Annotated in this window: 59 protein-coding genes and 1 pseudogene (1 of these 60 running past the window's edge); 27 read left to right on the forward strand and 33 right to left on the reverse strand. The window is 47.3% G+C overall.

Features of this window, described 5'->3' with window-relative positions:
- Window positions 1–61: 61 nt before the first annotated feature.
- Window positions 62–574 carry a molybdopterin-guanine dinucleotide biosynthesis protein MobB gene (mobB, locus tag B3Z23_RS15335; RefSeq protein ID WP_294911923.1) on the reverse strand — a complete coding sequence of 171 codons (513 nt, stop codon included), beginning with the start codon at window positions 572–574 and terminating at the stop codon, window positions 62–64.
- Entirely contained in the window at window positions 571–1,143 is a 573-nt protein-coding gene (gene mobA / locus B3Z23_RS15340) for a molybdenum cofactor guanylyltransferase MobA (RefSeq protein WP_294911925.1), read from the reverse strand. The genes mobB and mobA overlap by 4 nt, the downstream gene beginning before the upstream one ends.
- Before the next feature lie 73 nt (window positions 1,144–1,216).
- On the opposite strand from mobA, the gene B3Z23_RS15345 reads away from it, so the two are divergent.
- From B3Z23_RS15345 to polA, 4 genes are all read left to right on the forward strand, one after another.
- Complete coding sequence (locus B3Z23_RS15345) at window positions 1,217–1,486, forward strand: DUF1040 family protein (protein WP_294911927.1); 270 nt, start codon at window positions 1,217–1,219, stop codon at window positions 1,484–1,486.
- 56 nt (window positions 1,487–1,542) lie between these two features.
- Window positions 1,543–2,529 (forward strand): serine/threonine protein kinase, encoded by a 987-nt coding sequence (locus B3Z23_RS15350; RefSeq protein ID WP_294911929.1) that lies wholly within the window; start codon window positions 1,543–1,545, stop codon window positions 2,527–2,529.
- A gap of 26 nt (window positions 2,530–2,555) precedes the next feature.
- Entirely contained in the window at window positions 2,556–3,182 is a 627-nt protein-coding gene (gene dsbA, locus B3Z23_RS15355) for a thiol:disulfide interchange protein DsbA (protein WP_294911931.1), read from the forward strand.
- A gap of 361 nt (window positions 3,183–3,543) precedes the next feature.
- Complete coding sequence (gene polA, locus B3Z23_RS15360; protein ID WP_294911933.1) at window positions 3,544–6,336, forward strand: DNA polymerase I; 2,793 nt, start codon at window positions 3,544–3,546, stop codon at window positions 6,334–6,336.
- Between the two features lie 57 nt (window positions 6,337–6,393).
- Here polA and B3Z23_RS15365 read toward each other — a convergent pair whose 3' ends face one another.
- Window positions 6,394–7,401 carry an alpha/beta hydrolase gene (locus B3Z23_RS15365; protein ID WP_294911935.1) on the reverse strand — a complete coding sequence of 336 codons (1,008 nt, stop codon included), beginning with the start codon at window positions 7,399–7,401 and terminating at the stop codon, window positions 6,394–6,396.
- A 163-nt stretch (window positions 7,402–7,564) separates the two neighbouring features.
- On the opposite strand from B3Z23_RS15365, the gene B3Z23_RS15370 reads away from it, so the two are divergent.
- On the forward strand, window positions 7,565–7,987 hold the full coding sequence (locus B3Z23_RS15370) for a MarR family winged helix-turn-helix transcriptional regulator (RefSeq protein WP_294911937.1): 423 nt from the start codon (window positions 7,565–7,567) through the stop codon (window positions 7,985–7,987).
- 140 nt (window positions 7,988–8,127) lie between these two features.
- Here B3Z23_RS15370 and B3Z23_RS15375 read toward each other — a convergent pair whose 3' ends face one another.
- From B3Z23_RS15375 to B3Z23_RS15390, 4 genes are all read right to left on the reverse strand, one after another.
- Window positions 8,128–8,556: a hypothetical protein gene (locus tag B3Z23_RS15375; RefSeq protein ID WP_294911939.1), complete on the reverse strand. Its 429-nt coding sequence runs from the start codon at window positions 8,554–8,556 to the stop codon at window positions 8,128–8,130.
- A 134-nt stretch (window positions 8,557–8,690) separates the two neighbouring features.
- Entirely contained in the window at window positions 8,691–9,155 is a 465-nt protein-coding gene (locus B3Z23_RS15380) for a DUF943 family protein (protein ID WP_294911941.1), read from the reverse strand.
- A complete protein-coding gene (locus B3Z23_RS15385; RefSeq protein ID WP_294911944.1) occupies window positions 9,139–9,993 on the reverse strand; it encodes a YPO3983 family protein in 855 nt (284 codons plus the stop codon). Before B3Z23_RS15385 ends, B3Z23_RS15380 begins: the two co-directional genes overlap by 17 nt.
- A 601-nt stretch (window positions 9,994–10,594) precedes the next feature.
- Window positions 10,595–11,458 carry a YicC/YloC family endoribonuclease gene (locus tag B3Z23_RS15390; RefSeq protein ID WP_294911946.1) on the reverse strand — a complete coding sequence of 288 codons (864 nt, stop codon included), beginning with the start codon at window positions 11,456–11,458 and terminating at the stop codon, window positions 10,595–10,597.
- An 884-nt stretch (window positions 11,459–12,342) separates the two neighbouring features.
- Here B3Z23_RS15390 and B3Z23_RS15395 point away from each other — a divergent pair.
- From B3Z23_RS15395 to pyrE, 6 genes are all read left to right on the forward strand, one after another.
- Entirely contained in the window at window positions 12,343–12,705 is a 363-nt protein-coding gene (locus B3Z23_RS15395) for a hypothetical protein (RefSeq protein WP_294911948.1), read from the forward strand.
- 103 nt (window positions 12,706–12,808) lie between these two features.
- The gene (locus B3Z23_RS15400) at window positions 12,809–13,750 is read left to right on the forward strand and encodes an HlyD family secretion protein (RefSeq protein WP_294911950.1); all 942 of its coding nucleotides are present in this window, start codon (window positions 12,809–12,811) and stop codon (window positions 13,748–13,750) included.
- Window positions 13,743–14,654, forward strand: coding sequence for an ABC transporter ATP-binding protein (locus tag B3Z23_RS15405; protein ID WP_294911952.1), 912 nt, complete (start codon window positions 13,743–13,745; stop codon window positions 14,652–14,654). The genes B3Z23_RS15400 and B3Z23_RS15405 overlap by 8 nt, the downstream gene beginning before the upstream one ends.
- Window positions 14,647–15,786 (forward strand): ABC transporter permease, encoded by a 1,140-nt coding sequence (locus B3Z23_RS15410; RefSeq protein ID WP_294911954.1) that lies wholly within the window; start codon window positions 14,647–14,649, stop codon window positions 15,784–15,786. Before B3Z23_RS15405 ends, B3Z23_RS15410 begins: the two co-directional genes overlap by 8 nt.
- A 74-nt stretch (window positions 15,787–15,860) precedes the next feature.
- Window positions 15,861–16,577, forward strand: a complete 717-nt coding sequence (gene rph, locus B3Z23_RS15415) for a ribonuclease PH (protein ID WP_294911957.1) — start codon at window positions 15,861–15,863, stop codon at window positions 16,575–16,577.
- 45 nt (window positions 16,578–16,622) lie between these two features.
- Complete coding sequence (gene pyrE / locus B3Z23_RS15420; protein ID WP_294911960.1) at window positions 16,623–17,264, forward strand: orotate phosphoribosyltransferase; 642 nt, start codon at window positions 16,623–16,625, stop codon at window positions 17,262–17,264.
- A gap of 34 nt (window positions 17,265–17,298) precedes the next feature.
- On the opposite strand, the gene slmA is transcribed toward pyrE, so the two are convergent.
- The 3 genes from slmA to coaBC form a co-directional block, all read right to left on the reverse strand.
- A complete protein-coding gene (slmA, locus tag B3Z23_RS15425; RefSeq protein WP_038016030.1) occupies window positions 17,299–17,895 on the reverse strand; it encodes a nucleoid occlusion factor SlmA in 597 nt (198 codons plus the stop codon).
- 175 nt (window positions 17,896–18,070) lie between these two features.
- Window positions 18,071–18,529 carry a dUTP diphosphatase gene (gene dut, locus B3Z23_RS15430; RefSeq protein ID WP_038016028.1) on the reverse strand — a complete coding sequence of 153 codons (459 nt, stop codon included), beginning with the start codon at window positions 18,527–18,529 and terminating at the stop codon, window positions 18,071–18,073.
- Entirely contained in the window at window positions 18,507–19,730 is a 1,224-nt protein-coding gene (gene coaBC / locus B3Z23_RS15435) for a bifunctional phosphopantothenoylcysteine decarboxylase/phosphopantothenate--cysteine ligase CoaBC (RefSeq protein WP_294911964.1), read from the reverse strand. Before coaBC ends, dut begins: the two co-directional genes overlap by 23 nt.
- A 270-nt stretch (window positions 19,731–20,000) precedes the next feature.
- Between coaBC and radC the strand changes: the two genes are divergently transcribed.
- The 4 genes from radC to mutM all read left to right on the forward strand — a co-directional run bounded on the left by radC (window position 20,001) and on the right by mutM (window position 22,226).
- Window positions 20,001–20,657, forward strand: coding sequence for a RadC family protein (radC, locus tag B3Z23_RS15440; protein ID WP_038016022.1), 657 nt, complete (start codon window positions 20,001–20,003; stop codon window positions 20,655–20,657).
- Window positions 20,658–20,915: 258 nt separating this feature from the next.
- Window positions 20,916–21,152, forward strand: coding sequence for a 50S ribosomal protein L28 (gene rpmB, locus B3Z23_RS15445; RefSeq protein WP_294911968.1), 237 nt, complete (start codon window positions 20,916–20,918; stop codon window positions 21,150–21,152).
- 11 nt (window positions 21,153–21,163) lie between these two features.
- Window positions 21,164–21,331, forward strand: a complete 168-nt coding sequence (gene rpmG, locus B3Z23_RS15450; RefSeq protein ID WP_002436700.1) for a 50S ribosomal protein L33 — start codon at window positions 21,164–21,166, stop codon at window positions 21,329–21,331.
- A gap of 85 nt (window positions 21,332–21,416) precedes the next feature.
- Window positions 21,417–22,226: a bifunctional DNA-formamidopyrimidine glycosylase/DNA-(apurinic or apyrimidinic site) lyase gene (gene mutM, locus B3Z23_RS15455; RefSeq protein WP_294911971.1), complete on the forward strand. Its 810-nt coding sequence runs from the start codon at window positions 21,417–21,419 to the stop codon at window positions 22,224–22,226.
- A gap of 4 nt (window positions 22,227–22,230) precedes the next feature.
- On the opposite strand, the gene coaD is transcribed toward mutM, so the two are convergent.
- The 11 genes from coaD to envC form a co-directional block, all read right to left on the reverse strand.
- Entirely contained in the window at window positions 22,231–22,713 is a 483-nt protein-coding gene (gene coaD, locus B3Z23_RS15460; protein WP_294911974.1) for a pantetheine-phosphate adenylyltransferase, read from the reverse strand.
- A 5-nt stretch (window positions 22,714–22,718) separates the two neighbouring features.
- A complete protein-coding gene (locus B3Z23_RS15465; RefSeq protein ID WP_294911976.1) occupies window positions 22,719–23,498 on the reverse strand; it encodes a glycosyltransferase family 2 protein in 780 nt (259 codons plus the stop codon).
- Window positions 23,498–24,775: a lipid IV(A) 3-deoxy-D-manno-octulosonic acid transferase gene (gene waaA / locus B3Z23_RS15470; RefSeq protein WP_414716500.1), complete on the reverse strand. Its 1,278-nt coding sequence runs from the start codon at window positions 24,773–24,775 to the stop codon at window positions 23,498–23,500. Before waaA ends, B3Z23_RS15465 begins: the two co-directional genes overlap by 1 nt.
- Window positions 24,776–24,920: 145 nt before the next feature.
- Window positions 24,921–26,180, reverse strand: coding sequence for an O-antigen ligase family protein (locus B3Z23_RS15475; RefSeq protein WP_294911978.1), 1,260 nt, complete (start codon window positions 26,178–26,180; stop codon window positions 24,921–24,923).
- Complete coding sequence (locus B3Z23_RS15480; protein ID WP_294911980.1) at window positions 26,177–27,304, reverse strand: glycosyltransferase family 4 protein; 1,128 nt, start codon at window positions 27,302–27,304, stop codon at window positions 26,177–26,179. The genes B3Z23_RS15475 and B3Z23_RS15480 overlap by 4 nt, the downstream gene beginning before the upstream one ends.
- Window positions 27,305–27,306: 2 nt before the next feature.
- Window positions 27,307–28,353 carry a putative lipopolysaccharide heptosyltransferase III gene (rfaQ, locus tag B3Z23_RS15485; RefSeq protein ID WP_294911982.1) on the reverse strand — a complete coding sequence of 349 codons (1,047 nt, stop codon included), beginning with the start codon at window positions 28,351–28,353 and terminating at the stop codon, window positions 27,307–27,309.
- A gap of 105 nt (window positions 28,354–28,458) precedes the next feature.
- Window positions 28,459–29,430, reverse strand: coding sequence for a lipopolysaccharide heptosyltransferase RfaC (gene rfaC / locus B3Z23_RS15490; RefSeq protein ID WP_294911985.1), 972 nt, complete (start codon window positions 29,428–29,430; stop codon window positions 28,459–28,461).
- A complete protein-coding gene (gene rfaF, locus B3Z23_RS15495) occupies window positions 29,418–30,479 on the reverse strand; it encodes an ADP-heptose--LPS heptosyltransferase RfaF (protein WP_294911987.1) in 1,062 nt (353 codons plus the stop codon). The genes rfaC and rfaF overlap by 13 nt, the downstream gene beginning before the upstream one ends.
- A gap of 14 nt (window positions 30,480–30,493) precedes the next feature.
- Entirely contained in the window at window positions 30,494–31,426 is a 933-nt protein-coding gene (gene rfaD / locus B3Z23_RS15500; RefSeq protein WP_294911988.1) for an ADP-glyceromanno-heptose 6-epimerase, read from the reverse strand.
- Between the two features lie 268 nt (window positions 31,427–31,694).
- Window positions 31,695–32,609, reverse strand: coding sequence for a divergent polysaccharide deacetylase family protein (locus tag B3Z23_RS15505; protein WP_294911990.1), 915 nt, complete (start codon window positions 32,607–32,609; stop codon window positions 31,695–31,697).
- Window position 32,610: 1 nt separating this feature from the next.
- A complete protein-coding gene (gene envC / locus B3Z23_RS15510; protein ID WP_414716501.1) occupies window positions 32,611–33,912 on the reverse strand; it encodes a murein hydrolase activator EnvC in 1,302 nt (433 codons plus the stop codon).
- A gap of 251 nt (window positions 33,913–34,163) precedes the next feature.
- On the opposite strand from envC, the gene B3Z23_RS15515 reads away from it, so the two are divergent.
- The 5 genes from B3Z23_RS15515 (at window position 34,164) to cysE (ending at window position 37,285) form a co-directional block, all read left to right on the forward strand.
- Window positions 34,164–34,595 (forward strand): rhodanese-like domain-containing protein, encoded by a 432-nt coding sequence (locus B3Z23_RS15515; RefSeq protein ID WP_294911995.1) that lies wholly within the window; start codon window positions 34,164–34,166, stop codon window positions 34,593–34,595.
- Between the two features lie 19 nt (window positions 34,596–34,614).
- On the forward strand, window positions 34,615–34,869 hold the full coding sequence (gene grxC, locus B3Z23_RS15520; RefSeq protein ID WP_038015974.1) for a glutaredoxin 3: 255 nt from the start codon (window positions 34,615–34,617) through the stop codon (window positions 34,867–34,869).
- Window positions 34,870–34,911: 42 nt separating this feature from the next.
- Complete coding sequence (gene secB / locus B3Z23_RS15525; RefSeq protein WP_294911997.1) at window positions 34,912–35,370, forward strand: protein-export chaperone SecB; 459 nt, start codon at window positions 34,912–34,914, stop codon at window positions 35,368–35,370.
- Window positions 35,370–36,389: an NAD(P)H-dependent glycerol-3-phosphate dehydrogenase gene (gene gpsA, locus B3Z23_RS15530; protein WP_294911999.1), complete on the forward strand. Its 1,020-nt coding sequence runs from the start codon at window positions 35,370–35,372 to the stop codon at window positions 36,387–36,389. The genes secB and gpsA overlap by 1 nt, the downstream gene beginning before the upstream one ends.
- A gap of 74 nt (window positions 36,390–36,463) precedes the next feature.
- The gene (gene cysE, locus B3Z23_RS15535; protein WP_294912001.1) at window positions 36,464–37,285 is read left to right on the forward strand and encodes a serine O-acetyltransferase; all 822 of its coding nucleotides are present in this window, start codon (window positions 36,464–36,466) and stop codon (window positions 37,283–37,285) included.
- 39 nt (window positions 37,286–37,324) lie between these two features.
- Here the strand turns inward: cysE and trmL are convergent, their stop codons facing one another.
- From trmL to cpxR, 3 genes are read right to left on the reverse strand one after another with little or no spacing between them, the layout of a single operon-like run.
- Window positions 37,325–37,795 carry a tRNA (uridine(34)/cytosine(34)/5-carboxymethylaminomethyluridine(34)-2'-O)-methyltransferase TrmL gene (gene trmL / locus B3Z23_RS15540; RefSeq protein ID WP_294912003.1) on the reverse strand — a complete coding sequence of 157 codons (471 nt, stop codon included), beginning with the start codon at window positions 37,793–37,795 and terminating at the stop codon, window positions 37,325–37,327.
- Between the two features lie 39 nt (window positions 37,796–37,834).
- Complete coding sequence (gene cpxA / locus B3Z23_RS15545; RefSeq protein WP_038015963.1) at window positions 37,835–39,208, reverse strand: envelope stress sensor histidine kinase CpxA; 1,374 nt, start codon at window positions 39,206–39,208, stop codon at window positions 37,835–37,837.
- A complete protein-coding gene (cpxR, locus tag B3Z23_RS15550; RefSeq protein ID WP_038016140.1) occupies window positions 39,205–39,900 on the reverse strand; it encodes an envelope stress response regulator transcription factor CpxR in 696 nt (231 codons plus the stop codon). Before cpxR ends, cpxA begins: the two co-directional genes overlap by 4 nt.
- 150 nt (window positions 39,901–40,050) lie before the next feature.
- Between cpxR and cpxP the strand changes: the two genes are divergently transcribed.
- Entirely contained in the window at window positions 40,051–40,515 is a 465-nt protein-coding gene (gene cpxP, locus B3Z23_RS15555; protein WP_294912009.1) for a cell-envelope stress modulator CpxP, read from the forward strand.
- 679 nt (window positions 40,516–41,194) lie between these two features.
- On the opposite strand, the pseudogene B3Z23_RS15560 reads toward cpxP, so the two are convergent.
- Window positions 41,195–41,473 (reverse strand): annotated as a pseudogene (locus B3Z23_RS15560) (DDE-type integrase/transposase/recombinase); the annotation flags it as partial.
- A gap of 522 nt (window positions 41,474–41,995) precedes the next feature.
- Here B3Z23_RS15560 and fieF point away from each other — a divergent pair.
- The 4 genes from fieF (at window position 41,996) to B3Z23_RS15580 (ending at window position 46,052) form a co-directional block, all read left to right on the forward strand.
- A complete protein-coding gene (fieF, locus tag B3Z23_RS15565; protein ID WP_294912013.1) occupies window positions 41,996–42,898 on the forward strand; it encodes a CDF family cation-efflux transporter FieF in 903 nt (300 codons plus the stop codon).
- 199 nt (window positions 42,899–43,097) lie between these two features.
- Window positions 43,098–44,060 (forward strand): 6-phosphofructokinase, encoded by a 963-nt coding sequence (pfkA, locus tag B3Z23_RS15570; RefSeq protein ID WP_294912015.1) that lies wholly within the window; start codon window positions 43,098–43,100, stop codon window positions 44,058–44,060.
- 148 nt (window positions 44,061–44,208) lie between these two features.
- Window positions 44,209–45,198: a sulfate ABC transporter substrate-binding protein gene (locus B3Z23_RS15575; RefSeq protein ID WP_294912018.1), complete on the forward strand. Its 990-nt coding sequence runs from the start codon at window positions 44,209–44,211 to the stop codon at window positions 45,196–45,198.
- Between the two features lie 71 nt (window positions 45,199–45,269).
- Entirely contained in the window at window positions 45,270–46,052 is a 783-nt protein-coding gene (locus B3Z23_RS15580; RefSeq protein ID WP_294912020.1) for a CDP-diacylglycerol diphosphatase, read from the forward strand.
- 10 nt (window positions 46,053–46,062) lie between these two features.
- Here the strand turns inward: B3Z23_RS15580 and tpiA are convergent, their stop codons facing one another.
- The 3 genes from tpiA to fpr form a co-directional block, all read right to left on the reverse strand.
- Entirely contained in the window at window positions 46,063–46,833 is a 771-nt protein-coding gene (tpiA, locus tag B3Z23_RS15585; RefSeq protein WP_294912021.1) for a triose-phosphate isomerase, read from the reverse strand.
- A 120-nt stretch (window positions 46,834–46,953) separates the two neighbouring features.
- Window positions 46,954–47,535, reverse strand: a complete 582-nt coding sequence (locus tag B3Z23_RS15590) for a DUF1454 family protein (RefSeq protein ID WP_294912024.1) — start codon at window positions 47,533–47,535, stop codon at window positions 46,954–46,956.
- Between the two features lie 108 nt (window positions 47,536–47,643).
- Complete coding sequence (gene fpr / locus B3Z23_RS15595) at window positions 47,644–48,390, reverse strand: ferredoxin--NADP(+) reductase (RefSeq protein ID WP_294912026.1); 747 nt, start codon at window positions 48,388–48,390, stop codon at window positions 47,644–47,646.
- Between the two features lie 299 nt (window positions 48,391–48,689).
- Here fpr and emrD point away from each other — a divergent pair, with 299 nt between their 5' ends.
- Window positions 48,690–49,883, forward strand: a complete 1,194-nt coding sequence (gene emrD, locus B3Z23_RS15600; RefSeq protein WP_294912029.1) for a multidrug efflux MFS transporter EmrD — start codon at window positions 48,690–48,692, stop codon at window positions 49,881–49,883.
- Window positions 49,884–49,891: 8 nt separating this feature from the next.
- Here the strand turns inward: emrD and glpX are convergent, their stop codons facing one another.
- The 3 genes from glpX to B3Z23_RS15615 all read right to left on the reverse strand — a co-directional run bounded on the left by glpX (window position 49,892) and on the right by B3Z23_RS15615 (window position 53,376).
- Window positions 49,892–50,878 (reverse strand): class II fructose-bisphosphatase, encoded by a 987-nt coding sequence (glpX, locus tag B3Z23_RS15605; RefSeq protein WP_294912032.1) that lies wholly within the window; start codon window positions 50,876–50,878, stop codon window positions 49,892–49,894.
- 98 nt (window positions 50,879–50,976) lie between these two features.
- Entirely contained in the window at window positions 50,977–52,494 is a 1,518-nt protein-coding gene (glpK, locus tag B3Z23_RS15610) for a glycerol kinase GlpK (protein ID WP_294912034.1), read from the reverse strand.
- Between the two features lie 30 nt (window positions 52,495–52,524).
- Window positions 52,525–53,376 carry an MIP/aquaporin family protein gene (locus B3Z23_RS15615; RefSeq protein ID WP_294912037.1) on the reverse strand — a complete coding sequence of 284 codons (852 nt, stop codon included), beginning with the start codon at window positions 53,374–53,376 and terminating at the stop codon, window positions 52,525–52,527.
- Window positions 53,377–53,798: 422 nt separating this feature from the next.
- Here B3Z23_RS15615 and zapB point away from each other — a divergent pair, with 422 nt between their 5' ends.
- The gene (zapB, locus tag B3Z23_RS15620; RefSeq protein WP_038015920.1) at window positions 53,799–54,038 is read left to right on the forward strand and encodes a cell division protein ZapB; all 240 of its coding nucleotides are present in this window, start codon (window positions 53,799–53,801) and stop codon (window positions 54,036–54,038) included.
- Between the two features lie 61 nt (window positions 54,039–54,099).
- Here the strand turns inward: zapB and rraA are convergent, their stop codons facing one another.
- Together rraA and hslU are read right to left on the reverse strand one after the other, a co-directional pair.
- Window positions 54,100–54,600 (reverse strand): ribonuclease E activity regulator RraA, encoded by a 501-nt coding sequence (gene rraA, locus B3Z23_RS15625; RefSeq protein ID WP_294912040.1) that lies wholly within the window; start codon window positions 54,598–54,600, stop codon window positions 54,100–54,102.
- A 322-nt stretch (window positions 54,601–54,922) separates the two neighbouring features.
- Window positions 54,923–56,042, reverse strand: partial view of an HslU--HslV peptidase ATPase subunit gene (gene hslU, locus B3Z23_RS15630; protein ID WP_294912042.1) — the 3' portion only. The gene runs 212 nt beyond the window's last position; 1,120 of the gene's 1,332 nt are visible here — the last part of the coding sequence; its start codon lies beyond the right edge, outside the window; the stop codon is at window positions 54,923–54,925.

Raw genomic sequence — 56,042 nt, forward strand, 5'->3', positions numbered from 1 at the left:
GACGGATGGCCTTTTTGCATTTACAGGTATCATATCCAGTGGCTGCAGGGGCCACTGGTTATTACTCACGCGCTTCCAGCCAGTTCCGGATAAATTCTGCAACCATTGTCGGATGATTAATGTCCAGCCAGGGAATATCACCCGGAATGAAAGAGTGATCACTGGCAATAGCAATAAGATTCTGCTCAGACCGAAAATCAGGAATCTCTCCGTACCCGCTACGCCACAGCATAATTTTCGGGATAGGTTCCTGTTTAAACCCTTCGACAAGAATGATATCCAGGCTATCCTGAGTCATTCTTAAGGCAAGGGTCTGCAAATCCGGAGGTGGACTGTCTGGTGTTTCATGAACCAGAGCCCAACGTTGCTGGCTGGCAACAATGACCTGATCTGCACCCGCTTTGCGCAATTCATAGCTATCCTTACCGGGGATATCAATATCCATCTGGTGATGGGTATGTTTGATAAGCCCCGGTCTGATACCGTATTGTTTTAACAGAGGTATTATCTGTTTCAACAGCGTTGTCTTTCCTGTGCCGCTGGTCGCAACAATCCCGAGTACCGGTACTGTCATTTCTGCTCCTCATAATCCCTGAGATCTTCGCTGGTGTTCATATTAATAAATGAAGACTCAGGAGTATCACTCATCACCGGGTGACCATATTGTTGTAAGAAAGTCAGGACTCTTCTCTCACCGGAGGATAAATAACTTTTCAATTCGGGGACTAATTGCCGGTTTATCAGGCAAAAAACCGGGTGGTCGCGGTGCCGGGTTTGAATCCAGCAAGCCCGATCATCCTGTTTATTTTTCCAGAGCTGCTCAACAAAATTTTCAGGTGCAAACGGAGCATCGCAGGAAGCAAATGCCACCCAGTCGCTGGAGGAAACTAAAAGGCCGCTTAATATTCCGGCCAGGGGGCCCTGAAAATCCGACAGGCTGTCACTGAATGTGCTGTAACCGTATTGCTGATAAATAGCATGGTTACGATTAGCACTGATCAGTAATCTGCTGACCTGGGGGGCAAAGCGTCTGGCGACGTGCATAAACAGGGGTTGATGATGAAACATCACCAGACCTTTATCTTTTCCTTCCATTCGCCGTCCGGCTCCGCCGGCAAGAATAACGCCGGTAATATCCTTCATATAACCTCGCTTTTATTGTGGTCATAACCCTGATATTTTACGGGTTAATTATAACCCTGCAGGGAGTTTACTTATGCAAGATAAACGTCTGACTGAATTGCTGGAACTATTGTTACCCGCCTGGCAGCAGCAATCTGACCTTAATCTGTTGCAGTTTTTACAGCAACTGGCCCGGGAAAGTGGTTTTAGCGGTGAACTTGCATCACTTCCGGATGATGTTCTCATTTATCACCTGAAGTTGCGCGGCTCTGACAAACAATCAGCGATTCCTGGTCTGAAAAAAGATTATGAAGATGATTTTAAAACGGCGATTCTGAAAGCCAGAGGGGTAATTAAAGACTAAAACCACAAGATAATGCTATTCTTGGCACAGTAACGAAGACAACGATATGGCTATCTATGAGCGATGCAGCTTTTAATTTTAAAACGCTCAATCCGGAGAAGATACTGGATGTGCTATGGGATACCGGGATTCGTGTTGATTCAGGGCTAACTGCACTGAACAGTTATGAAAACCGGGTCTGGCAGTTTAGTGATGAAGATAAGCGACGTTATGTGGCCAAGTTTTATCGCCCGCAACGCTGGTCAGAATTACAGTTACTTGAAGAACACCAGTTCACCGCTGAACTGGCTACCGATGAAGTGCCGGTAGCTGCTCCGCTGGTATTACAGGGGCGTACCTTACATCATTCGGAGGGATTCTGGTTTGCAGTATTCCCCAGTTTAGGTGGACGGCAATATGAAACTGATAATTACGATCAGCTGGAAGCCGTGGGTCGATACCTCGGGCGTTTACACCAGACCGGTAAAAAAGCTCTGTTTGCCCATCGACCGACTCTCGGTCTGACAGAGTATTTCACTGAACCGCGGGAAATTATTGCGGGCTCATCGTTAATTCCCCCTGCCGTTAAAAGTAATTTACTGACAGCGCTGGATAATCTGGGCGTCACCTTACGGCAGGTCTGGAATGATGACTGGCAATCTTTACGACTGCACGGTGACTGCCATCCGGGAAATATCCTGTGGCGTGATGGCCCTTTTTTTGTTGATCTGGATGATGCCCGTAACGGGCCAGCTGTTCAGGATTTATGGATGCTGGTGAACGGAGATCTGCAGGAACAGCGCATCCAGTGGGATATATTGCTGGAAGCGTATTCCGAATTCAGCAACTTTGATGTTAACGAATTGATACTGATCGAACCTTTACGTGCGATGCGTATGGTTTATTATTTATCGTGGATTCTGAAACGTTGGCAAGACCCAGCGTTTCCGTTGGCCTTTCCCTGGATTACCGATGAGGATTTTTGGCGCCGTCAGGTGGTTATTTTTTCCGAACAGGAGAAAACCCTCCATCAGCCGATACAGCCTTTATCTCCTCAATTTTGATGATGTTACCTGGAGTAGTTTAAAAAATGAAAAAGATTTGGCTCGCGTTAGTTGGTTTCATGCTGGCATTCAGTGTTTCAGCAGCAACATTCTCCGATGGAAAACAGTATACCACCCTGGATAAAGCCATCCCGGGCGCACCTAAAGTCGTAGAATTCTTCTCCTTCTTCTGTCCGCACTGCTATGATTTTGAGCGTACATACCGTATTAACCAGGCCCTGGAAGACGGACTGCCACAAGGCGTTAAACTGACACGCTATCATGTTGATTTCCTGGGCGGAGATTTTGCCCCTGTGGTGACTCATGCCTGGGCTGTAGCCATGGCGTTAGGAGTTGAAGGTAAAGTTGTCGATCCTATTTTTGATGGTATTCAGAAATCACAGACCATTACCGACCAGGCTTCTCTGAAAGCTGCCTTCCTTAAAGCATCTGGCATCACTTCAGAAGAGTATGATGCGGCCTGGAATAGCTTTGCGGTAAAAGCTCTGGTGAGTGAGCAGGAAAAAGCCGCAACTGATTTCAACATTAGCGGCGTACCTTCTGTATTTGTTAATGGTAAATATCTGGTGAACAATGCCGGTCTTGATACCAGTTCAATGAATAACTTCGTTGCTGATTATGTCAACGTTGTGAAGTACCTGATTTCAAAGTAAGCGTCAAATACCTAACAGAACGCCGCTATCGCGGCGTTTTTTTTGCCTTGTGCGTATTGCGAGGTAAGTCATATAAATTACTAATATCCACAAAATATAAAAATAGCGTCAACAGTATCGACCGGTAAATTAACTGTATATCCATTTGATTTTTATTGTTTTTACAGGCTGATTACTGCGAGCATGTTAACTCCTAAGATCTCAAAATAAAATTACGCACAAACTTATCCACAGAAAGATCAGTGCGATCATCTCAGATAATCGGGATTTTTTGCCGTTGTAGTGCGCTTCGGTTCAACATTTATCTTCCCGATGTGGCATCCTTAGCCATCACCAACAGCAACAGAAGAAATCGCAACTTATGGCGCAAATTGCAGAAAACCCCCTGATTCTGGTAGACGGTTCCTCTTATCTCTATCGTGCTTACCACGCATTCCCTCCATTGACTAACAGTGCCGGTGAACCGACGGGGGCAATGTACGGTGTTCTGAACATGCTGAAAAGCCTGTTGCTCCAGTACAAACCGAGCCATGCTGCAGTAGTATTTGACGCCAAAGGTAAAACATTTCGTGATGAACTATTTGAGGACTATAAATCTCATCGGCCACCGATGCCTGATGATTTGCGTGCGCAAATAGAACCACTTCATCAGATGGTCAAGGCAATGGGGTGGCCGGTGTTGGTGATTTCCGGGGTTGAAGCGGATGATGTTATCGGTACGCTGGCGCGGGATGCCGATAAACAGGGGAGACCGGTGCTCATCAGTACCGGGGATAAAGATATGGCACAGTTGGTGACGCCTAATATCACCCTGATAAACACCATGAACAATACTATCCTTGGTCCGTCAGAAGTTAAGGAAAAATATGGTATTCCCCCGGAACTGATCATCGATTATCTGGCTCTGATGGGCGATTCTTCGGACAATATCCCCGGAGTTCCCGGAGTGGGTGAGAAAACAGCCCAGGCACTGTTACAGGGCTTGGGTAGTATGGCGACTATTTATGAGAATCTGGAAAAAGTTGCCACATTATCTTTCCGTGGTGCGAAAACCATGGCCGGTAAACTCGAACAAAATAGAGAACTGGCATTTTTATCCTATCAGCTGGCAACGATTAAAACTGATGTAGAACTGGAACAGAGTTGTGAACAGTTACAGATAAATGCGCCGGACAGTGAAGAGTTGCTGACTTTGTTTGGCCGGTATGAGTTTAAACGTTGGATCACCGAGGTTGAAGATGGCCGTTGGCTGGATGATAAAAAACCGGCTAAACGTGAAATGAGTCAGGTTACCGCAGAACCTGAGACTGTTGCTATCGCTCCGGCTGAGGCGACATTATCGGCGGATAATTACGTGACCATTCTTGATCAACAGAGCTTTGATCAATGGCTGGACAAGCTGAATAGCAGCGAAGTCTTTGCCTTTGATCTGGAAACAGACTCACTCGATACCTTGTCTGCCAATATTATCGGACTCTCATTTGCCGTTGGGCCCGGAGATGCCGCTTATTTACCGGTGGGCCATGATTATCTGGATGCACCTGCACAGCTTAACAGAGATGAGGTTCTGCAGCGGCTGAAACCACTTCTTGAAGACGAAAACCGTAGCAAGGTGGGGCAGAATCTGAAGTATGATCGTGGTGTTCTGAAAAACTATGATATTGAATTGCGAGGGATCCGTTTCGATACCATGCTGGAATCTTATATCCTGAACAGCGTGGCGGGTAAACATGATATGGACAGCCTTGCACAGCGCTGGCTGAATCATAAAACGATTACCTTTGAAGATATTGCCGGTAAAGGTAAAAAACAGCTGACATTCAACCAGATTGCTCTTGAGCAGGCCAGCCCGTATGCGGCAGAAGATGCTGATGTGACTCTGCAATTGCATCTTAAATTATGGCCACTACTGGAAAAAGAAGCCGGTCCACTGAAAGTGTTTCAGGAAATAGAGATCCCGCTGGTGTCAGTACTTTCCCGGGTTGAACGTAATGGTGTGCTGATTGACCCCGCTATGTTGGCAGAACATTCTCAGCAACTGACTGTACGACTTAATGAGCTGGAACAACAAGCCCATGAACTGGCTGGTGAACCCTTTAATCTTTCTTCACCGAAACAGTTGCAGACGATATTATTTGAAAAGCAGGGGATAAAGCCGACGAAAAAAACGCCAGGCGGAGCCCCTTCAACCAGCGAAGAAGTTCTGGCTGAGCTGGCGCTTGACCACCCGTTACCTAAGGTTATTCTTGAGCATCGTGGCTTGTCGAAATTAAAGTCTACCTATACCGACAAACTGCCACAGATGATTAATCCGTTAACCGGACGAGTGCATACCTCTTATCACCAGGCGGTAACGGCCACCGGGCGGCTTTCTTCAACAGATCCTAACCTGCAAAATATTCCGGTACGTAATGAGGAAGGTCGACGTATCCGCCATGCTTTTATTGCCTCTAAAGGGCAACGAATTCTGGCTGCGGACTACTCGCAAATAGAACTGCGGATTATGGCGCACTTATCCCAGGATGCCGGATTGCTCAAGGCATTTGCTCATGGAGAAGATATCCATAAAGCAACTGCCGCTGAAGTATTCGGTACCCCTGTTGAAAAGGTCAGTGCTGAACAGCGACGCAGTGCAAAAGCCATCAACTTCGGACTGATTTATGGCATGAGTTCATTTGGTTTATCACGACAACTGAATATTGGTCCGGGAGAGGCTAAAAAATACATGGATTTGTATTTTGAACGTTATCCGGGGGTTCTGCGTTACATGGAAAGCACCCGTCAGTCTGCCGCCGAAAAGGGTTACGTTGAAACCCTTGAAGGACGTCGTTTATATCTGCCGGATATTAATTCAGGCAATGCTATCCGGCGTAAGGCTGCGGAACGTGCGGCAATCAATGCCCCGATGCAGGGAACGGCTGCCGATATTATTAAACGGGCGATGATAGATGTTGACCAGTGGCTCAGCCAACAGGATCCGCAAAAGATAAAAATGATAATGCAGGTACACGATGAACTGGTTTTCGAAGTGGACGAGGGCTTAGTGGAGACGGCAACCAAAGCGATCCGCGATATTATGGAAAGCAGCCTGAAACTGGATGTTCCTCTGCTGGTTGAAGTCGGCACCGGAGATAACTGGGAACAGGCCCACTAGACATCTTGCATAATAAAACAGCCCTTTCAGGGCTGTTTTTGCGTACAACATCGCTGATTATTTCAAATGGCGACGTAATTCTGCACCAGCTTCTGCAATAGCAGTGATTACAGCAGGCTCTTTACTTAACGGGTTCAGCAATCCGTAATCATGGATCAGGCCGTTATAACGGGTCACTGTCACCGGTATGCCTGCGGCATCCAGATGACGGCCAAATGCCTCTCCTTCATCACGCAAAACGTCCAGTTCGGCCGTCTGAATCAGTGTCGGCGGAAAGCCCTGCAGTTGCTCGCTACTGGCTCGCAAAGGTGAGGCCAGAATACTGTTACGGTCTGCCGCGCTGGTGGTGTAATTATCCCAGAACCACTTCATCATATTTCTGGTCAGGAAATGGTTATTCTCATATTGCTGGTAAGAGGCATTATCAAAAGCGGCATCAGTCACCGGCCAAAGCATCACATTATAGCGAATGGCAGGTCCTGAAAGTTGTTTTGCCTGCAGTGCCACGGCAGCCACCATGTTCCCGCCAACACTGTTGCCTGCCAGTGCCAGCCGGCTACCATCAACACCAATTTCAGCACCGTGCTCTGCAACCCATTGAGTGGCTGCATAAGCTTGGTGGATGGCGACAGGGAACTGTGCTTCCGGTGATGGTGTGTAATCTACATATACGGCTGCTGCACCAGATTCACGAACCAGGTCACGAATCAGACGTTCATGAGTCGGGAAATCACCTAATACCCAGCCTCCGCCATGGAAGAACATAAATACGGGTAAAGTACCGTTGCTGTTTTCCGGTTTGACTATTTTCAGGGTAATACGCTGTCCGCCAGCATCAATAATCTTTTCTGAAACCTGTGCAGCAGGTAATTCGGCACCTTGCTGAGCACCAATCAGTACCTGGCGCGCTTCCTGCGGAGTCATTTGTTCCATTGGCTTTCCATCCCCTGAGTTAAGAATATCAAGGAACGCCTTTACTCCGGTAGTAGGAGCCGGTTGGTTGGCAGAAGCTGAAGCCTGAGCGGCAAATACGTCAGAAGTCAGAACATCAAAGTTAGTTTTCATGATTTAGCCTGCTATTGGTCAGTGATGAGGAATGATGCCCTGTAAAGCGCTCAGTTAACTCGCTTTGCAATTCATCTTGTGCATATAATACTTGCGCACAAGACTCTTTTAGTCAAATATTATTTATAATAATTTTAGTAAATCGTACCGCCGGGATATAAAAATGAATGAAATCAACAGACTGGACAATATACTATGTTTCTCACTGTATTCAGTGACCAATGCACTTATGAGGCAGTACCGGCCGTATCTGAAGGAATTTGATCTGACCTACCCACAGTTTGTGGTGCTGTTGGCTCTGTACGAACAGGATAATATCTCTCTTAAAGAGTTGGGGGAGAAAACCTTGTTTGACTCGGGAACCCTGACTCCTTTGGTACAAAAGCTGGAAGCTAAAGGTTACCTTAACAGGGTGCCGGTGCCGGAAGATGAGCGGGTGAAAAAAGCACTACTGACAGAGAAAGCCCATGACCTGCAAACCCGTATTAGCGATATTCCAAACCAGCTGCGTTGTTCTATCAGTATGAATGACCAGCAACTGACGACTCTGCGTCAGTTATCTCATCAGTTGCTGGAAGATTTATAAGCGATAATGAATTGCTGCCGGATAACGCTGGCCGGGAGCGCTGCCCCGGTCAGGTTATTTATCAATGAGAATTGGTTTCATAGTGAGAGTGGTCATTAGCGATAACTCTTTACGAAAAAAAGCTAATACATCGTTTTCCATCACCCGGTTTTATTGCTTCCCAGGGCCATTCTGTTGTAATCAGAGGTCGTTTTGTATGCAAAGGTTGCTACATCACTTGCGGGAAGCATCCAACCTACCATCGGCATTGTTCGCCCGATGAACTCACCCGGGTGCCGGTTTCTGCCTGTTTCAGCGCAAAAGCTACCTGTTCTTCCGTATAACGTGTCTTTTTCGTGCCGGATTACCTCATTTACTGAGAGAAAGAAAAGCCGGAAACTCCACTTTACACCGGGACTGAACAAAGGGAAGAGGTCATCCCACTCGATAAGGTTAGTAGGGTCAGGGTACAGATAGAAGGTGATAATCCTTGCATGAGCAAGTACAAGTAACCCTATTTCTTCACAGCCAGGATGTTTGGTTGCCAGCGGAAGGGGGTCATAATCAAATAGCGCGATAAAATCACTCATTCGCTACGTTCGCCATCCACGCAATCGCTTTACTAAAAGGGTGTGAGGCAGGCGGTAAGGCGTTGCCGCTTTGCTGATGCAAGGTTGGGTCGTGCGGATGATTTTATTGCAGTCTCTGTGCGAGGGGAGCGGATCTAATCCGATTTGTTCTTTACTATATTCCCTTTATTATTCATACGATATGTTCCACTATCCAGAACAAAATAACTCCCTGTATTTTCACTGTTCCTTACCATAAGGAGAGAGTTTTTTTCTATACAATTCATCGGTGGTTTCATATCGTTGAAACAAAGATCGTCATATCCATCTGTTTCTTTATAACCATCGCCAAAATCCCAAAATACAACTACGAAAGATCCATCTGAGCCAGGCTTTGGAATACCATGTTTTTCTTTCAACATGTTTTTATTTTCCAGCCACCAGAGTATTTTCCCCTTATCTGTCGGTGGGAAGCTTCTAACTAAAACATCGCTATAGTTATTTTCCTGATGAACCGAGACAATCTCTACAGGACGTAAACAAAGCCAAATCCAATAACCCGGTGTAACACAAACAGCCAGAAAAAATAAAATCAAAATTTTTTTATTTATTATTTCCATTGCGTCCCCCAGTGATTTCTACGGTTGCTTCCATATTGGTCATAAATGGCTTGAAACCAAACTGACTGTACCGCTGGAGAACAAACCAGATGCGGAAGAAATGAAACTTGCTGAATTTTGTTTTCAGAATATCATCGCTGTCGAGGCCAAAGTGGTCCTGTACTTTGTAATGCACTACTGCCCGGTAGCAATCATTTTCAATATGTAGTGATTTTAATGTGATATGTGTTGCCCAGGTATCATGCACGGTGATTCCCATACCGTTGAAATTATCCTGAAAGCGGTCAAATTTAGGGAGCTTTCCACGAGATATAGCAGTCCTTAAATCATCTTTTTGAGCAACAGGATAAATTCTATTTTTCCAGTCAATTTTTTCCTGAAGTACTTTTTCTAACAAAATACGAGTACTGTTTTTTTCAGATCTATCATTAAGAATATGCTCCTTCAATGCACTGTTCAACGACATATCCCGGAAGGTCGTACCGTTGCCGTTCTGCATGTGAGTGATCATCTTTTCGATCAGGTAATTGTAAGGCCCGTAAAGGGAAAATTTGCGTGATAACGAGCGAAACTCGTCAAACAGCATTGCGGCGCACTGCTGTCGGGTAATCTTTTCACCCTGGTCACGCATATTACAGCAGAACATGGACTGAGGGCGATCCATTGAGGAACGCCGGGTAAGCGTCCAGGGATCAACCCGATCAGAAATGTCATCCAGCCGGTACCGGGATTTTAACTGTGCTTCGGTTAAGTCGCCGCAGCGCATATCTTTAGCGCCGTAGTCGTCCATACGGTTTTGGGTTTTGAATACGGTGCAGGGAAACTGTAGTGCAGCCATCGTGATACATTCCTTGTGTTATCGTCCTTTGTGGTCTTCACAGGGAATAATACGCGGTGCAAGGTCAGAGTGTAAATATTGTACAGACCCTGGCCGTAATTTTTTACTGATTACGGGCAGGGTGTGAAACAACCTCTTAAAACGTTGTTTCAGTAGTTATTTCAGTTAATTTTCTTATTTATATGTAGATATTAGTTACTGAAACAGTGAAACAAGTAAAATAAAGTTCGCAGATACGCGGGTGTAGATTACTTCCTGTTTGCTATTGATACCACGTTGTAATCTTCTCCATGCTCCAGCGCCACCAGCAGATCAGCCCACAGTGCCATAAAGACCATGACCGTCTGAGCATCCTTCAAACCGTTCTCCTGCCTTAATTCATGCCCGTATCTGAATATCTGTCAGCTTTGCCATATTGCCACCTGTATATTGAATAGTGCTTTGTACCCAAACTGGGTCGTTAAAAGTGCTTTGGGTACAACCCTGGATACAAAGAAAATACGCACTGTTGTGCAATCATATGCGACAGTATGAAAATTAAAAAGCCCGCATTTAGCGGGCTACATTGGTTTTTTGCGATTGCATGTGACGGCATACAAAATCACTCGATATTCTGAATCTGCTCACGCATCTGCTCGATCAGCACTTTCAGTTCGATCGCAGAAGCGGTGATATCGGCATTGATAGATTTCGACCCCAGGGTGTTAGATTCGCGGTTGAATTCCTGCATCATAAAATCGAGGCGACGTCCGACGGCCTCTTTCTTCTTCAGTATGTTGTAGGTTTCTTTGACATGAGCCTCCAGTCGGTCCAGTTCCTCTGCCACATCAATACGCTGTGCCATCATCACAAGTTCCTGCTCAAGGCGGTTATTATCCAGCTGGATTTCGGCTTCTTCCAGCTTGGCTATCAGGCGTTCCCGTTGCCACAGCATAACTTCCGGCATATGGGCACGTACTTTAGCTACCTGCTCAGTCACACCTTCCAGCCGCTGTTCAATCATTGTCTGCAAAGCCTGGCCTTCAGTTTCGCGGGCAGTGATAAAATCATCCAGCGCCTGTTCCAGCGCGGCCATCAGTTGCTGGTTGATACTGTCCAGATCCTGCTCAGCGGCAGCCATCACACCAGGCCAGCGTAGAATATCGACAGGGTTAATACTGCCTTCATCAGCCTGCAGTTTTACCCAGTTGGCCGACTGGATCAGCTGTTTTGCCAGCGCTTCGTTCAGAATCAGTTCCGACTGTGCACCCTGGCTGGCATCAAAACGTAATGCACACTCAATTTTTCCCCGGGTCAGACGATGGCGGATACGTTCACGAATCATCGGTTCCAGGCTGCGAAACTGTTCCGGCAGGCGCATGTAGGTTTCCAGATAGCGCTGATTTACCGAGCGAAGCTCCCAGGAGGCGCTGCCCCAGTCACCTTTAACTTCACGGCGGGCATAGGCTGTCATACTGCGAATCATATCGGTTACTCATTTTTACCAGGTTATGGTGCAATTATAGCGGCGGTACTGTATCGAAGACAGGATTAACCTCAATAAACGGCATGATTTGGAATAAATATTATAAATATCAATTTGTTATTGTTTTTTATGCGCAGGTTAGTCAACCAAAAATACACTCTGTCCGCTGAAATATCCCACCACAGGCCGGCTCCCGCTAACATCGGGTGACTGAAGGTGAGATATTAACGATAAATATTCCAAAACTGGCCTTAATCATTCCAGAGAATTACTATCATACGTATTTATGGAAGCTGGAGTACAGATAATAGCTGACTGAGTGATTTTGGACACTATGCCTGTAATCATAGCTATTGAATCCTCTGTGTTTTTCAGGCTTACCGGACTGGTTGTGTAATAAAAAATCCTTTAGTAGTCAGCCGTTAATATAAATAACAGGAAGTGTCAGGCCATACTTACTAAGTAATTTCCGGCCAGATGAACACTTAAGCAGTAAAATAAACAGGGTGCAGGATAATTACTTTTTCCGTCTTTGGCGGTAAAATATTTCTGGGTGTTTTAGAACATATAGTATAAATCCGATATTTATTTTCTGGCTTGTGTTCAACTTTTATTGAAATGTCATAAGTCAATCGCTTACAGACTTGTGTGTTTTTCTGATATGTAAATATCTTGTTTTCTGTTTTTTTTAAGAGTTATATTCTAATAATGCTGTTGATGTTTCAGGGTAAATAACGAGTGGCTTATTGATTATTATCAATGTTTATGCGATGTTGATTAATGAAAATGCACTTTGACTTTAATGTGTAATGTCATGCCACCTGATAGTCTAAATTGTAATGGATGATTTAACTCTGCATGTGAATAACTCATCCTGATTTGGTATGCCTGAGTTTGGAGATGGAATGGATAACATCGATGCTGTAGTCAGGGGATTTTTCCCTGGTAAGAAAATTTCTTGTTTTAATAAAAAAATCATAAAGTGGATGGGGGATGATGTTCAAGGTATTTTCCCCGCAGATGATTTGACTAAAGGCCGGGAATGGCTAAGTTTTTGCTTTTCCCTGACTGATGTTGATCTTCCCTGGACTGATAAACAGGCGTCAACGTGGTTTCCCTTTGACGGTTCGGAACGACACCGCGTCATTGAGGATAAAGCCTTTGATTTTGTTGCTGACTTAAATAATTGTGCTTTGAATAAGCTTAAAAATAGCCACCCCTGGCATTGTCTGATTACTGGAGTTTGAAGATGAGTGATTTTGTGGGGAGTCATGACTTGTGGGTTAAATTGATTAACGTCAGGGTGCTATTTTGAGTTTATGTCTAATCAAAAAAAACAGATATCGTTTTATGTTTGGTTTTCTTATTTTTACCCTGTTCGGCTGTGATGTTCGGAGTAGTTTAACTTTTAACGGTTATTCATATGGTGATTTTATTTATCTTTCTTATTTTTCAACAGAGGAAATAGAGGCGATTTATGTCAAAAAAGGGCAGCACGTAAGTAAAGGTCAGCCCTTGTTAAAAATGGATACTTATAATCTTCAAAATACTATGAATATAGCGGAAAGAAATTATCTTTCTGAACAGGCATTGTTGACTGATTTAATGTCAGGAGAAAGGCCTGAAGAGTTGAATGTGATAAGAGCACAGCTTGAACGGGCAATTTCAGCAGCCAGTCTGGCAAAAAGTCAGTTATCACGCTATCAGAAACTTTACTCAACACAGGTTATTTCGGCCGAAGAGTGGCAACGAGCCAGCAATGATTACAGCCAGAAAACAGCGAGTGTCAGAGAACTAGAACATCAACTGGAAGCCAGACAATTACCCGCAAGACAATCTCAGATCAGTCATCAGCAATTGCGGGTGGAATCGGCTAATCTGCAGAGGGATAAAGCTATCAGGGACATACAGCAAAGTACGCTGTTTGCCCCACAAGAGGCAATAGTATTCGATACTCTGTATCTGCCAGGAGAGAGGCCGACAGCCGGACAGCCTGTGATCAGCCTGCTTCCTGACGGTAATCTCAAAATTCGCTTTTATATTCCTGAACCACAACTGGGGCGTATAAGCGCAGGGATGAAGGTTAGCTTACGTTGCGATGGATGCTCACGGACTTTTACTGGTCGGGTTAATTACATTAGTCCGCAGGCAGAATATACCCCACCGGTGATATACAGTACGGTCCGCCGGGAAAAATTAATCTATATGGCTGAAGCGATACCGGAGTCTGTTAAGCCCGGAGAGATTAAAGTGGGTCAGCCTTTTGAGGTGGAGCTCGAGCCTGATGAATGACTGGTGCATAAATGTTGAAAGGCTGAATAAACACTTCGGAGACCAGCACGTTGTTAAGGACCTTTCGTTGCAAATCGGCAAAGGGGAAATCTATGGTTTTCTGGGGCCTAATGGTAGCGGAAAGACGACTTCGATACGCATGATGTGTGGGTTAATAACTCCGGATTCCGGTCTGGGGCATTGTCTGGACTATGACATTTTCACGCAGCGGGACAATATTAAAAAACGTATAGGTTATATGACCCAGTACTTCTCCATGTGGGGTGCTCTCACTGTCCGGGAAAATCTTTTATTTATTGCACGATTGCATAATTTAAAACCGGCCGGGCAATATGTGGACAAAACGTTGTCGGATATGGGGCTGTCATCACGCCAGAATCATCTGGCGAAAGACCTGTCAGGGGGATGGAAGCAGCGTCTGGGTCTGGCCGCCAGTATGATCCATCAACCCGGATTATTATTTCTTGATGAGCCAACCGCCGGGGTCGATCCTAAATCCCGCAGGGATTTCTGGCAGATACTCCACTGGTTGTCAGACAGAGGGATATCTATTCTCGTCAGTACTCATTACATGGACGAGGCTGAGCGCTGTCACCAGCTGGCTTACCTTGCGTACGGGAAGTTATTAGCGAACGGAACCGCACAATCTATTATTGATGCTCAGAAGCTGACAACAATTCGAATTTCAGGCCCGGGGCTTACGTCCCTGGAAGCGAAATTACGTTGTTTCCCGGAGATTCACCAAACCGTTATTTTTGGGAGAACTTTGCACGTGACTTCATCGGATAACCACAATCTCGCCCGAATTCTTCGCAAAGTGGTTCCTGATGGTTATGGTATCCAAGAGGTTGGAACCACTCTTGAAGATGCTTTCTCTCATTTGATGAAACCACTACATGATTAAGATAAAAATTCCTTTTTCTTTCACTCGCTGGTTAGCCGTGGTAATGAAAGAGTTGCATGAACTGCGTCGCGATAAAGTGAGTATCGGAATGGTTTTTCTGACCCCTTTGCTTCAGCTGATCATTCTGGGATATGCCGTCAATATGGATCCGCACAGAATACCTTCAGCACTGATTAACTATGATTCCGGACAGTTGAGTAAAGTTTTTATCAGTAGCGTGCAAAATACGGATTATTTCTCATTTCAGTCCTATCCGTCGGCTGAAGAAGCAAGAAATGCATTTGTCCGGGGAAATATTCTTTTTATGGTAACGATTCCCGAAGGGTTTACACGGAAAATTTTGCGCGGAGAAAAGCCTCAATTGCTGGTACAAGGTGACGCTATTGATCCTCTGGCTATTGGCAATGCGTTAAGTGCACTTAGCCAGGTCTCCGGTTCAATGTTTCAGCACGACTTACCTGAATCTCTGCGGAACCTGCAGCAGGAGAATACATTTGAACTGGTTGTCCAGCGGATGTTTAACCCAGAAGGGATAACCCGGTTTAACACGATTCCCGGACTTATTGGCTCAATACTGAGTACTACTCTGATTTTGATGACTGCACTGGCCATTACCCGGGAACGTGAGAGTGGGGCGATGGAAAATTTATTAATTTCTCCGGTAACAGCGCTTGAAGTAATACTCGGGAAAATCACACCGTATGTGCTGGTGGGTGTGTTTCAGTCACTAATGATCCTATGGTTTGCTGTTTATCTGTTTAATATTCCTGTAATTGGCAGTTTTTCTCTGCTGTTTCTGGTGTTGGTTATTTACATTTTCCTGTGCCTTTGTATCGGGATAATGATTTCAAGTGTGGCCAAAAATCAGCTTCAGGCATTACAGTTGTCGTCGTTTTACTTTATTCCTTCGGTAATGTTGTCCGGATTTATCAGCCCGTTTATCAGTATGCCTGTATGGGCACAAATGGTGGGTTCCTGCTTACCGCTGACCTATTTTATCCGTTTAATCAAAGCGGTTATGTTGAAGGGGTATACCATGGCTGAACTTTTGCCGGAGTTGCTATCACTGGCTGTTCTTGGAGGACTGGTGATATTGATTAGTTTACACAGTTATCGCAAAACTCTGGACTGATCACCGCGGCCATAGGCATTCGCTGGTGAAATCCGTATAATGCGCAGCCAGTTAATAGCAGCCGGAGATACATCATGCGTCCAGCAGGCCGTAGCGCGAACCAGGTTCGCCCAGTTACCCTGACCCGTCACTATACCAAACACGCTGAAGGCTCAGTGCTGGTTGAATTTGGTGAAACCAAAGTGCTTTGCACTGCGACAATTGAAGAAAGCGTACCGCGTTTTCTGAAAGGTAAAGGCCAGGGATGGGTCACTGCAGAATATGGCATGTTGCCACGCTCAACCCACAGTCGGATGGCCAGAGAGGCGGCCAAAGGTAAGCAGGGCGGCCGGACTCTGGAAATTCAACGTCTGATTGCCCGTTCATTACGGGCAGCGGTCGATCTTCAGGCACTCGGTGAGTACACCATTACGCTGGATTGTGACGTTATTCAGGCGGATGGCGGAACCCGTACAGCGTCTATTACCGGTGCCTGCGTGGCGTTGGCCGATGCACTTAATTCACTGGTTGCTGAAGGTAAACTGAAGTCCAGTCCGATGAAAGGGATGGTTGCTGCAATTTCTGTCGGGATTGTTGACGGAGAAGCTGTCTGTGATCTGGAATATATCGAAGATTCTGCCGCAGATACCGATATGAATGTCGTGATGATGGAAGACGGCAGAATGATCGAGGTACAGGGAACAGCTGAAGGTGCACCTTTCAGCCATGAAGAGCTGCTGAGTTTGCTGGCACTGGCCCGCGGTGGCATCGATACCCTGATTGACGCGCAGAAAGCCGCGTTAGCTAACTGATTTTCCAGGCGACCTGCGGGTCGCTTTTTTATGTGAGGAATAAAAATGAAACCGTGGCAGCGTCAGTTTATCGAGTTTGCATTAAATAAGCAGGTTTTGAAGTTTGGCGAATTTACACTGAAATCCGGACGCCAGAGCCCTTATTTCTTCAATGCAGGGCTGTTTAATACCGGACGTGATTTAGCTCTGCTAGGACGTTTTTACGCGCACGCGTTGACAGATTCAGCCATCGATTTTGATCTGTTGTTCGGACCGGCCTACAAAGGTATCCCGATTGCGACGACGACCGCCGTTGCCCTGGCTGACCACCATGACAGAGATGTTCCTTATTGCTTTAACCGTAAGGAAGCGAAGGATCACGGTGAAGGTGGATTGCTGGTCGGAAGCCCGTTGCAGGGGCGCATTATGCTGGTGGATGATGTGATCACTGCAGGTACTGCTATTCGTGAATCCATGGAAATTATTGCGGCAAATAAAGCGACACTCGCGGGTGTATTAATCTCGCTGGACCGTCAGGAACGGGGACGGGGTGAACTCTCTGCGATTCAGGAAGTTGAGCGGGATTACCAGTGCAAAGTCATTTCCATCATTACCCTGAAGGACCTGATAAGCTATCTGGAAGAAAAACCTGAAATGGCTAATCATCTGGCGTCTGTCAGAGCCTATCAGCAACAGTATGGTGTCTGATATTACCAGCAACAGCGGGCTTCTGCCCGCTGAATTACTGTAGTTGAAGTGCGAGCAAAGGCCAGCGGGTATCGAAGTCGGCTGTCGGCCGAAAGCGGAATTCTGAGCGCACATAGCGTGACAGTAAACCTTCGCAAAATGCCAGTAACTGGCTTGCCAGCAGGGTTTCATCGGTTCTGAAACCTTCACCCTCACGCAATTTTTTCTCGCGCATTACCAGACGAAGCTGCACTTCTATCCTTTCGAACAACTGATTAATCCTGTCCTGCAGGCGATCCTGTTCAAACATCAATGCATGGCCGGTCAGGATGCGGGTCAGACCCGGATTACGCTCACCAAATCCCAGAATAAGCTGCACGATCAGCTTTAAGCGCGTGAGCGTCTCTTTTTCGTCATTCAGGATAAGATTGATGCGGGTAATCAGACTGTCTTCAATAAATTCGATCAGACTGTCAAACATTTTGGTTTTGCTGGGAAAGTGGCGATACAGTGCCGCTTCTGATACCCCGACATTGGCTGCCAGCTTGGCTGTGGTGATGCGTTGGCTGCCATCGCCTGACTCGAGCATCTGTGCCAGTGCCTGCAAAATTTCTTCACGACGATTCCGTTTCGTGTTCTTTTTTTCTGCCATGACCTTAAAGACCCCTGAAAATCACCTTAAAAATGCTGTACCTGTTACTGATCGTACATATATGGGTTAACAGCATCTTCCCGCATTGCTACCCATGCACACAAAAGTTCCGGCCATTATCGTCACAGGACGACAGGCCGGAAGATGAAAAGGTACAAAAGCTGATGCTGATTAATTACTGCCGGCCGGAGTGGCCAAAACCACCTTCACCACGATCTGTGGTAGTAAACTCTTCGACCAGATTAAATTCTGCCTGGACTACCGGGACAAACACCAACTGTGCGATTCGGTCACCCGGCTCAATGGTAAAAGACTGTTCGCTGCGGTTCCAGGCTGAAACCATCAGAGGTCCCTGATAGTCAGAATCAATCAGCCCGACGAGATTTCCCAGAACAATGCCGTGTTTATGGCCCAGACCAGAACGTGGCAGAATAACAGCAGCCAGTTGTGGATCGGCGATATAAATCGCGAGCCCGGTAGGGATGAGCCGGGTCTCACCGGCAGCAAGAACCAAAGGCTCATCAAGACAGGCACGTAAATCCAGACCGGCGGACCCGCTGGTGGCATAGGCTGGCAGTGGAAACTCTTTTCCAACCCGGGGGTCAAGGATCTTAATGTCTATTTTTTTCATCATAAAGGCGGACTATCTCGTCTAATAATTGCTGGCCAAGGAGTTGTTTATCGCTAAGCGGTAACATTTTATCTCCCTCCTGCCAGAAAAGGTGAAGCGCATTTTTATCGCTGTTAAAGCCTTGCTCCGACAGCGATACATCGTTTGCGCAGATTAAATCCAGCTGTTTTTGTATTCTTTTCTGCCGGGCGTATTCTTCCACATTACGGGTTTCAGCCGCAAATCCGACCACATAAGGACGGTTTTCTGACAGTGCGGCTACTCCTGCAACAATATCCGGATTTTTGATCAGCTGAAGGGTCAGTGAATCATCACTTTCCCCCTGTTTTTTCATCTTTTCACTGGCTATCATCGGCGCGCGGTAGTCGGCTACGGCCGCGCTGCCGATGAAAATATGCTGGTCGTGGATAGCAGACATGACCTCATGCTGCATTTCAAGCGCAGTAGTCACATCGATGCGTTTAACGCCTACAGGGGTAGGCAATGATACCGGACCGGTCACCAAAGTGACCTTGGCACCACGGGATTTTGCCGCTTCAGCAATAGCGAAGCCCATTTTTCCGGAACTGTGATTCGTCAGGAACCGGACAGGATCCAGTGGCTCACGAGTCGGACCCGCAGTGATCATAATTTTCAGATGTTGCAGGTCTGTGACAGGCATAGCCAGGCGGATAGCATGGCGAACGATCTCTTCCGGGTCAAGCATTCTTCCGGGTCCGATGTCACCACAGGCCTGGCTGCCGCTATCAGGCCCCCAGACGGCTATCCCGAACTTTTCCAGTTTACTGATATTGTCAGCGGTGAATGGGGAACGGTACATTTGCTGATTCATAGCCGGTACAATGGCCACCGGAGCCGCCGTTGCCAGACAAGCTGTCGTCACCAAATCATTTGCCATTCCGTGGCTGATGCGTGCAATGATATCTGCGGTCGCGGGGGCGATAATCACCATGTCAGCCCATTTCGCCAGTTCGATATGGCCCATGGCAGCTTCGGCTGCAGGGTCCAGCAGATTGTTGAAGACCGGATAACCGCTCACGGCCTGCAGGCTCAATGGAGTAATAAACTCTCTGGCCGCATCGGTCATCATTACTCTGACATCGGCTCCGCGGTCACGCAGGCGGCGCACCAGCTCCGGTGTTTTATAAGCCGCAATGCCCCCGCTGACTCCCAGCAGAATCTTTTTACCGTCTAATTCCATCATTAACGCCTCATTTGTTGAGTCTGGTGCCGTGAACTCTGGCCCGACCCTGGCATTTTATCATAATCGCCGTCCGGCAAAACTGCCATTGCACCTGGCTGCTGTTCTGCTTTGCCACGTGCCGACAGAGAAATGTGCAGGTATCCGATAACCGGATGAAGGTCCTCGTAAATCTGTCAGCGGTGATGTGATGGAGGTTGAATGCGGCTATCACTGTAATAGAAAAGGCCCCTCGGGCAGGGATAATGGAGTCTGTTTAGGGAGAAAAAAATTATGGAACAGTTACGACCCAGAGAGAAGTTAATCAGGCACGGCGCCGAAGTATTAACCGATACCGAATTACTGGCCATCTTTCTGCGTACCGGTCTGGCCGGTATGGGAGTGATGGCATTGTCAGAAATGCTACTGAAGCAATTTGGTTCGTTATATGCACTGATGAGCGCAGGAGAAGATGATTACCTGGCTGTGCGTGGCATTGGAAAGGCTAAAATGACGCAACTGCAGGCGGTCGCAGAATTAGGACGGCGTTACTTTCAGGCTCAAATGGAAGCCGGAAACTTATTGGAAAGCCCGCAGATTACCCTCAATTATCTGTCCAGTCAGCTGGCTCACCAGGAGCGTGAGATTTTTGTGGTGATCTTTCTGGATAATCAGCATCGGGTACTGTCAGTACAAAAGATGTTTTCGGGTTCTCTGAGTTCTGTGGAAGTCCATCCCCGGGAAATCGCCAGAGAAGCACTGAAATTCAATGCAGCGGCATTAATTCTGGCGCATAATCACCCGTCCGGTCATGCTGAGCCGAGCCTTGCTGACAAGGAAGTAACCGGACAAATTCAGAATGTCTGTATGTTACTGAACATCCGGCTTTTAGATCATCTGGTGATAGGTAAGGGACAGTATGTATCCTTCGCCGAACGCGGGTGGCTGTAGTATGAAAAATAGCCAATCAATGCTGTTTTCGGGTGAATACAATCATTTTTTAATCGATCCCGGGAGATCTTTATCTGTTCGGGACTTGAGCGTTTGAGCCACAGAGCGTATACTACGCCACCTTTGAGAATCTCGGGTTTGGCGTTTAGGCCTGCTCAGCGGGTTCACATAGAACTCGCCTGGATGGGTTAAAAGCCTGACGAGGCGGCCAGAACCTAAGTACAAAGCTCGAGCTGATTTGATTTTTGGAGATATGACATGTCACGAGTCTGCCAAGTAACTGGCAAGCGCCCGGTGAGCGGAAACAACCGTTCCCACGCACTGAACGCGACGAAACGCCGTTTCCTGCCTAACCTGCACTCACACCGTTTTTGGGTTGAGAGCGAAAAGCGTTTTGTTACCCTGCGTGTATCTGCTAAAGGTATGCGTGTAATTGATAAGAAGGGCATTGATTCTGTATTAACAGATCTGCGTGCCCGCGGTGAGAAGTACTAAGGAACTAAATCATGGCTAAAGGTATTCGTGAGAAGATCAAGCTGGTTTCTTCTGCTGGTACAGGTCACTTCTATACCACTACGAAGAACAAACGTACTAAACCAGAGAAACTGGAACTGAAAAAGTTCGATCCGGTTGTACGTCAGCACGTAGTATACAAAGAAGCCAAAATTAAGTAATTTTGGTATTCTAAAAAAACCCGGCTTCGGCCGGGTTTTTTGTTTTCCGGGACTGCCAGCCATTATCCGGCGTTAAGGAGCTGTGATGCCTGAATTACCTGAAGTTGAAACCAGTCGCCGTGGTATAGAGCCACATCTGGTCGGTGCCACGGTATTGCACGCAGTGGTGCGTAACCCACGGTTACGCTGGCCCGTGTCACCGGAAATCCTCTCTCTGAGTGATCAGCCTGTTCTGAGTGTGCAACGGCGGGCTAAATATCTGCTGCTGGAGCTGCCACAAGGATGGATTATCATCCATCTGGGGATGTCTGGTAGTCTGAGAGTACTGAAGGAAGAACTACCGGCAGAAAAGCATGACCATGTTGATTTGGTTTTAAGTAATGGGAAAGTGCTGCGTTATACCGATCCCCGGCGTTTTGGAGCCTGGTTATGGGAAACAGATTTAGTTGCCAGTCGCGTGCTTTCACATCTGGGGCCTGAACCTCTGAGTGATGAATTTTCTGCACAGTGGCTGCAGGATAAATCGCAGCGTAAACGTATTCCTGTCAAACAATGGTTGATGGATAACAAGCTGGTGGTTGGGGTCGGGAATATTTATGCCAGTGAATCGTTGTTTGCTGCAGGAATTCTGCCCGACAGGCTGGCCTGCCAACTGAGTGATGAAGATGCGCAACGACTAGTGAAATGTATTAAGCAGGTACTGCAACGTTCAATAGAACAGGGCGGCACGACCTTACGGGATTTTTTGCAAAGCGATGGCAAGCCCGGATATTTTGCCCAGGAACTTCAGGTGTACGGACGGGCAGGCGAACCGTGTAGGTATTGTGGTACGGCCATTCAGAGTGGCAGACACGGGCAACGCAGTACTTACTGGTGCCCTCACTGTCAGCAGTGATATCTCATGGGGTCAGTTTGGCCAGCAATGCCTGACAAACCGGCCCTGTGACAAAACCGGAAACATCCCCACCATGACGGGCGACTTCTTTGACCAGCGACGATGAGACAAATGCGTAGGTTTCCGCAGGTATCATAAATACGCTTTCCAGTCCGGGCAGCAGATGATTATTCATCTGCGCCAGCTGTCGCTCATAATCGAAATCCGACACCGAGCGTACACCCCGAATTAAAACGTTCGCTTGCTGCTGTCTGGCAAAATTCGCCATTAAATCGCCAAACCCAAGCACAGTGACATTCGGCAGATGAGAAGTTGCCTGTTGCGCCAGATCAATCCGTTCATCAAGGCTAAACATGGGCTGTTTCGTATTGTTACGGGCAATGGCCAGGATCACCTGATCGAACAATCTGGCAGAACGGGTAACAATATCCAGGTGCCCTAACGTCAGTGGATCGAATGTTCCGGGATAAATGGCTCGGGTTGTCATAATGGTTATTGCGCCCCTGGCGGTTTTGTTTTGTTTAATGCCCAGAGTATGGCGTATTTATTGAACGTATACTGGGCATTGACCAATGCCAGCACCCAACCCTGGCTGCCGTCGAGAACTCCTGCTCTCAGGATAGCTGTTTTCAGCCAGGCTGCCACTGTGTGACTGTAGACGGAAAACAGGCTGCAGGAACGGCCCTGACTGAAACGCTGGGCTGCCCATGCATTGGCATAAGCCAGTTGTTTTTGCTGGAAGTGATGCAGGTCGCGGCAGGTTAAATGTTTTAAATCTCCGGATAGCCGGATCACACTGGCACCAGAATGCTCCAGTGATTCATGAACCAGGTGGCTGTTATAACGAAAGCGGGCCGGATATAAACGAGTTACGCGATCCGGATACCAGCCACTGTGGCGCATAAACCGCCCTAAAAACCAGTTGCTGCGGGCAATGCTGTAGACTTTGTCCGGTGATGCCGGCTGTTGCAATACCTCTTCTATGGCTGCGCGCAATTCCGGAGTCACTCTTTCATCTGCATCGATCATCAAAATCATATCGCCGCTGGCATATTGCTGCGCATGCTGGCGTTGCAGCCCGTAACCCGGCCATTGCTCACTGTAAAATACCCGGGCTCCGGCCTGGCGGGCAATGTCTGCGGTCTGATCGGAACTTCCGGAATCCAGTACAATTATCTCGTCAGCCCAGGCGACAGACTGCAGGCAATCCGGGAGTAATTCAGCCTCATTTTTGGTGATCATCACCACCGAAAGCCTTTGGCGTGTACTCATCAGTGTGTCCGTGGCGGAAGATTGGGTTCAAGCAGTTCCAGTAGTCGCTGCAAGGCTCCCTGATTTTGCCGTAATACCTCTACAGCATGGTGGCCGTAATACCTGCGGTAGTCATCATCCTGTAACAGGGTGCTGACTTCTCTGGTCAGAGAGGTGCTGTCGGTTACGGTTATCAACCCCTGAGCTTCTTCGAGTTTGCTGCAGATGTCTTTAAAATTCCAGGTATGTGGTCCCATCAGCACCGGAATGGCATGAGCTGCAGGTTCCAGCGGGTTATGTCCGCCACGTTCTGTCAGACTACCCCCGACAAAGGCCAGGTCTGCAATACCGTAGAGCAGCATTAATTCACCCATAGTGTCGCCTATCACGACCTGAGTGGAGGCCGAAGGAACGTCTCCACTACTCCGGCTAATAAAACTCAGGCCAGCCCGTTGGGTTAGTGCTTTAGCATCCGCAAAGCGTTCCGGATGGCGCGGGACCAGTATCAACAACAGGTCCGGAAACTGTTTCAGTAACTGACGGTGGCTTTCGAGAACAATCGTTTCTTCCCCGTCGTGGGTACTGGTCGCTATCCACACAGGACGATGGGGAGCCCACTGGCTGCGCAGAGTTATTGCTTTGGCTGCCAGTTCCGGGGTGACCGAAATATCAAATTTCAGACTGCCAGTTACTGCAAGATGACTGCGTTTTAATCCTAATGCCACAAACCGCTCACCATCTTCGGCATTTTGTGCCGCGATCAGCGTGATACTTTGCAGCAATTTCTGCATAAACCTGCCCAGTTTCTGATAACCCCGGAAAGAACGTTCAGAGAGTCGTGCATTGGCAATGACCAGTGGGATTTTGCGCTGATGCAGAATATGAATCAGACCTGGCCAGAGTTCGGTCTCCATAATGATGACCAGCCGTGGGCGAACTGTATTCAGAAAGCGGTGTGTGGCTCCGGGTAGATCATAAGGCAGGTATACATGGTCTACATCTTTACCAAAGGCCGACTGTGCCCGTTCCGAACCCGTTGGTGTCATGGTCGTCACAGTAATCGGCAGCGTCGGATAGCGATATCGCAATGCCCTGACCAGAGGGACGGCGGCCAGTGTTTCTCCGACAGAAACCGAATGTAGTACGATACCCTCAGGTCTGACTTTGCCTTCGCAAAATCCATAACGTTCCGCCCAGCGTTTACGGTACGCCGGCGCTTTACGACTGCGGATAAGTAATCGACCCCAGATAAAGGGTTGAATCAGGTAGAGCAGAGTCTGGTATACACGCAACAGCATTTTGTGAATATCGGCTTGGAATATTGCGGCAATGGTAGCATAAATGTAACTGTTTTGGCAGGGGAGATTATTTCAAACCTCATGACTCTGAGTGGTTTAAATGATGCGTTTTTCCGTTTTGCGTTTTTTTGTGATTTGCATTTAATTAATCGTATTTTGTATTAATTATTCTTAATGAAAAACCTAACAAAATAGAAATTGTTATGAAGTAAAAGCTAATTCCAGAGCTATGGTTAAAAAATGCCTGGCTAATAAAATAATCAATGGTTGAGAATATAAGTAAAAGGCCCGATTGTGATATGTGTTTTATTTCTCTTGATTCCTTATCCTTTTCTTTCTTATGAAGCATGGTCGCAGGAATCAAAAAGATGGATAAAAGTGATGCCAGCCCAAATAATCCCTTTTTAGCCATTTCGTCGAGAAATTGGTTGTGAGCGTGAGTGTTTATTCCATAGTCCCTTATGAAAAGGGGTATATCTCCTTTTTCATATTGATAGTTATAACTTTTACTAATTCCAAAATTACCCCAACCAAGCAATGGTTTCTCTTTAAAGCTATTCCAATTGGACTTCCACAGCATCAGGCGAATTCCAAGGGAGTTAGTCCCATCATTACCTGCCCATTGTTTATCCGTGAACCTGTGTAAATCTTGCACCGCTAAATTAACGCGACTATAAACACCAAGTGATGGTATAGAACATACTGATATAAGGATTGTTATAAGAAGTAGTAATGCACCGATAATTCTCCCGGATATTAAATCCCGGTTCATGCTTATAATGATGAATATATTCACAGGCAATAGTATCCACCCACCTCTTGAACCGGAGAGAAGACTGCCTGTAATCCCAGATAGTGCGGCAGCAATAAAAAAAATAAAGTATTTTTTATTGTTTTTTTTTATGTGGTAAAAAGATAAACACAACGACATAAGCCCCAGGCTCATGCAGGTATCACCCGCCTGAATTGGCATTATATTATCAAATGCTCTCCCCCAACCTAAAAACACCTTCTCATAAATAGCGATTGCTCCACCAATGATTGCACCAGTAGCTATTCCATTGCTTATATAATGAAAGCTTATTTTATTTCTGCTGATAAATAAGAATATTAATATTCCGAGTAAACATCTGGAAGGAAGTTCAAACTCACTGAGTTTATATTCAGTGTCATGTATAATGAAAATAAACTGGGATATAAAATATGTTAAATATGTGATTAATATTATTTTCTGTTCTTTGTTTAAAGGTTTTTTTATGTTTTTATATGCATCGAAAATTATAAGTGGTAACATAAGAATTGTACCTGCAATGTAACCACTTTTAAACGTCAGTGTTAAAGCCCCGGAGATAAAAATAAGAATATTACCAATAGAAATTTTATTAATCCCTGAAGGTTTAATCATAATTTAACTTCCTTTGCGCAAATTATATTTGCTGCAACCCTATGCAGGTTGTATATGTCATGTTGGTCTGAGAAGCTTTTAGAGTTGCCCGACCATATACTCCTTTTTTTAGATGATGTTATAAATAAGTATAATTCATCATTTAGTTGTTTTTGATTAAATGGATAATCAAGGACAGCACCGCAGTTTGCTTCTTTAACAAAATGGGCATATCCACAGTTTTCAGTAACTATTACAGGCAGTCCTGAGCAGATGCTTTCTAAAATAACAATACCTGCAGCCTCATGATATGCTGGGTGCAATAATATATCAGCATGACGCATGAATATGTTAATGTCATTTCTCCCGGGGTAGAATTTAATAATCGATTCTATATTTAATTCCTTAGATAATTTAATGAATTTTTTTGGGTCGTCCTGCCCCACCACTAAAAAAGTTAATTTTTGTTTTATTTTATCAGGAAGGCTGGCGATCGCCTTTAAACTTCTGTCAACACCCTTGCGTTTAAAATCAGATCCTACCTGTAAAATAATAAAGTTATCATCAGATATCCCATGATCCTTCAGAAATTGAGCCTTAGATACAGAAACAGGATTACTGTATTTTTTATCCTTATTAATACCTGGAGGGAGCAGATGAAATCTGCTTTCAATAGTATTGTAATGTTTCTTAAAGTCAGCTATCTGTTTTGGTGCAAGCATTAACAGTTCTGTTTTACTTTGTAGGCCAAAAACATCAAGTTCAAGCTTCAGATAAGTTCGATTTCTGGAGGATATTCTGTAAAATATACCTTTTTCAGTAGCTGCTTTTTCTGCATTACATCCTTCAGCTGCATAATAAAAATCAAGCCCGCTCATCTTAGTAAATCCTACAACACAGTCTGCGGGGTTGTTTTTTAGGAATATATTGGCGTCTATTGAAAAGTTCTTTAACCTGATATGATTACTTAATCCCCTTCTGGGTATCTTTATGACTTCAAATGAAGAAGGAATATCACCTTGCCACTCAGTGCACAGAACACATATTTTGTGTCCCCTCGATTCGCATTCTAATGCGATATCAAGAAAATCCCTCTGTAACCCCCCGAATGAGAAGTATTTATAAAGACAGAATGTAATTACCATTTTTATCTATATACCTTTTTAATTAGTTCTTCGGCTGCGCAAATGACATCCTGAGCAGGAATGCACGATAAATATTTTATTGATTTATTATAGTCTGCATTATCTGGCATTTTTTCATAATCGCCTGCCCATAATTGTCTGTAATTTTCGGTCCATGGTCTCCACACCTTGTGGTCTGTTGGACCAAACAGTGCAACAACAGGTGTTTCAAGAGCTGCTGCCATATGCATCGGTGCCGAGTCGAGTCCTATGAATAATTTTGCATTATCAATAAGTACTGCAAGCTCGGGAAAAGACGTTTCCCCGGCTAATGATATAAATGGTTTGGCTTTGCACTGTTTGAATATATCATAAACAATATCTTTTTCATGCTGAGATGGGCCACTGGTTAAAATAACCTCGAATCCACTTTCTTTAAAATGATTTATGACAATCGAAAATTTATCATTATCCCAGTATTTATAATATTGTCTTGTTGTAGGTTGTATAAGAATATAATTACCAATGCTTTCAGGTGGGATCTTTGAAAGTATTTTAGTGTCATCTTTGCTGTAATGCATACTAAGCTTTGTAGTTCGAATACACTCATTTTCCAGAAAGCTCAGGTTTTGTAAGACAATATGTTCTTCCGCATTTACTCTCACTGTTTTATCAAAAAATCTGGACCAAATCTTTCCTTTTATTTTATCTCCTTTATAGACCCCTATCCTTTTAGAAGGGAGAAAGGATGTCATTAACGCAATTGGCCATTGATCTGCCAGATTAATGACCAAATCATAGTTGTTTTTTCTTAATGTTTTAAAAACAAGAAATGATTCTTTTATTTTTTCTATGAGGCTATCTTTTTTCCTGGATAGTGTATAGAGTTTATTGATATCCTCATTATAGGATAGGACCGGAGCCGTATCTTCATATAGTAATATGTCTATTTTTGACGCAGGATAAGATTTTTTCAGTGAGCTAATCAAAGGCGTTGTAAGAATCATGTCTCCATGATAGCGAAATTTTACAACAAGAACCCTACTGATTTTATTATTTTCTTTGACCATTTTTTACCTTAGGTTTTTGAGAATTGCCACGCTACCGCCCTTGGCTCGATAGCAACCACATGCACATCCTTTTATTATTTATAAAATTCAAATGGTTAATTTTATTTATGATGTTAACAATCTGAGCATGCTAACATATACTTCTTCGGCTGAAATATTTCCCATGCTGTTGCCACTCTCCGGGCGCAGGGCTAACTGGTTTTTACCATAACCGCCAATCAGTCCCGGGTCGGTCGGGCCATATAGTGTGATATTGGGTCTGTCCAGTGCCGCAGCCAGATGGCTCAGGCCGGTATCGACTGACACCACGATTTTTGCACCCGCCAGTTCCCGGGCAACTTCGGCCAGTGTGAGTCTCGGTAAAACGGTGACCTGCGGATGTCCTTCAGCCAGCCTGACGGCGCGCTGATATTCGGCTTCAGTACCCCAGGGAAGTTTTATGCAGTAATCACGTTCCGTCACTTTCTGAATCAGCTCACGCCAGTGTTGTTCAGGCCAGTGTTTATTATCACGGGTAGTGGCATGCAGAAATACCATATAACGCCCGGCATCGGCAGGCAGATCGTGGGTGAAGTGCCCGGCGATAGCATAGTCTCCACGCGTAGCGGGCTTTTCATACCCCAGACTTTTTGCAAACAGGTCACGTATACGTTCAACGGCGTGTTGTTGCTGTTTAATCTCATGACGTTTGTCATACCACCAACAGGCAAAAGGCTCTCTGACACTGTTTTTGTCAGCACCATGCTTTTCGCCTTGTGCCAGCCGGGTTACCAGAGCCGCGCTTTTTATCAGCCCCTGGGCATCGATGATAATATCGTACTGGCGCTGGCGAAGTTTTTGTTTAAACAGGAAACGTTCTTCCCGCTGTTGGATGCCAAACCAGTGTTTGCGCCAGCGACGAATAGCAATGGGTAATACCTGATCAACGGCCGGGTGCCAGCCAGGGATTTGGCTAAAATTTTCTTCTACGACCCAGTCGAAAAGTATCCCCGGAACTGCCTGCATAGCATCGGTCAGTGCCGGAAGAGTATGAATTACATCCCCCATAGAGGAAGTTTTAACAATCAGGACCTGCATTCATTCTCCTGCGGAGGTGTCAGTAATAAGCTCAGTTCATCCATAACACGCGCAGGTTTTATATCAATCAGACTCTGATGATAACCGAGGTCTGCCTCGCCTTTTCGGACTTTATGATAGCCGGTAATCAGGCGAATCACCCGTGCCTGGTTTGAGAGTGGCGGGGTAAAATCGGGACTGCTGGGGCCGTACAATGCTACTAACGGACGATGTAAGGCTGCGGCAATATGCATCAGACCGGAATCATTACTCACTACCGCGTCGCAGCTGGAGAGTAAAATGACTGCCTGCTCAAGCCGGGTTTTTCCGGCCAGATTATGGCAAAATGGCGTGTCATCTGAATCAAGACTGTTGAGGATATCGTTACCGGTTTCATGGTCTTTATCTGAGCCGAATAATACCACCCGGTACCCTCTGGCAATCAGCTTCTGAGCCAGAGCCGCATAATGATAGTGCGGCCAGCGTTTGGCCGGCCCGAATTCGGCTCCGGGGCAAAATCCTATCAGTGGCCGGTCTGCGGGTAATTCAAACAGGCTGGCGGTTTCTGTTTTCTCGGCTTGGGTGACACTGAGCTGAGGCCATAATAACGGTTGGGGAAGGGCGGCCGCGGTTGTCATTTCACCGGCGGGGTAGGCGAGAGCAACGTAACGTTGCACCATTAATGGAAAAGCCGGTTTGTTCAGCACTCTGGCATCGTTCAGTAAGCCATAGCGCATTTCTCCCCGCCAACCGATACGTTGTTTAATTCCGGCAAAAAAAGGGATCAGTGCAGATTTAAAGGAGTTTGGCAGCACATAAGCGCGATCATAATGATTATCGCGCAGTGAACGACCGATGCGGCGGCGTTCACTGATGGCCAGTGAACCATGGCCGATAGGCATTGCAATCGCCTGACTGACTTCAGGCATCCTGGACAATAACGGCCGGCACCAGCCTGGAGCCATCACATCGATGATGGCCTCCGGGTGTTGTGCTTTCAGCGTACGATAGAGACTTTGAGACATCATCATATCGCCAACCCATGAAGGGCCGATCACCAATATTTTCATCGCCGGAAAATCTCTTATGCTTTGTTGTTGAGCCACGCCATATATTCGCTCACACCTTCTGCTACCGTTTTAAACGGCTTATCATAACCGGCAGCTCGCAGGTTACTAAGATCGGCCTGAGTATAAGCCTGGTAACGACCTTTGAGCTTTTCAGGGAACGGGATATATTCCACTTCGCCTTGACCGTGCCAGGCCAGAACGGCATCCGCCACAGCCTGGAAAGATTCTGCTCTTCCGGTACCACAGTTATAAATGCCGGAAACGTTGTTTTCCCAGCACCAAAGATTAACAGCGGCAACGTCCTCTACAGAGATGAAATCACGCTGGAAGTTTTCACTGCCGGCAAAAAGTTTCGGGTTTTCACCGTTAGTGATTTGCGTATTCAGATGAAAGGCAACGCTGGCCATACTGCCTTTATGGCCTTCACGCGGGCCGTACACGTTAAAATAACGGAACCCACAGACCGGAGATTCGGCCTCAGGCAGAATGCTGCGAACATAGTGGTCGAATAGCATTTTTGAGTAGCCATAGACGTTAAGAGGCGCCTCGTACTGGCGATCTTCTATGAAGTTATCATCCCGCCCACCGTAAGTTGCTGCAGAAGAGGCATACAGGAAAGGAATCTGGCGATCCAGACAAAAGTGCAGCAGCTCTTTTGAATACTGGTAATTGTTATCCATCATATACTTACCGTCCCACTCGGTGGTGGACGAGCAGGCACCCTCGTGGAATATCGCTTCGACAGGACCAAAATCATCCCCTGCCAGTACGCTGACGAGAAACTCTTCTTTGTCCATGTAATCACTGATATTCAGGTCGGCAAGATTGGCAAATTTAGTACCATCTTTCAGGTTATCTACGACCAGAATGTCAGTATGCCCGCGGTCATTGAGGGCTTTTACAATATTACTGCCGATCATGCCGGCGCCACCAGTAACGATAATCATAAGCGTACCTTTGAGTGAGGACGTGAAGTATGGAATACCACGTTTATATCGGGCGATCATACCATTTCAGACACCGTAAAGGCAGGGTATGTTCTCGCTGAAAGCATGCTTCCATCGATCTGCGACACATTTTTTCACTATGATGATGAAAGGGTTACCTGAAAAGCGCATACAGGGTCAGAGGATAGCGTGAAAGTAGAGATGGGTGCACCAGATAACTGCAGTCCGGAACGCCATCTTTTCCCGATGGAAAAGATGGCAGTCACAATTAAAAAATAGCTTTTAAGTCCCGGATAAACTGGCTGTTTTTGATGCTGTTATAAATAATCTCAATTCCATTGGCCGGTACCAGCGGTTTCGGTGGCGATTGAGTGTGGCACTGCGCTGCCAGAGCTTTTCCGATCAATGGTTTCTTCGCCGGAGCCGGAGGGGCTTTATCAGGCAGGGCAGCAGAAGAGCGCACACTTTCGTTCAGTAGCTGGCTGGGCCGGACCAGGGTAATATCCGCTGGCAGGTTTGGCAGCATTTGTTGCAGCACTCTGACGGTTGTCGGGTGAGGATGGCCTATGGCGATCGCGGAGCCGTCACGTTCGGCCAGTTTCACGGCGCGCAGAAATTGCTGGCGGATATCGGCTTCGTTCTGTGTATCATCAAGAAAAACTCTCCTTTTCAGAACGTTAACTCCGGTTCCCTGCGCGGCTTTCACTGACTGACTGTTACCGATGGTCATGCTGTCCAGGAAATAATAATTATAGTGGTTCAGCACCTGCATCACTTTAATCATTCCGGGCAGGCTGGAGGTCATCTTACTGCCCATATGATTATTCAGACCGACCGCATAAGGGACATGCTCAGCGGCGAGCTGAATAATTCTGGCGATTTCAGTGCTACTCATGTCCGGAGTCAGGGTGTTTTTTTCCAGTGGCTGCTTGCTGAGCGGTGCCATTGGCAGGTGAATTAACACTTCATGCCCTGTCTGATGTGCTTTGACAGCCATTTCGCGGGCGTGAGTCGCATCCGGTAATACCGCGACGGAGATGGCAGCAGGCATTTGTAATACCTGGTTTTCCTCTTTTGGCCGGTAACCAAAGTCATCGATGACGATAGCCAGCTTTCCGGCTGATGCTGCCTGACAGACAAGTAATGTACTGATAAAAGTGACAATCTTTAAACGATGTAACACATTATCTTCCTAACCAGCTGATGGGATTGACGGCCTGGCCCTGGCGGCGAATTTCAAAATACAACGAAGGTATGCCTCTTCCGCCGCTGGTACCCACCAGGGCAATTGGCTGCCCGGCCCTGACCTGAGCTCCGACATTGACCAGAGCACTCTGATTATAACCATACAGGGTCATATCCCCCTTTCCGTGCTCGATAACAATGACCAGCCCGTAACCCTGTAACCAGTCTGCCATCAGCACACGTCCATCGGCGATAGCCCTGACTTCGGTGCCTTCAGGGGCACCGATCACTAATCCTTTCCAGCGTAGTTCACCCTGCAGTGTTTCACCAAACCGGTGTAATAGTTTGCCTTTTACCGGCCATGGGTACTGCCCCGCAGGTCTTCCCAGCCCTCCGGTTCGGGCCATCAACTCCTGCTCACCCTCAGTCGGCCGGTAAGTGGAGCCTTTGGCCTGAGCCTGAGCCTGGCGTTGTCTGACCTGTTCAGCTTCGCGGGCTTCCTGCTCAGCACGGGCCCGGGCTGCCTGTTCTGCACGGGCGATTTTCGCCTGCAACCGGCTTTCGTTCTGGCGCATTTCAACTAAATCCGCCTGATCTTTTTCGAGAGATGACTCAAGAATACTGAGTGTTTTCTGGCGGGCTGCTTTAGCTTGTTGCAACTTAGCCTGTTGAGCCTGTTGCCGGGTGAGTAGCCCTTGCTGTTGCTGCTGTTTCTGTTCCAGCGCCTCTTTTTTCTCTGCCAGTTCCGCACGGGTCTGCTTCAGAGACTCAATATTCTGCTGGCGGGCTTGATTCAGATAAGTGAAGTAGGTGAGTATCCGATCGTTTCTCTGACCAGCCGCACCGCTCAGGAGCAGTTCAATCCCGCTGTGCTGACCCTGGCGGAATGCAGCATCCAGTTGTTGCGCCAGTAAATTCTCTTCCCGGCTCTGGCGTTTTTCCAGAGCACTAATCGAGCGAGTCAGAGTGGCAATATCGCGGTTTATGCCATTTAAAATGGTTTGAGTTTGCCGTAATTGCCTGCTGGCCTGAGCGATGACTTTTTCCTGACTTTGCAGTTGGTCCAGCAGATTACTGCGCTTAATTTTCTGCGTACGGACGCTTTGCTCTTTATTCGCAATATCCTGTTGTATTGATTTAAGTTGCGCTTTGTTATCGTCAGCTGCATGGAGGGCAAAAGGCAAACACAAAATGCCCGCATACAGCAGACTGGAGACCAGTTTTGGCAATTCCCGGCTCCGGTGGCGGTGCAGAATTGCATTGTCTGGCGAAATGCAGGTAACAGGCTTTTTTTTCGTCATAGGACGCTGATTATTTCACGATGCATGGTTGCTTTCCAGCCTGGCAGCAGGGATTTATAGTTTGTATCAGGCATTAATGGCATAATCAGACAACAGGTAAGGGAAGAGTGTCGGAATCTGGCATTTGCCTGGTAAAATGACGGATAAATCACGCCTTCAGGTGTTTAGTGTCTGTACATGCCAGGCTGCGCAGGTATACTCAGAACCCTTATATTATCTTATTTTTATCCGGTCTGGAGTTGTTACCCCTCATGCAAGATTATATGGAATTTGCGCGCAATCACCTGGTTCTGTGTCTGGCCTGGGTTGTTTTATTGGTGCTGGTGATTGTTACTACTTTTAAGGGGCTGTTTTCTAAAGTTAAAACGGTCAGTCGTGGCGAAGCGACTCACCTGATTAACAAACAGGATGCCGTGGTTGTTGATGTGCGTTCCCGCGATGATTATCGCAAAGGTCATATTTCTGGCGCGGTAAATCTGGCCGCAGCTGAGATCAAAAAAGGCAATCTGGCTGAAATTGAAAAATTTAAAACTCAGCCGGTGATTGTTGTCTGTGCGACCGGACAGTCTGCCGGTGAATCCGCCAGCCAGTTATCTGCCGCAGGATTTGTTAATGTTTCAGTATTAAAAGACGGTATCAGTGGCTGGAGTGGTGAAAACCTCCCGCTGGTTCGTGGTAAATAATTTATCAGAGGTGCTGACAATGCCAACAATCGATATTTACACTAAGCAGACCTGTCCGTTTTGTCACCGTGCGAAAGCGCTGTTACAACAAAAAGGAGCAGCGTTTAATGAGATCGCTATTGATGGTGACGCTGAAAAGCGCGCGGGTATGATCGAACGTAGCGGTCGCACCACGGTACCTCAGATCTTCATTGACGGAAAACATATTGGTGGTTGCGATGACCTGTATGCCCTTGAGGCACAACAAGGTCTGGACCCTTTATTGCAAGCCTGAAACCCGGGTGAAACAAATTTCAACTTAACAGGACCAAGTACCATGTCAGAACAAAATAGCAGTGAAATGACTTTCCAGATCCAACGTGTTTACACAAAAGATATCTCTTTTGAAGCGCCGAATGCCCCTCAGGTTTTCCAGAAAGAGTGGGAACCTGAAGTTAAGCTGGACCTGGACACTGCATCCTCACAACTGGCAGACGGTATTTTTGAAGTCGTGCTGCGTGTTACCGTCACCGCGACTGTCGGCGAAGATACAGCGTTCCTGTGTGAAGTTCAGCAGGCAGGTATCTTCACTATCGCCGGAATTGAAGGGACCCAACTGGCGCATTGTCTGGGTGCATACTGCCCGAACATCCTGTTCCCTTACGCACGTGAGTGTATTTCTGGTCTGGTTTCACGCGGTACATTCCCGCAACTGAACCTGGCTCCGGTCAATTTTGATGCCTTATTCATGAACTACCTGCAAGAACAAGAAGGTAGTGCTTCACAGGAAGCCTGATGAATAGCCGTAGCCATTCTGTCAGTGTGATCGGTGCCGGTTCTTACGGCACCGCTTTGGCCATTACGCTGGCTCGTAATGGTCATTCGGTCGTTTTGTGGGGGCATAACCCACAACATCTCCAGCGATTACAGGCTGACCGTTGTAATACGGAATTCCTGCCTGACGTACCTTTCCCCGATAATCTGGTGATTGAACCCTCTCTCACTGACGCTATAACTGCCAGCCAGGATATTTTGGTCGTAGTACCAAGTCATGTGTTTGGTGACGTACTTAGTCAGATCAAACCTTGCCTGGAGGCTGATTCCCGATTGGTATGGGCAACCAAGGGTCTGGAACGTGAAACCGGAAGACTGCTACAGGATGTCGCCAGAGAGATCCTCGGTGATAGCATTCCTTTGGCCGTGATTTCGGGGCCAACCTTTGCCAAAGAACTGGCTGCAGGTATGCCAACAGCCATTGCTCTAGCCTCGACCGAACCGGTATTTGCAGAGGCACTGCAGCATAAGCTGCATTGTGGTAAGAGCTTTCGGGTCTACAGCAATCATGATCTGATCGGTGTCCAGTTGGGAGGTGCGGTCAAAAATGTGATTGCGATTGGTGCCGGAATCTCGGATGGTATTGGCTTTGGTGCGAATGCCCGAACGGCATTGATCACCCGGGGGTTGGCTGAGATGAGTCGACTGGGCGCTGCATTGGGTGCCGATCCTGCCACATTTATGGGAATGGCGGGGCTGGGTGATTTAGTGCTGACCTGTACTGATAATCAGTCACGTAATCGTCGTTTCGGCATGTTGCTGGGCAAGGGGAATAGTGTGACTGATGCTGAAAAAAGTATTGGTCAGGTGGTAGAAGGCTATCGTAATACCAAAGAAGTGAAAGCATTAGCTGCCAGAGCCGGTGTCGAAATGCCAATTACTGAACAGATTTTTCAGGTACTCTATTGCGGGAAACCGGCCAAAGAGGCCGCACTTTCACTGCTAGGGCGTGAAAGGAAAGATGAAAAAGAGGCTCTCTGAATTTATCTTTGTTTGACCAGCCATGAAGCTTATACAGGCGCCTGACAGGGCGCTTTTTTATCGGGAGTGTAGTCATGTCGTCTGAAGAATTAGCACAAATCTGGGAGAGTATTATTGCTGAAGCCAGAAGTCTGGCTGAAGGTGAGCCAATGCTGGCCAGTTTTTTTCATGCGACACTGCTTAAACATGAAGACCTCGGTAGTGCCCTGAGTTATATGCTGGCCAATAAACTGGCAAATCCTATTATGCCGGCGATTGCTATTCGCGAAATTGTTGAAGAAGCCTACCGTAAAGATCCAACGATGATTCGGTTTGCGGCCAGAGATATTACTGCAGTGAGTCAGCGAGATCCTGCTGTAGATAAATATTCAACACCATTACTGTATCTGAAAGGTTTCCATGCGCTGCAGGCCTATCGTATAGGCAACTGGCTTTGGAAAGAGGGACGTCGGTCTCTGGCTGTCTATCTGCAAAATGAAATTTCTGTCTCTTTCGGTGTTGATATTCATCCGGCAGCCACCATTGGTTGCGGTATCATGTTGGATCATGCAACGGGCATTGTTGTCGGTGAGACGGCGGTAATAGAGAATGATGTCTCTATCCTGCAATCTGTCACACTGGGCGGTACGGGGAAAACCTGTGGTGATCGTCATCCTAAAATACGGGAAGGCGTTATGATTGGGGCCGGAGCGAAAGTATTAGGCAATATTGATGTTGGCCGCGGGGCTAAAATTGGTGCCGGTTCTGTCGTTCTGCAACCCGTTCCTCCGCATACCACGGTAGCAGGTGTTCCGGCGCGTATCGTTGGCCGTCCGACCAGTGAAAAACCTTCAATGGATATGGATCAGCATTTCAATGGTGTCATTGCCGGATTTGAATTTGGCGACGGGATTTAAAAGTTCCGGGGGAAGTCTTCCCCCGACCAGCTTAAGGGTTCATCGGACCAGAGCCCCTTCATAGCCAAGTTGGCGCCAGGCTTCATAAATCACCACGGCAACCGAATTAGACAGATTCATACTTCGGCTTTCCGGTACCATCGGGATACGTATTTTTTGCATGGCCGGTAAGCTATTCAGTATGTCTGTGGGTATGCCGCGACTCTCCGGTCCAAACATCAGATAATCACCTGCCTGCCATGCTATCGCACTGTGCGCCGGAGTACCTTTAGTGGTGAGCGCGAATAAGCGGGCAGGTTGCTCACTGTCGATAAATGCCTGGTAACTGGCATGCCGGCGGACAGACGTAAATTCGTGATAGTCCAGCCCGGCACGACGTAGCCGCTTATCATCCCAGGCAAATCCCAGTGGTTCGATGATATGTAAGGAAAAACCGGTATTAGCACATAGTCGGATGATATTACCGGTGTTGGGTGGAATTTCAGGTTCAAATAAAACGATATTGATCATATTGGCTCCCGCTGACGAGAGCCGCAGAATATCAAATTATTACCTTGTAGAGTATAACGGAAGCCAGATCGTCAGACGTAATCCTCCCAGCGGGCTGTCATCAGCCTTAACCCAACCGTGATGTTGCTGTAGCGCCGTATCCACTATCGCCAGCCCAAGACCCGTACCGCCGGACTCACGATCACGCGCTTCATCGGTACGATAAAATGGCCGGAAAATCTGTTCCCTGTCTTCCGGGCTGACTCCGGGCCCATCATCATCCACATGAATAGTGATGCCTTCTCTGTCAACTGAAAAGCTGACGCTGATATTCGAGTGAGAATAGCGTAAAGCATTACGAATAATGTTTTCCAGCGCACTCTCCAGGGCGTGTGGGTTCCCATATAACGGCCACGGTCCGGGCGGATAGGGGACTTCCATCTTTTTCCCCATCTGCTCAGCTTCAAATTTTGCATCTTCCAGAACGCCATTCCACAGGTGGTTAGCTTTCATTGCTTCACTCACCAGTGCATTATTGTGTTGGGTGCGGGACAGTACCAGTAAATCATTTATCATCCCGTCCAGTCTCTGCGCTTCGGTCTCTATTCTGCTCAGCTCTTTACTCTCCCCTCCACGCCGCCGCAGTAAGGCGGTAGCCAGTTGCAGGCGTGTTAGTGGAGTGCGCAATTCATGACTGATATCTGACAACAGACGTTGTTGTGCTGTCATCATTCGTTCCAACGCACTGACCATCTGATTAAAGCTGGCCCCGGCGGCCAGAAATTCCTGTGGGCCGGACTCAAGATCAGGATGTTGTCGTAAATTACCACTGGCGACCTCATCGGCCGCTTGTTTTAGTTTACGGGCCGGTTTTGCCAGGCTCCATGCCAGCCATAACAATAAGGGTGAGCTTATCAACATAGTGACAATCAACAACAGTAGCGGCCGGTCAAATAACAGATTGATAAAATCCAGTTGCGAGCTGGTCGCAGGGCGGATCATATATAGCTGGTAGTTATCTTCACCATCTGCGACAGAGAACGGGCCTATCATTTCTATACGGCCATAGGTTTTCTTTTGCGGATGATCGGAATTGTCAGATTGTCCGATGAAATTACGAATAATCTGCATTTCATTATGGCGGGCGCCAATCACCCGACCTTCTGAGGTGACCAGCAGCAAATGCTGCCCCGGCGGGGCCCATTTGTCGATGGCCCGGTACAACCGCCGCCACCACATCAGATCGTTTGGCGGGTCCTGGGCCAGTTCGGCTTCCACGTGCTGTTCAATCATTATTCCCTGGCGTTGTTCACTCTCCAGTAATGATGTCATTTGCCGTGAATCAAGCTTTGGTACCATTAATACCAGCATCAATACTAAAGCCAGTGTCAGCCAGAAAATAGCAAAGATACGGGTGGTTAAACTGCTTATCATGAGGCCGAAACCATCAGATAGCCTCTGCCACGTAGGGTCTTAAACCACGGGTGTCCATCGCGACGTTCCGGAAGTTTACGACGCAGATTCGAAATATGCATATCAATTGCCCGGTCGAACGGAGTGAGACGTTTTCCGAGGACTTCCTGGCTTAGATGCTCTCTGGAAACTACCTGTCCGAGATGCTGGGCTAGCAGGTAGAGCAAAGTAAATTCTGTGCCTGTCAGTTCCAGCACTTCATTATCGAAGCTGGCTTCCTGGCGGCCCGGATTTAGTTTCAGGTGGTCGACCTGTAATGAGGATGAGGCAGTGTCAGTATGTTGTTGTTCGCTCCAGTTTGAACGACGCAGTATTGCGCGAATTCTGGCGACCAGTTCACGATCATTAAAGGGTTTCGGCAAGTAGTCGTCTGCACCCAATTCCAGTCCGAGAACACGGTCTAACTCGCTGCCACGGGCCGTGAGCATAATGACAGGAGTCTGGTGTTGCTGGCGCAATTCTTTCAACGTGTCGATACCATTTTTCTTTGGCATCATGACATCCAGCAACAGCAGATCTATTGAACTGTCCAGTAAACTGAGTGCCTGTTCGCCGTCATCTGCTACAACGATTTCAAACCCTTCCATCTCAAGTAATTCTTTCAGTAAAGAAGTCAGTTCACGATCGTCATCAACCAGCAATATTTTATTCATTATGTTTTCCTCCGCAGGAAAAATACCGTGTTCCATGGTTATCCGGTTGTCACTTTACGTAGTTTTACACCCCCTGACGGATGTTTGCAGCCACTGGATTACACTGGTTTCCGTTGAGTCGAGAAACGTTTAACAATCCCGGAGTCAAGGATGCGCCATATTATCGTCATCGCACTTTCGTCGCTGGTCTTTGCAGGTCAGGTTTCTGCAAAATGTGACGGAATGATGGAAGATATGATGGAACAGAAAATCCCAGTGGCAGCAGATAGTATGGCTCAGAATTCGCAAAATCATATGTTTGATGGTATCGAATTATCTGAACAGCAGCGCCAGCAAATGCGGGATTTAATGTATCAGGCGCGCCACGTCAGGACCGGGATGACTCTTTCGGATATCGAAAAAATGCATAACCTTGAAACAGCGAAAGATTTTAACGAATCCGCAGTTCGGGCTCAGGTTGAAAAAATGGCTGAGATTAATGCCAGCGAACAAGTTGAAATGGCGAAAATTCGCCACCAGATGTACAACCTGTTAACAGCTGACCAAAAGGCTGCGTTACAGAAGAATTTTGAGTTACGTATGGAAAATATACGTAGCGTCAGCAGGTTACCGTAAGCAGCGACGCTGATTACCGTAAGGCAGTACCAACAGTATGTAGTATCCCTTTTCCTTGCCATAGACACCATCCCTGTCTTCCCCCTCAGAAATGAGGGGTTTTTTTTGTCTTAATTTTGGCAACTGATAACTTTCGCCTTTGGTGATTTCCGTGCAAACAATAGCGCAAAGCGCGCGAATTTATCGAAGGGACACTGATTTTCGGTTGCATAGTTGAACATACTGCTTACTGCCGGTTCCGGGACTTTTTTCGCCATGGTCTCAGGTAATTTTTTTGCAATAGAGTAACGGAATATAGCCGTTAGTGAAGATGCATCTGGATGGATTGATTTTATTAAGAAAAAGATCCTGTAGCGAGTTCACTGACTGCAGGTACTTTGGCAAGATGTAGGAAAGCTCTTGCGCGCTGGAGGGTAACCCCTGTGCGTTAGATATTTTTTGTGTGATAAACCGGTAGTGTTTTTTTCGTGGTGATATTGGCATCAATGCTGAGGTTCAGGATATATGTCTTACCATTGTTCATCATTACTCTACCCAGAGTAATGGTGCTCACATTATCATCAATAATAAAGAGAACATTCATCGGTAGCTTTGCGGTGTTCTCTAATCTGTACAGTTGATATCACTGTCCTCTGGAGTGCTTTCATTGATGAAATAAAACGTATCGGACAATGTGACCAGCAGTATTGCTATCCCTATCCGACCAGCAGCCAATAACGGCACGAGACCATAGGTCTGTCACCCCCGCCAGATACAGCCAGCCTTCATCTGTACGGAGGTACGTGATGTCTCCGAACCACTTCTGGTTCGGACCGCTGGCGTAAAAATCCTGTTTCAGCAGATTCTCTGACACCGGCAGGCTGTGCTCACGGTAACTGACCGGGCTGAACTTCCGGGTGGCTTTCGTCGGCAGCCCCTGGCGCCGCAGGCTGTCGGCGATGGTTTTGATATTGTATTCAGGCGTGTGTTGTTTACGGGGTTTTTCACTGGTTGATGCTAATTTTGTCATGTGAGCTACCTCTGGTTGAGAGTTTACTCACTTAGTCACGTGTCCACTATTGCTGGGTAAGATCAGTTGCCATCAGCATTATCTTTACTGGCAAAGGGGCTGACGGGAACAGTGATTTATTAGCCATTGATAGTGGGACCGATACTGCTAAAAATGTCGCGATTGAGTTGCTGAAAAGTGATATGAGTCGGCTGGGTTAACTGATGCGTCAAAGCCGGTCACCGCTGATCCGCTGATGAGAACGGTAATGCCACATTTAATTTTTATGCCCGCTATATAAGCACAGTCAGTCAGGTCAGTGCAGGTCAGGCGAACGCCAGTTCGGTGTTTACATTAAATTATAACTGATGCATAACGCCCGCCATTCGGCCAAATGGCATTACAACGGTTTTACTGCCGTTCCCTGGTTTATCGTCGGTACAGATGCAGTAGACTATTCTCTGCTGAGGGCTGATAAACGTCGGGTGCATGATGGAAAAGAATTACGCGAATCTGGTAACCTCCGCTGCCATTGCGGCCACCGTTCTGGCAACACTGCTGTTGATTATCAAAATTATCGCCTGGTGGTATACCGGTTCGGTCAGTGTACTGGCTGCACTGGTGGACTCTTTAGTCGACATCGGCGCATCGTTAACTAATTTGTTGGTAGTGCGCTATTCCCTGCAACCGGCAGACGATGATCATGCGTTTGGACACGGAAAAGCAGAATCGCTGGCAGCTCTGGCGCAGAGTATGTTTATTAGTGGTTCTGCGCTGTTTCTGTTTCTGACCAGTATCCAGCATTTGATTACTCCCGGAAGTTTTCGTGCTCCGCTGGTCGGTATGGTAGTGACGCTGATTGCCCTGGTTTCGACATTGTTACTGGTCTATTTCCAGCATTGGGTTGTTAAAAAAACGCACAGCCAGGCTATCCGTGCCGATATATTACATTACCAGTCTGATGTATTGATGAACGGCGCCATTCTGATAGCTTTGGCACTGAGCTGGTATGGTTTCACTTTTGCCGATGCCTTATTTGCCTTTGCTATTGGTATCTATATCCTGATCTGTGCACTGCGGATGGGCTATGACGCTGTTCAGGCATTACTTGACAGAGCATTGCCGGATAACGAAATTCAGCAGATAATCAGCATTGTCTCAGGATGGCAGGGAGTTCGTGGAGCACACGATCTGCGTACCCGTCAGTCCGGTCCGACAAAGTTTATTCAATTACACCTGGAAATGGATGACAGCCTGCCTTTAGTGACTGCTCACGAACGGGCAGATCAGCTGGAACAGGCACTGAAAGCCCATTTTCCCGGGGCTGATGTGATTATTCATCAGGACCCATGTTCCTCTGTAGCGGAAGAAAAACGAGGTCATTTTATCTTTTAGGCTGCGGATCAAATGTTCAATGTTGTGTTTAACCGCTATTATTGCGCAACCACGGGCTTGAGTGACCTAAATCAATCCTGCCAAAGGCATTTGGTATATGATTAAGCAAGATAAACTCTTATTTGCAGGCGTCGGCACAGACAGCAGTCGCGTTAACTGAAAAGATTAACCCCTAGCGTCAAATTATCCTGAGGTTGTCATGATCAAAAAAATCGGTGTATTAACCAGCGGTGGAGATTCCCCTGGTATGAATGCGGCTATCCGTGGTGTGGTCCGGACTGGACTTGGCGAAGGACTGGAAGTTTTTGGGATCTATGATGGTTATCTGGGGCTGTATGAAGACCGTATGGTAAGCCTGGACCGTTATAGCGTCTCTGATATGATCAACCGGGGCGGAACTTTTCTGGGGTCTGCCCGTTTTCCTGAATTCCGTGAAGAATCAACCCGCCAGATAGCTATCGAAAATATGAAGAAACGCGGTCTGGACGCGCTGGTGGTGATCGGTGGTGACGGCTCCTATATGGGCGCAAAACGACTGACAGAGATGGGCTTTCCCTGTATCGGGTTGCCCGGAACCATCGACAATGATGTTGCCGGCACTGACTATACTATCGGTTACCACACTGCACTTGAGACAGTGGTAGAAGCTATCGACAGGCTGCGTGATACCTCTTCTTCTCATCAGCGAATTTCTATCGTAGAAGTTATGGGACGCCATTGCGGTGATTTGACTTTATCTGCAGCGATTGCAGGGGGATGTGAATTTTTTGTGGTCCCGGAAATTCCATATACCCGTGAAGAACTGGTGACAGAAATTAAAGCTGGCATCGCCAAAGGAAAAAAACACGCGATTGTGGCGATAACCGAGTTGATTTGTGATGCCAGTGAACTGGCTCGCTATATTGAAAAAGAGACCGGGCGTGAAACCCGCGCTACCGTTCTGGGACATATCCAGAGGGGGGGAGCGCCATGTGCTTATGATCGTATTCTTGCTTCCCGGATGGGAACCTATGCCATTGATCTGCTGCTGCAGGGTTATGGTGGGCGTTGTGTCGGTGTACAGAACGAAAAAATGGTACACCATGATATTATTGATGCCATCGAAAATATGAAACGGCCTTTCCGTCGGGATATATTGGATACCGCTAAGCGATTGTATTGATTATCTTTACTGTCGGGGAGTTCTTCGCCGACAGTCTCTCCTGCTGCTGTTTGTTTATTCAATTGTGATATAAAAATGTCTTTTTAGTTCTTTAAGTTATTTCCATGATTGTGCCAACCTAGCGATATATAAAACAGGGGGGCATAAAATGAAGAAGTGGCATGTTGGATTAGCATTACTTTTGGTATCCGGCAGTACGCTGGCGAAAGATATTCAGTTGCTGAATGTCTCTTATGATCCGACCAGAGAATTTTACGAGCAGTATAATAAAGCCTTTAGTGCTCATTATAAGCAGGAAACCGGTGACAATGTGGTGATTCGCCAGTCGCATGGCGGTTCCGGGAAACAGGCAACCTCAGTCATTAACGGTATTAAAGCCGATGTAGTCACACTGGCTTTGCAGTCAGATATTGATGCTATTGCTAAAAGCGGCAGAATTAACCCGGGCTGGATCAAAAAGCTACCGGATAACTCTGCTCCTTATACCTCAACCATCGTTTTCCTGGTACGCAAAGGTAATCCTAAGAATATCCATGACTGGAATGATTTAATCAAACCAGGTATCTCGATTATCACTCCTAATCCTAAAACCTCCGGTGGCGCCCGCTGGAACTATCTGGCTGCCTGGGGTTATGCTCTGGACCATAACAATGGTTCCCAGGAGAAAGCTAAGGCGTTTGTGAAAGCACTGTTTAAAAATGTCACTGTTCAGGATTCTGGTGCACGTGGGGCTACCAACACCTTTGCTGAACGGGGACTGGGTGATGTGCTGATTGCCTGGGAAAATGAGGCATATCTGGCAAAGAATAAGTTAAAAGACCAGCAGTTTGAAATTATTACCCCAAGTGAGTCTATCCTGGCGGAGCCGACAGTTGCTGTGGTTGATAAGGTGGTTGATGAGCGTGGAACCCGTAAAGTGGCTGAAGATTATCTGAAATATCTTTATTCTCCTGTAGGGCAGAAAATTGCAGCGGAAAACTACTATCGCCCACGTGACCCGGCTGTGGCAAAAGAATTCGCTAATGAATTTAAGCCAATTAAGCTCTTCACTGTGGATGGTAAATTCGGCGGCTGGACTGCTGCTCAGAAGACCCACTTCAGTGACGGCGGTACTTACGACCAGATTATGAAGCCTTAATTCACCGCAGGTGACTTTATCCCCGATTAACGTAATATGAAGGCCAGATTAATCGGGGAATGGCCTGGCTCATGACATCTTCTGGAAAAGTAAAATTACGGCTGGCCATCGGGGTGGTGATTGTTCTGATGGCAGCTTTACTGTTTGTGGCACATCGGTTTGAAGAGCATTCTGACGTTTTATGGAAGTTTGTTAGTCAGCAATGTGTTCCTGATATGGAAAAAAATCATCAGCCTGCGCCTTGTGAAAAAGTTGATTTATCTGCCGGCTATGTTCTGTTTAAAGACAGGGTCGGACCATTACAATATCTGCTGATGCCTGTCAGTAAGATTACCGGTATCGAAAGCCCACTGTTACTGGAAAAACACACTCCTAACTTTTTTGCCCTTGCCTGGAATGAGCGTCATTTGCTCTCCGATAAAAATCATTCTCCAGTCCGCGACAGTGATCTGGCGGTGACCATTAATTCAGAGTCAGGGAGGACACAAAATCAGCTGCATATCCATATGTCCTGTCTGCGTGCGGATATACGCCAACGACTGAAAGAATTGAGCCCGGGGCTGACAGAAAAGTGGCAACCTCTGACTCTGCGCTCACATCCCTATCTGGTCAGGGTACTGACGCCTGCCGGGCTGGAAGAGAAGAGTGTATTTATACGTATTGCACAGGAAATCCCGGGGGCTGCCGGACAGATGGGGGATTATGGTCTGGCGATGACAGCTCTGCCTGATGGGCGACTGGTATTACTGGCTATAAAAAAACAGCTGCTTAAAGGGAATATGGGGTCAGCAGAAGAGTTACAGGATCATCAGTGTGGCATACTAAAACAGATAACGGCGCTGGTGCGCCGTTGAAAGATAAAGATTAACTGGTTTTTTTTGCCGCCGCAGCAGCATTAACAATTACCGCGAAAGCATCAGCTTTCAGTGATGCACCACCGACCAGCGCACCATCAATATCTGGCTGAGTGAAGAGCTCGGCCGCATTTTTATCATTAACAGAACCGCCGTACTGAATGATCACCTGCTCAGCAATCGCCGGGTCTTTTTTAGCGATATGCTGACGGATGAATTTATGCACAGCCTGGGCCTGTGCCGGGGTAGCTGACTTACCGGTACCGATAGCCCAGACGGGCTCATAGGCAATGACGGTATCTTTAAAGGCTTCAGCTCCCTGAGTATTCAGTACCGCATCAATCTGACGTGCGCAGACTTCTTCGGTTTTACCGGCTTCGTTTTCTGCTTCGGTTTCACCAATACAGAGTACCGGCGTCAGACCTGCGTCTTTAAGGACGGCGAATTTTTTTGCGATCAGTTCATCGCTTTCTTTGTGGTAAGTACGACGTTCGGAGTGTCCGATAATGATATATTTGGCACCAATATCCTTCAGCATTTCCGCAGAAACTTCACCGGTAAATGCACCAGAGAGGTTAATGTCAACGTTCTGCGCACCGAGAGCAATATGACTGCCAGAAACGGCATGCTTAGCCTGGTCGAGATAAACAACGGGCGGGGCAATAGCCACACCACAACCGTCCACACCTGATAATGCTTTACGCAGACCGGCAATCAGTTCGTCAGTCATATGTTTACTACCATTCAGCTTCCAGTTACCCATAACTAATGGATGTCGCATCATATCCTCCGCATTACGCGATTCATAAAAGACTACTGCCAGCGGGCAATAGTGTCTGTGAAGCATTATAAAGATCAATGCAAATCACTGCTTTGTTTTTCGTCATAAAACGTCAGATGTTCACGAGTTATTCAGTATCAGCCTGACAGGTTCAATGGCGAGGGTAATCCCTTTCTCGCCCTGATTTGAGATGACATACCGCAGTGCGCCTTCGGCATCAAAATAGGGGATGTTTACTTTAGCGGCTTTTAACAGAGATTCTAGCTTTTGGCGACTGGTTTGTTCAGTAAGTTGTGGTGAGAAATAACGGATCAGTGCGGTCATGTAACAGAATGCCAGATCTCTGGACTCTTTTTCACTGCTTCCTCGCGGAGAGACCCAGGTCATTTGCAGGGATTTTATCTTACCTGTGCCGGGTTCGAGTGCGGTCGATGAATAAATTGAATCGTTAATTTTACTGACCGCCAGCACAACCATATTCTGTACCTGGCCGGTATCTACTGTTCGATATTCCGGTAACGGCGTGCCCGGATTCATACTGTTGAATTTTTCCCGGAACTGCGGGATGGTCTCGCTGAAAACCGGTGCACCTGGTTGAACGTAAGGAGCAAGCTTTGGAGCGGCCGGTGGATCGGCAAATACAACACCGCCTGCTGTTAACAGCATACAGCAGGTTAACCAACGACTTATCCTGTGTTTCATTCCGGTATCCCTGAGTTGACGACTGACATATATCTTACCTAATTTTTCGGCAGAGATGATGACAGCCTGCCTTAATTAAGGCAGTGATCATAACTTCCGGCACAGATATTACCAGTAATGCTCGCTGGTGATATGTCCCGGTTTACGACGCAGATGTTTATTCATGTTGCGGGTGAGTTTCAGTAGCTGTTGGGTGTCTCTGACCATTTGCGGGTTACCGCACAGCATAATATGGCTATTGTCTGCAGACATTGTCAGACCTGTGGCTTGTTCCAGCATACCGTTTTCAATCAACCCGGGGATTCGGCCTGTCAGGCTGCCTTCACTTTTCTCCCGGCTGACGATGGTTTGAATACGTAATTTTCCGTTGAATTGTTGCTGAAGTTGCTGCATCAATGGGAGGTAACTCAGATCTGCGGCATAGCGGGCGGCATGGACCAGTACAATATTTTCAAATCTCTCCAGACCTTCTCCCTGCTGTAAGATAGACAGATACGGGCCGATTGCCGTTCCCGTTGACAGCATCCACAGCGTTTCACAGTCAGGCAATTCGTCACAGACAAAAAAACCAGCAGCTTCTTCGGTGACCCTGATTGAGTCCCCGGCCGACAGCCGGTGCAGAGACGGGCTAAGCTTGCCTTCAGGAACATTAACCAGATAGAACTCCAGGGTTTTATCTGAAGGAGCATTGACATAAGAGTAGGCTCGTTGTACACGCTCTCCGTTGATTTCCAGTGACAGTTTTGCAAATTGCCCCGCGGTAAATGGTTTTACCCGCGCAGTGACGTAGAGGCTGAAAAGCGCATCTGTCCAGTGTGTTACCGCGACGACTTTACCTTCACACCAATCGGCCATTGTGAGCTCCTCAGTTAAAAATAGTGTAGCACATCGAATTATCATCTCTGGTGAAGCACTAATTTTCCACCCTTCAGACCGCGGTTAAGCTCATATCGACAAACCCGTGCCATTAATTGTCACGGACTGTCACTAATAATGTACACCTGTGCCGAAAAAACCTGACAATCAGGCCGATAATCACTTATTAGCAGGGGGATTGTTTAAAGGCGAATCATGGTATTTTAGGCTGCTTTTTTTTATATGATCAGCCTGTACTACTGTTTAATCATCATGGATAAGAATTTACTGTCACAAAAATGGAAAAGAATCTGAATCACACCCCGTTAATGTTGTTGTTAGTGGTATTAGTCGCCGTCGGGCAAATGGCTCAGACGGTTTATGTGCCGGCGATGAGTGATATTGCCCTATCGTTACAGGTGTCCGGCGGTAATGTGCAGGGCATTATGGCGGCGTATCTGATCACCTATGGCCTCTCTCAGCTATTTTATGGCCCGCTTTCAGACACTATTGGTCGTCGTCCGGTCATTCTTGGCGGACTGTTGATCTTCTGCGTGGGGGCGGTCACGGCATTGCTGGCGGGTTCAATCAATCAGTTGGTCATCGGATGTGCCATCCAGGGGATGGGGACAGGGGTTGCCGGGGTAATGGCGCGTACGCTGCCAAGGGATATCTATTCCGGTGGACAGTTGCGTAAAGCGAACAGTGTACTGAACATGGGCATCCTGATTAGCCCTTTACTGGCACCGGTAATTGGTGCGGTACTGACAAAATTTTGGGGATGGCATGCCTGCTTTGCTTTCCTTCTGGTGCTTTGTCTGCTGGTGATGGTGGTAATTGCCTGCCGGTTACCGGAAACCCGACCGGAAATTCTCGCCCCAAGGCCTTTTTTAACCCGATATTCATTGCTGCTGCGTGATGCTGCATTCCTTCGCTATCTGGTGATATTAATTGGTGCACTGGCGGGTATTGCTGTGTTTGAGGCCAGTTGTGGGGTGCTGATGGGGGGAGTATTGGGTCTGAGCCGTTTTACCGTCAGTATATTGTTTATCCTGCCAATTCCTGCAGCTTTTTTCGGGGCCTGGTATGTCCGCCGTAGTGAAGGCGACTGGCATCGTTTGATGTGGTTTGGGGTCAGCAGCTGTTTGTTGGCGGGGCTACTGATGTGGATCCCTGGCTGGTTCCATGTGATGAACATCTGGACATTACTGGTTCCAGCGGCACTCTATTTCTTCGGTGCGGGGATGCTGTTCCCGCTGGCGACTTCCGGCGCGATGGAGCCTTATGCCTGGGTAGCAGGCAGTGCCGGGGCATTGATTGGGGGCTTACAAAATCTGGGGTCCGGGGGCGTTGCCTGGTTATCAGCAAAACTACCGCAGAACGATCAGTTTAGCCTTGGTATGCTGATGTTTATGACATCGCTACTTATGCTGCTGTGCTGGTGGTCGCTTTCCAGACAGCGTGAAAGTGACCACCAGATTGTCGCTGGCTAGGACTGTAGTCATGTTTTACGGTCCAGTCGATGTATCGACTGGATCCGCCGGACAGTACCTGTTTTCCCGCGTATTAATAGTGTTTCACTGGTGGCGATATTTCCTTTCCGGGTAATTCCTTTAAGTAAATCACCATCAGTGATGCCTGTTGCCGAGAAAATGACGTCATCATCGCTGACCAGTTGCTGCAGAGTGAGTCGTTCACCAGGGGTAATTCCCATTTCTGTACAACGCGCGATCTCTAGTTCACCAAGGCTACGATTTTCCGCCGAATCTTCTTTGACCTGATGTCTTGGCAGTAAGCGAGCCTGCATATCACCCCCCAGCGCACGGATGACTGCGGCAGAAATGACGCCTTCCGGTGCACCGCCAATACCATACATCACATCGACTTCGCTGTCTGGCATGCAGGTCAGGATAGATGCAGCCACATCGCCATCAGGGAAAGCATAGACTTTTATACCGGCTTTATGAAGTTGTGTGATGACCGGGTTATGCCGGGGTTTGGCTAACACAGCCACGGTGAGTTCAGACAGCGGCTTATCCAGAGCCCGGCTAATAGCCTGCAGATTGGCCTCCAGTGGCTGGTCCAGATCGATGCATCCCCGGGCTTGTGGGCCTGTAACCAGTTTTTCCATATACATATCCGGAGCGTGCAGAAAGCTGCCTTTATTCCCGACGGCCATCACTGTTAATGCGTTTGATTGCCCCATTGCGGTCATACGTGTGCCTTCAATCGGATCGACGGCGATATCGACTTGATCACCCTGCCCGCTGCCAACCTGCTCTCCGATATAAAGCATCGGGGCTTCATCAATCTCACCTTCACCAATTACAATCCGACCACGAATATCCAGAGTGTTGAGCATAACCCGCATTGCATTGACTGCAGCGCCGTCGGCCAGGTTTTTATCCCCGCGTCCAAGCCAGGCATGTCCGGCCAGTGCTGCTGCTTCGGTCACCCGTGAAAATTCGAGGGCAAGTTCTCGTTTCATTGTCTGTCTTACCGGGAAGAAAAGGGGGGCTAGTGTAACACAAGGCGGGCGTTCAGAAATTGGACTCTGCCCGCCAGAGGGCGGGCAGAGGAGATGGATTATTGTTCGTGTTCATCTTCCCAGCGCAGGGCGCGGGATACGGCTTTTTTCCAACCGGCATAGCGGAAGTTACGTTCGGTCGTTTCGATCGACGGACGGAACTCGCGTTCGATAACTGCCTTCGAACGGACTTCTTCCAGATCTTTCCAGAACCCAACCGCCAGACCGGCAAGATAGGCTGCTCCGAGGGCAGTCACTTCACGAACCTCCGGACGCTCAACCCGGGCGCCAAGAATATCTGACTGGAACTGCATCAGGAAATTGTTCGCCACAGCACCACCATCAACCCGTAATGACTGCAAACGGGTATTTGCATCATTTTGCATGGCTTCCAGCACATCACGGGTCTGGTAGGCAATGGATTCCAGGGTGGCACGGATAATATGGTTTGCGTTGGTGCCTCGGGTCAGACCAAAGATTGCTCCGCGGGCATAAGGGTCCCAGTACGGGGCTCCCAGGCCGGTAAATGCCGGTACCATATAGACACCGTTAGAATCCTTCACTTTGGTCGCGAAATATTCAGAGTCCAGTGCTTCTGAGAACAGTTTCATCTCATCGCGCAGCCATTGAATTGACGCACCACCGATGAAGACGGCGCCTTCCAGGGCGTAGTTAACTTCACCTCGTGGGCCACAGGCGATAGTGGTCAGCAGACCATGGGTAGAAGCTACCGCCTCAGTCCCGGTATTCATTAACATAAAGCAGCCGGTACCATAAGTATTCTTCGCCATACCGGGCTGTACGCAGAGCTGACCATATAATGCCGCCTGCTGATCTCCGGCGATCCCTGCGATCGGTATACGGGTCCCGCCTTTACCACCGATGTTCGTCTGGCCGTAGACTTCAGAAGATGCTTTAACTTCCGGCAACATTTCACGAGGGATATCGAGGATGTCCAGCATACGGTCATCCCACTGCAGTTTGTGAATATCAAATATCATGGTACGTGAAGCATTAGTGAAGTCGGTGACATGCACACGTCCCTGAGTCATTTTCCAGACCAGCCAGGTGTCGACAGTACCAAACAACAGTTCCCCACGTTTGGCGCGTTCACGGGCGCCTTCCACATTGTCCAGAATCCATTTGATTTTGGTCCCTGAGAAGTATGGGTTAATGACCAGTCCGGTAGTTTGCTGAATATATTCCTCAAGACCTTCTTTTTTCAGTTTTGAGCAATAGTCAGCGGTACGAGGATCCTGCCACACAATAGCGTTGTACACGGGTTTGCCGGTTTTCTTATCCCAGACGATGGTGGTTTCACGCTGGTTTGTAATACCTATTGCCGCAATCTGGTCAGAACGAATATCAGCATGTGCCAGTACTTCTACCAGAGTTGAGCTCTGTGTTGCCCAGATATCCATCGGGTCATGCTCAACCCAACCTGTTTTAGGATAATGTTGGGTAAATTCACGTTGTGAAACCGCGATAATATTTGCATCGTGGTCCAGTACTACCGCTCTTGAGCTGGTGGTACCCTGGTCCAGTGCAACAATGTATTTACTTTCAGCGTTAGTCATGATCTGTTCCTGATGAATTCGTTATTAAGTTTACGCTTTATGCTGTTCTGAGCTTGACAGTGGCTGTTCTTTTTCATTCACAGGCGCAGGAAGGTTTACCGGTAAGTAGCGGCCAATGAAATTACGATAGATAAATGCACCGACGCACGCACCAATCAGTGGTCCAAAGATTGGAACCAGGAAATAAGGGATTTCCTGTCCACCGGTGAAGGCAACTTTTCCCCATCCGGCCAGAGCCGTAAACATTTTCGGTCCAAAATCACGGGCTGGGTTCAGGGCAAATCCGGTCAGCGGACCCGCTGCTGCGCCAATTGCAGCGACCAGTAAACCAATCAGCAGCGGAGCTAACGGTCCACGTGGCAAGCCATTGCCGTCATCGGTCAGAGCCATGATGACTCCCATCAGGACGGCTGTAATCACTATTTCAACAAAGAATGCCTGAGGGACGCTGATTTGCGGGTTAGGGTAAGTCGAAAACACTCCGGCCAGACTCAGACTGTCGACGCTGCCACGGACCATCTGATGTGTCTGTTCGTAATCAATAAACAGATTGTGATAAAGCGCGTATACCAGAGCAGCCGCACAAAACGCGCCGGCAGTCTGTGCGATAATATAAGGAATGATTTTACGACCTTCAAAGTTACCAAACAGGCAAAGTGCTATGGTAACGGCCGGGTTCAGGTGGGCACCAGAGATACCCGCACTGACATAAGCACCCATGGATACTGCCAGGCCCCAGACGATACAAATTTCCCATTGCCCAAAGCTGGCACCGGCAACTTTCATTGCCGCCACGCATCCGGCACCGAAGAACAGAATTAAACCGGTACCTATAAATTCTGCGATGCACTGGCCTGTGAGCGAATTTGTCGTTTGACTCATAATGAATTCCTTAAGAGAGGTTAAATTTATCGGTGTTATGTACTCGTTCCCTGAGTCACCCGACTTTTATGTAGGGTTGATTTAAATTTATCGTTAACGAGCAAAAACGATAAATACCGAACTTGAAATTTGTGTACCATGTCAAAAAAAATGAGCGAATTCGCGTATTTTGTTACTGGATTGTCCTTCCGGATGATCATTTTGCTGTCTGTGACGGGTAAAAAACAACAGCCCGGAGGGGAAAGAAAGTGATGGCGGGGCGAAAAGTGTTACAGACTGCTCCGGAAATCGCCAGGTCACTGGACTTGCGTGATCAGGCTTCATACAATCGTGTTATCGTAGCCAGCTACAGGAATTTTACAGGGCTTGTCAGGATCGTAGCTGGCACATCAACGCCTTGCGATATAGGAGAGGTTATATAAATGTCATTTGAAATGTTCGAAAAACTGGAAGCTAAAGTACAGCAGGCGATTGATACTATCACCCTGTTACAGATGGAAATTGAAGAACTGAAAGAACAAAATAATACGCTGAAGCAGGAAGCGTTGCAGGTTGCTGGTAATCATGATTCACTTACCCGTGAAAATCAGCAGTTAAAAGAAGAACAACAACAGTGGCAGGAACGCCTGCGTGCACTGCTGGGAAAAATGGATGAGGTTTGATTCTGTTAAGGAATGAAACCAGAGCCCGGGTGCGAAAGCACCCGGTTTGCCGCCAGAACGACTACTCGTCTTCTTCGTCTTCGACAGCCAGTGGGTTTTCTGACAGGATGATGCCGGTATTATCTGCATAGAGATAATCACCCGAGAAAAAAGTGACACCGCCAAAATTCACCCTGATATCACTTTCACCGATGCCTTCACCTGCGGCACCGACAGGGATGGCCGCCATCGCCTGAATGCCGATATGCAGCTCCTCCAGTTCATCAACCTGACGAACTGAACCATAAACTACAATACCTTCCCATTCACTCTGTGTTGCCAGTTGCGCCAGTTGGGCATCAATCAATGCGCGACGAACGGAACCTCCTCCGTCTACGACCAGTACCCGGCCCAGCCCGTTCTCTTCAAGTATGTCATACAGCAGGCCATTGTCTTCGAAGCATTTGACAGTTGTTATCTGACCACCAAAAGACGTGCGTCCGCCAAAGTTGGAAAACAAAGGCTCAACTACATTCACTTCTTCATGGTAAATATCACAAAGTTCGGAGGTATCGTATTTCATAGCGGTATCATCTGTTTGCCAGAGGTGGTTAAAGTATATCGCGTTCTTTCTATGGATAGCAAAAAAGCCTCCGTTGCCACGTGGCCTGTGTTGCGGGATGAATGTATTACGGCGGCATTTATTCTGACAGAAACGCCGAATCATCACGTCAGAGACGGTGCTTTAACTACGGCGACCGGCATCAGGGAAAAAACTGCTATCAGGCCGGGTATCAGAGTAGCGAAATACAGAGAGGAGCATATTAATCCTGGTCAAATAAAGGGGTATCCGACTGTCTGTCCCGGAGTGCAGACAGCCGAAAAACCCACAGCCAGATGCTCAGTTACAGGATAAAACGGCTCAGGTCTTCATCTGCAACCAGTTTGTCCAGGTGGCTGCTGACATAGTTGGCATCTATAGTCACAGATTCTCCCGGACGATCGCTGGCATCGAAAGAAATATCTTCCATCAGTTTTTCCAGCACGGTGTACAGGCGACGAGCCCCGATATTTTCAGTCGTTTCATTGACCTGCCATGCAGCTTCAGCAATCCGGCGAATACCGTCTTCGCTGAACTCGACATTGACTCCCTCAGTGGCCATTAGCGCTTTGTACTGTACAGTCACCGACGCGCTTGGTTCTGTCAGAATGCGTTCAAAATCGTTAACCGTCAGCGCCTGCAACTCCACGCGGATAGGTAAACGACCCTGCAGTTCAGGTATCAGATCTGAAGGGCTGGCAACCTGGAATGCGCCGGAGGCGATAAACAAAATATGATCAGTTTTGACCATACCGTGTTTCGTCGATACCGTACAGCCTTCAACTAAAGGCAGCAAGTCACGCTGTACACCTTCCCGGGAAACATCCGGGCCGGAGGACTGCCCGCGCTTACAGATTTTGTCAATTTCATCAATAAAAACAATGCCATGTTGTTCAACTGCGTCGATGGCTTCCTGCTTCAGCTCTTCCGGATTCACCAGTCTGGCGGCTTCTTCTTCGATCAACAGTTTAAGTGCATCTTTGATCTTTAACTTGCGAGCTTTTTGCTTTTGTCCGCCCAGATTCTGGAACATGGACTGCAGCTGGCTGGTCATTTCTTCCATGCCAGGAGGGGCCATGATTTCAACATCCATCGGTGAGGCAGCCAGATCAATTTCAATTTCTTTGTCGTCCAGTTGCCCTTCACGCAATTTTTTACGGAAGGACTGACGGGCAGCAGAAGGTTCACTGTTTGCCTCTGGCTGGCCCCAGTTATTTTTGGCCGGAGGAATCAGCACATCGAGAATACGCTCTTCGGCCTGTTCTTCGGCCCGTGACTTGTTACGTTCGATAGCCTGACTGCGGACCATTTTTACAGCAGCGTCAGTCAAATCACGGATAATAGAATCAACTTCTTTACCGACATAACCCACTTCAGTAAATTTAGTTGCTTCAACTTTAATAAATGGCGCGTTAGCCAGTTTC

The organism is Tatumella sp. UBA2305, from assembly GCF_002345795.1.
Classification (GTDB): domain Bacteria; phylum Pseudomonadota; class Gammaproteobacteria; order Enterobacterales; family Enterobacteriaceae; genus Tatumella; species Tatumella morbirosei.

What these genes read in the sequence shown, in the direction of transcription:
- mobB (WP_294911923.1), bottom strand. Translation starts at nt 574, where the DNA reads ATGACAGTACCGGTACTCGGGATTGTTGCGACCAGCGGCACAGGAAAG.
- mobA (WP_294911925.1), bottom strand. Translation starts at nt 1,143, where the DNA reads ATGAAGGATATTACCGGCGTTATTCTTGCCGGCGGAGCCGGACGGCGA.
- B3Z23_RS15345 (WP_294911927.1), top strand. Translation starts at nt 1,217, where the DNA reads ATGCAAGATAAACGTCTGACTGAATTGCTGGAACTATTGTTACCCGCC.
- B3Z23_RS15350 (WP_294911929.1), top strand. Translation starts at nt 1,543, where the DNA reads ATGAGCGATGCAGCTTTTAATTTTAAAACGCTCAATCCGGAGAAGATA.
- dsbA (WP_294911931.1), top strand. Translation starts at nt 2,556, where the DNA reads ATGAAAAAGATTTGGCTCGCGTTAGTTGGTTTCATGCTGGCATTCAGT.
- polA (WP_294911933.1), top strand. Translation starts at nt 3,544, where the DNA reads ATGGCGCAAATTGCAGAAAACCCCCTGATTCTGGTAGACGGTTCCTCT.
- B3Z23_RS15365 (WP_294911935.1), bottom strand. Translation starts at nt 7,401, where the DNA reads ATGAAAACTAACTTTGATGTTCTGACTTCTGACGTATTTGCCGCTCAG.
- B3Z23_RS15370 (WP_294911937.1), top strand. Translation starts at nt 7,565, where the DNA reads ATGAATGAAATCAACAGACTGGACAATATACTATGTTTCTCACTGTAT.
- B3Z23_RS15375 (WP_294911939.1), bottom strand. Translation starts at nt 8,556, where the DNA reads ATGAGTGATTTTATCGCGCTATTTGATTATGACCCCCTTCCGCTGGCA.
- B3Z23_RS15380 (WP_294911941.1), bottom strand. Translation starts at nt 9,155, where the DNA reads ATGGAAATAATAAATAAAAAAATTTTGATTTTATTTTTTCTGGCTGTT.
- B3Z23_RS15385 (WP_294911944.1), bottom strand. Translation starts at nt 9,993, where the DNA reads ATGGCTGCACTACAGTTTCCCTGCACCGTATTCAAAACCCAAAACCGT.
- B3Z23_RS15390 (WP_294911946.1), bottom strand. Translation starts at nt 11,458, where the DNA reads ATGATTCGCAGTATGACAGCCTATGCCCGCCGTGAAGTTAAAGGTGAC.
- B3Z23_RS15395 (WP_294911948.1), top strand. Translation starts at nt 12,343, where the DNA reads ATGCCTGAGTTTGGAGATGGAATGGATAACATCGATGCTGTAGTCAGG.
- B3Z23_RS15400 (WP_294911950.1), top strand. Translation starts at nt 12,809, where the DNA reads ATGTTTGGTTTTCTTATTTTTACCCTGTTCGGCTGTGATGTTCGGAGT.
- B3Z23_RS15405 (WP_294911952.1), top strand. Translation starts at nt 13,743, where the DNA reads ATGAATGACTGGTGCATAAATGTTGAAAGGCTGAATAAACACTTCGGA.
- B3Z23_RS15410 (WP_294911954.1), top strand. Translation starts at nt 14,647, where the DNA reads ATGATTAAGATAAAAATTCCTTTTTCTTTCACTCGCTGGTTAGCCGTG.
- rph (WP_294911957.1), top strand. Translation starts at nt 15,861, where the DNA reads ATGCGTCCAGCAGGCCGTAGCGCGAACCAGGTTCGCCCAGTTACCCTG.
- pyrE (WP_294911960.1), top strand. Translation starts at nt 16,623, where the DNA reads ATGAAACCGTGGCAGCGTCAGTTTATCGAGTTTGCATTAAATAAGCAG.
- slmA (WP_038016030.1), bottom strand. Translation starts at nt 17,895, where the DNA reads ATGGCAGAAAAAAAGAACACGAAACGGAATCGTCGTGAAGAAATTTTG.
- dut (WP_038016028.1), bottom strand. Translation starts at nt 18,529, where the DNA reads ATGATGAAAAAAATAGACATTAAGATCCTTGACCCCCGGGTTGGAAAA.
- coaBC (WP_294911964.1), bottom strand. Translation starts at nt 19,730, where the DNA reads ATGATGGAATTAGACGGTAAAAAGATTCTGCTGGGAGTCAGCGGGGGC.
- radC (WP_038016022.1), top strand. Translation starts at nt 20,001, where the DNA reads ATGGAACAGTTACGACCCAGAGAGAAGTTAATCAGGCACGGCGCCGAA.
- rpmB (WP_294911968.1), top strand. Translation starts at nt 20,916, where the DNA reads ATGTCACGAGTCTGCCAAGTAACTGGCAAGCGCCCGGTGAGCGGAAAC.
- rpmG (WP_002436700.1), top strand. Translation starts at nt 21,164, where the DNA reads ATGGCTAAAGGTATTCGTGAGAAGATCAAGCTGGTTTCTTCTGCTGGT.
- mutM (WP_294911971.1), top strand. Translation starts at nt 21,417, where the DNA reads ATGCCTGAATTACCTGAAGTTGAAACCAGTCGCCGTGGTATAGAGCCA.
- coaD (WP_294911974.1), bottom strand. Translation starts at nt 22,713, where the DNA reads ATGACAACCCGAGCCATTTATCCCGGAACATTCGATCCACTGACGTTA.
- B3Z23_RS15465 (WP_294911976.1), bottom strand. Translation starts at nt 23,498, where the DNA reads ATGAGTACACGCCAAAGGCTTTCGGTGGTGATGATCACCAAAAATGAG.
- waaA (WP_414716500.1), bottom strand. Translation starts at nt 24,775, where the DNA reads ATGCTGTTGCGTGTATACCAGACTCTGCTCTACCTGATTCAACCCTTT.
- B3Z23_RS15475 (WP_294911978.1), bottom strand. Translation starts at nt 26,180, where the DNA reads ATGATTAAACCTTCAGGGATTAATAAAATTTCTATTGGTAATATTCTT.
- B3Z23_RS15480 (WP_294911980.1), bottom strand. Translation starts at nt 27,304, where the DNA reads ATGGTAATTACATTCTGTCTTTATAAATACTTCTCATTCGGGGGGTTA.
- rfaQ (WP_294911982.1), bottom strand. Translation starts at nt 28,353, where the DNA reads ATGGTCAAAGAAAATAATAAAATCAGTAGGGTTCTTGTTGTAAAATTT.
- rfaC (WP_294911985.1), bottom strand. Translation starts at nt 29,430, where the DNA reads ATGCAGGTCCTGATTGTTAAAACTTCCTCTATGGGGGATGTAATTCAT.
- rfaF (WP_294911987.1), bottom strand. Translation starts at nt 30,479, where the DNA reads ATGAAAATATTGGTGATCGGCCCTTCATGGGTTGGCGATATGATGATG.
- rfaD (WP_294911988.1), bottom strand. Translation starts at nt 31,426, where the DNA reads ATGATTATCGTTACTGGTGGCGCCGGCATGATCGGCAGTAATATTGTA.
- envC (WP_414716501.1), bottom strand. Translation starts at nt 33,912, where the DNA reads ATGACGAAAAAAAAGCCTGTTACCTGCATTTCGCCAGACAATGCAATT.
- B3Z23_RS15515 (WP_294911995.1), top strand. Translation starts at nt 34,164, where the DNA reads ATGCAAGATTATATGGAATTTGCGCGCAATCACCTGGTTCTGTGTCTG.
- grxC (WP_038015974.1), top strand. Translation starts at nt 34,615, where the DNA reads ATGCCAACAATCGATATTTACACTAAGCAGACCTGTCCGTTTTGTCAC.
- secB (WP_294911997.1), top strand. Translation starts at nt 34,912, where the DNA reads ATGTCAGAACAAAATAGCAGTGAAATGACTTTCCAGATCCAACGTGTT.
- gpsA (WP_294911999.1), top strand. Translation starts at nt 35,370, where the DNA reads ATGAATAGCCGTAGCCATTCTGTCAGTGTGATCGGTGCCGGTTCTTAC.
- cysE (WP_294912001.1), top strand. Translation starts at nt 36,464, where the DNA reads ATGTCGTCTGAAGAATTAGCACAAATCTGGGAGAGTATTATTGCTGAA.
- trmL (WP_294912003.1), bottom strand. Translation starts at nt 37,795, where the DNA reads ATGATCAATATCGTTTTATTTGAACCTGAAATTCCACCCAACACCGGT.
- cpxA (WP_038015963.1), bottom strand. Translation starts at nt 39,208, where the DNA reads ATGATAAGCAGTTTAACCACCCGTATCTTTGCTATTTTCTGGCTGACA.
- cpxR (WP_038016140.1), bottom strand. Translation starts at nt 39,900, where the DNA reads ATGAATAAAATATTGCTGGTTGATGACGATCGTGAACTGACTTCTTTA.
- cpxP (WP_294912009.1), top strand. Translation starts at nt 40,051, where the DNA reads ATGCGCCATATTATCGTCATCGCACTTTCGTCGCTGGTCTTTGCAGGT.
- fieF (WP_294912013.1), top strand. Translation starts at nt 41,996, where the DNA reads ATGGAAAAGAATTACGCGAATCTGGTAACCTCCGCTGCCATTGCGGCC.
- pfkA (WP_294912015.1), top strand. Translation starts at nt 43,098, where the DNA reads ATGATCAAAAAAATCGGTGTATTAACCAGCGGTGGAGATTCCCCTGGT.
- B3Z23_RS15575 (WP_294912018.1), top strand. Translation starts at nt 44,209, where the DNA reads ATGAAGAAGTGGCATGTTGGATTAGCATTACTTTTGGTATCCGGCAGT.
- B3Z23_RS15580 (WP_294912020.1), top strand. Translation starts at nt 45,270, where the DNA reads ATGACATCTTCTGGAAAAGTAAAATTACGGCTGGCCATCGGGGTGGTG.
- tpiA (WP_294912021.1), bottom strand. Translation starts at nt 46,833, where the DNA reads ATGCGACATCCATTAGTTATGGGTAACTGGAAGCTGAATGGTAGTAAA.
- B3Z23_RS15590 (WP_294912024.1), bottom strand. Translation starts at nt 47,535, where the DNA reads ATGAAACACAGGATAAGTCGTTGGTTAACCTGCTGTATGCTGTTAACA.
- fpr (WP_294912026.1), bottom strand. Translation starts at nt 48,390, where the DNA reads ATGGCCGATTGGTGTGAAGGTAAAGTCGTCGCGGTAACACACTGGACA.
- emrD (WP_294912029.1), top strand. Translation starts at nt 48,690, where the DNA reads ATGGAAAAGAATCTGAATCACACCCCGTTAATGTTGTTGTTAGTGGTA.
- glpX (WP_294912032.1), bottom strand. Translation starts at nt 50,878, where the DNA reads ATGAAACGAGAACTTGCCCTCGAATTTTCACGGGTGACCGAAGCAGCA.
- glpK (WP_294912034.1), bottom strand. Translation starts at nt 52,494, where the DNA reads ATGACTAACGCTGAAAGTAAATACATTGTTGCACTGGACCAGGGTACC.
- B3Z23_RS15615 (WP_294912037.1), bottom strand. Translation starts at nt 53,376, where the DNA reads ATGAGTCAAACGACAAATTCGCTCACAGGCCAGTGCATCGCAGAATTT.
- zapB (WP_038015920.1), top strand. Translation starts at nt 53,799, where the DNA reads ATGTCATTTGAAATGTTCGAAAAACTGGAAGCTAAAGTACAGCAGGCG.
- rraA (WP_294912040.1), bottom strand. Translation starts at nt 54,600, where the DNA reads ATGAAATACGATACCTCCGAACTTTGTGATATTTACCATGAAGAAGTG.